The 57,671-nt window shown below is 47.7% G+C and carries 46 protein-coding genes, 1 pseudogene and 1 riboswitch (1 of these 48 running past the window's edge); of the genes and pseudogenes, 37 read left to right on the forward strand and 10 right to left on the reverse strand.

What is annotated here, in order from left to right; all coding sequences use genetic code 11:
- Together ABH897_RS13240 and ABH897_RS13245 are read left to right on the forward strand one after the other, a co-directional pair.
- On the forward strand, positions 1-2,220 hold a 2,220-nt coding region (locus ABH897_RS13240), incomplete at its 5' end, for an SDR family oxidoreductase (RefSeq protein ID WP_404592166.1).
- 27 nt (positions 2,221-2,247) lie between these two features.
- A complete protein-coding gene (locus ABH897_RS13245; protein WP_404580401.1) occupies positions 2,248-3,555 on the forward strand; it encodes a hypothetical protein in 1,308 nt (435 codons plus the stop codon).
- Positions 3,556-3,732: 177 nt separating this feature from the next.
- On the opposite strand, the gene ABH897_RS13250 is transcribed toward ABH897_RS13245, so the two are convergent.
- Positions 3,733-4,497 carry an HAD family hydrolase gene (locus ABH897_RS13250; protein WP_283652074.1) on the reverse strand — a complete coding sequence of 255 codons (765 nt, stop codon included), beginning with the start codon at positions 4,495-4,497 and terminating at the stop codon, positions 3,733-3,735.
- A gap of 65 nt (positions 4,498-4,562) precedes the next feature.
- The gene (locus ABH897_RS13255) at positions 4,563-5,480 is read right to left on the reverse strand and encodes an ArsR family transcriptional regulator (protein WP_404580400.1); all 918 of its coding nucleotides are present in this window, start codon (positions 5,478-5,480) and stop codon (positions 4,563-4,565) included.
- 441 nt (positions 5,481-5,921) lie between these two features.
- On the opposite strand from ABH897_RS13255, the gene ABH897_RS13260 reads away from it, so the two are divergent.
- The 5 genes from ABH897_RS13260 to ABH897_RS13280 all read left to right on the forward strand — a co-directional run bounded on the left by ABH897_RS13260 (position 5,922) and on the right by ABH897_RS13280 (position 11,339).
- Positions 5,922-7,079 (forward strand): MFS transporter, encoded by a 1,158-nt coding sequence (locus tag ABH897_RS13260; protein ID WP_283656276.1) that lies wholly within the window; start codon positions 5,922-5,924, stop codon positions 7,077-7,079.
- A gap of 82 nt (positions 7,080-7,161) precedes the next feature.
- Complete coding sequence (locus ABH897_RS13265; RefSeq protein WP_283652073.1) at positions 7,162-7,887, forward strand: phosphonate ABC transporter ATP-binding protein; 726 nt, start codon at positions 7,162-7,164, stop codon at positions 7,885-7,887.
- Positions 7,884-9,218: a hypothetical protein gene (locus ABH897_RS13270; RefSeq protein WP_404520183.1), complete on the forward strand. Its 1,335-nt coding sequence runs from the start codon at positions 7,884-7,886 to the stop codon at positions 9,216-9,218. Before ABH897_RS13265 ends, ABH897_RS13270 begins: the two co-directional genes overlap by 4 nt.
- A 1-nt stretch (position 9,219) precedes the next feature.
- Positions 9,220-9,918 carry a response regulator transcription factor gene (locus tag ABH897_RS13275; protein ID WP_014281511.1) on the forward strand — a complete coding sequence of 233 codons (699 nt, stop codon included), beginning with the start codon at positions 9,220-9,222 and terminating at the stop codon, positions 9,916-9,918.
- Positions 9,915-11,339 (forward strand): HAMP domain-containing sensor histidine kinase, encoded by a 1,425-nt coding sequence (locus tag ABH897_RS13280; RefSeq protein WP_283656274.1) that lies wholly within the window; start codon positions 9,915-9,917, stop codon positions 11,337-11,339. The genes ABH897_RS13275 and ABH897_RS13280 overlap by 4 nt, the downstream gene beginning before the upstream one ends.
- 97 nt (positions 11,340-11,436) lie before the next feature.
- Here ABH897_RS13280 and ABH897_RS13285 read toward each other — a convergent pair whose 3' ends face one another.
- A complete protein-coding gene (locus tag ABH897_RS13285) occupies positions 11,437-12,663 on the reverse strand; it encodes a glucose-1-phosphate adenylyltransferase (protein ID WP_283652072.1) in 1,227 nt (408 codons plus the stop codon).
- Between the two features lie 238 nt (positions 12,664-12,901).
- Between ABH897_RS13285 and glgB the strand changes: the two genes are divergently transcribed.
- Both glgB and glgA read left to right on the forward strand, forming a co-directional pair.
- A complete protein-coding gene (gene glgB / locus ABH897_RS13290) occupies positions 12,902-14,824 on the forward strand; it encodes a 1,4-alpha-glucan branching protein GlgB (protein ID WP_283652071.1) in 1,923 nt (640 codons plus the stop codon).
- A gap of 53 nt (positions 14,825-14,877) precedes the next feature.
- On the forward strand, positions 14,878-16,320 hold the full coding sequence (glgA, locus tag ABH897_RS13295) for a glycogen synthase GlgA (protein ID WP_404520182.1): 1,443 nt from the start codon (positions 14,878-14,880) through the stop codon (positions 16,318-16,320).
- A 112-nt stretch (positions 16,321-16,432) separates the two neighbouring features.
- On the opposite strand, the gene ABH897_RS13300 is transcribed toward glgA, so the two are convergent.
- Together ABH897_RS13300 and ABH897_RS13305 are read right to left on the reverse strand one after the other, a co-directional pair.
- Positions 16,433-17,506 (reverse strand): glycine-rich domain-containing protein, encoded by a 1,074-nt coding sequence (locus ABH897_RS13300; RefSeq protein WP_404592168.1) that lies wholly within the window; start codon positions 17,504-17,506, stop codon positions 16,433-16,435.
- Positions 17,507-17,563: 57 nt separating this feature from the next.
- Positions 17,564-18,742 carry a M20 family metallopeptidase gene (locus tag ABH897_RS13305; protein WP_404592170.1) on the reverse strand — a complete coding sequence of 393 codons (1,179 nt, stop codon included), beginning with the start codon at positions 18,740-18,742 and terminating at the stop codon, positions 17,564-17,566.
- 147 nt (positions 18,743-18,889) lie between these two features.
- Here ABH897_RS13305 and ABH897_RS13310 point away from each other — a divergent pair, with 147 nt between their 5' ends.
- The 3 genes from ABH897_RS13310 to ABH897_RS13320 all read left to right on the forward strand — a co-directional run bounded on the left by ABH897_RS13310 (position 18,890) and on the right by ABH897_RS13320 (position 22,160).
- The gene (locus ABH897_RS13310) at positions 18,890-20,353 is read left to right on the forward strand and encodes an ABC transporter substrate-binding protein/permease (RefSeq protein ID WP_404592171.1); all 1,464 of its coding nucleotides are present in this window, start codon (positions 18,890-18,892) and stop codon (positions 20,351-20,353) included.
- Complete coding sequence (locus ABH897_RS13315) at positions 20,340-21,062, forward strand: amino acid ABC transporter ATP-binding protein (protein ID WP_044648469.1); 723 nt, start codon at positions 20,340-20,342, stop codon at positions 21,060-21,062. Before ABH897_RS13310 ends, ABH897_RS13315 begins: the two co-directional genes overlap by 14 nt.
- A gap of 246 nt (positions 21,063-21,308) precedes the next feature.
- Positions 21,309-21,484: riboswitch (cyclic di-AMP (ydaO/yuaA leader) on the forward strand.
- Positions 21,485-21,491: 7 nt separating this feature from the next.
- Complete coding sequence (locus ABH897_RS13320; protein WP_283652065.1) at positions 21,492-22,160, forward strand: 3D domain-containing protein; 669 nt, start codon at positions 21,492-21,494, stop codon at positions 22,158-22,160.
- 176 nt (positions 22,161-22,336) lie between these two features.
- On the opposite strand, the gene ABH897_RS13325 is transcribed toward ABH897_RS13320, so the two are convergent.
- Positions 22,337-23,143 (reverse strand): polysaccharide deacetylase family protein, encoded by an 807-nt coding sequence (locus ABH897_RS13325; RefSeq protein WP_404520177.1) that lies wholly within the window; start codon positions 23,141-23,143, stop codon positions 22,337-22,339.
- Between the two features lie 302 nt (positions 23,144-23,445).
- Here ABH897_RS13325 and ABH897_RS13330 point away from each other — a divergent pair, with 302 nt between their 5' ends.
- The 7 genes from ABH897_RS13330 to mobB all read left to right on the forward strand — a co-directional run bounded on the left by ABH897_RS13330 (position 23,446) and on the right by mobB (position 29,114).
- On the forward strand, positions 23,446-24,468 hold the full coding sequence (locus tag ABH897_RS13330; RefSeq protein WP_283652063.1) for an NADH:flavin oxidoreductase/NADH oxidase: 1,023 nt from the start codon (positions 23,446-23,448) through the stop codon (positions 24,466-24,468).
- Between the two features lie 124 nt (positions 24,469-24,592).
- Positions 24,593-25,261, forward strand: a complete 669-nt coding sequence (locus ABH897_RS13335) for a PspA/IM30 family protein (RefSeq protein ID WP_014281523.1) — start codon at positions 24,593-24,595, stop codon at positions 25,259-25,261.
- Between the two features lie 130 nt (positions 25,262-25,391).
- The gene (locus ABH897_RS13340) at positions 25,392-25,799 is read left to right on the forward strand and encodes a DUF350 domain-containing protein (RefSeq protein WP_137063271.1); all 408 of its coding nucleotides are present in this window, start codon (positions 25,392-25,394) and stop codon (positions 25,797-25,799) included.
- A 27-nt stretch (positions 25,800-25,826) separates the two neighbouring features.
- The gene (locus tag ABH897_RS13345; RefSeq protein ID WP_404520175.1) at positions 25,827-26,333 is read left to right on the forward strand and encodes a DUF4178 domain-containing protein; all 507 of its coding nucleotides are present in this window, start codon (positions 25,827-25,829) and stop codon (positions 26,331-26,333) included.
- Positions 26,334-26,346: 13 nt separating this feature from the next.
- Positions 26,347-27,105: a DUF4247 domain-containing protein gene (locus tag ABH897_RS13350; protein ID WP_044648465.1), complete on the forward strand. Its 759-nt coding sequence runs from the start codon at positions 26,347-26,349 to the stop codon at positions 27,103-27,105.
- 192 nt (positions 27,106-27,297) lie between these two features.
- The gene (locus ABH897_RS13355; RefSeq protein WP_283656159.1) at positions 27,298-28,575 is read left to right on the forward strand and encodes a molybdopterin molybdotransferase MoeA; all 1,278 of its coding nucleotides are present in this window, start codon (positions 27,298-27,300) and stop codon (positions 28,573-28,575) included.
- Entirely contained in the window at positions 28,572-29,114 is a 543-nt protein-coding gene (mobB, locus tag ABH897_RS13360; RefSeq protein WP_283656158.1) for a molybdopterin-guanine dinucleotide biosynthesis protein B, read from the forward strand. The genes ABH897_RS13355 and mobB overlap by 4 nt, the downstream gene beginning before the upstream one ends.
- A 10-nt stretch (positions 29,115-29,124) precedes the next feature.
- Here the strand turns inward: mobB and xerS are convergent, their stop codons facing one another.
- The gene (gene xerS / locus ABH897_RS13365) at positions 29,125-30,225 is read right to left on the reverse strand and encodes a tyrosine recombinase XerS (RefSeq protein ID WP_283656157.1); all 1,101 of its coding nucleotides are present in this window, start codon (positions 30,223-30,225) and stop codon (positions 29,125-29,127) included.
- 126 nt (positions 30,226-30,351) lie between these two features.
- Here xerS and ABH897_RS13370 point away from each other — a divergent pair, with 126 nt between their 5' ends.
- The 7 genes from ABH897_RS13370 to ABH897_RS13400 all read left to right on the forward strand — a co-directional run bounded on the left by ABH897_RS13370 (position 30,352) and on the right by ABH897_RS13400 (position 41,691).
- Positions 30,352-30,861: a GNAT family N-acetyltransferase gene (locus tag ABH897_RS13370; protein WP_283656156.1), complete on the forward strand. Its 510-nt coding sequence runs from the start codon at positions 30,352-30,354 to the stop codon at positions 30,859-30,861.
- Positions 30,862-31,148: 287 nt separating this feature from the next.
- Entirely contained in the window at positions 31,149-32,765 is a 1,617-nt protein-coding gene (locus ABH897_RS13375; protein WP_404592361.1) for an ABC transporter substrate-binding protein, read from the forward strand.
- Positions 32,766-32,817: 52 nt separating this feature from the next.
- Entirely contained in the window at positions 32,818-33,744 is a 927-nt protein-coding gene (locus tag ABH897_RS13380; protein ID WP_404592173.1) for an ABC transporter permease, read from the forward strand.
- 30 nt (positions 33,745-33,774) lie between these two features.
- Complete coding sequence (locus ABH897_RS13385; protein ID WP_283656153.1) at positions 33,775-34,671, forward strand: ABC transporter permease; 897 nt, start codon at positions 33,775-33,777, stop codon at positions 34,669-34,671.
- Positions 34,672-34,716: 45 nt separating this feature from the next.
- The gene (locus ABH897_RS13390; protein ID WP_404592175.1) at positions 34,717-36,846 is read left to right on the forward strand and encodes an ABC transporter ATP-binding protein; all 2,130 of its coding nucleotides are present in this window, start codon (positions 34,717-34,719) and stop codon (positions 36,844-36,846) included.
- A gap of 111 nt (positions 36,847-36,957) precedes the next feature.
- Positions 36,958-38,130: a M20 metallopeptidase family protein gene (locus tag ABH897_RS13395; RefSeq protein ID WP_044647410.1), complete on the forward strand. Its 1,173-nt coding sequence runs from the start codon at positions 36,958-36,960 to the stop codon at positions 38,128-38,130.
- Between the two features lie 486 nt (positions 38,131-38,616).
- Positions 38,617-41,691: a X2-like carbohydrate binding domain-containing protein gene (locus ABH897_RS13400; protein WP_404592177.1), complete on the forward strand. Its 3,075-nt coding sequence runs from the start codon at positions 38,617-38,619 to the stop codon at positions 41,689-41,691.
- A 444-nt stretch (positions 41,692-42,135) separates the two neighbouring features.
- Here ABH897_RS13400 and ABH897_RS13405 read toward each other — a convergent pair whose 3' ends face one another.
- Complete coding sequence (locus ABH897_RS13405) at positions 42,136-43,053, reverse strand: AEC family transporter (protein ID WP_404592179.1); 918 nt, start codon at positions 43,051-43,053, stop codon at positions 42,136-42,138.
- A gap of 181 nt (positions 43,054-43,234) precedes the next feature.
- Here ABH897_RS13405 and ABH897_RS13410 point away from each other — a divergent pair, with 181 nt between their 5' ends.
- Positions 43,235-44,023, forward strand: a complete 789-nt coding sequence (locus ABH897_RS13410; protein ID WP_404592181.1) for an SDR family oxidoreductase — start codon at positions 43,235-43,237, stop codon at positions 44,021-44,023.
- Positions 44,024-44,126: 103 nt separating this feature from the next.
- Here ABH897_RS13410 and ABH897_RS13415 read toward each other — a convergent pair whose 3' ends face one another.
- On the reverse strand, positions 44,127-44,855 hold the full coding sequence (locus ABH897_RS13415; protein WP_404592183.1) for a DsbA family oxidoreductase: 729 nt from the start codon (positions 44,853-44,855) through the stop codon (positions 44,127-44,129).
- Between the two features lie 212 nt (positions 44,856-45,067).
- Between ABH897_RS13415 and ABH897_RS13420 the strand changes: the two genes are divergently transcribed.
- The 6 genes from ABH897_RS13420 to rbsB are packed head-to-tail and all read left to right on the forward strand — an operon-like array spanning position 45,068 to position 50,873.
- Complete coding sequence (locus tag ABH897_RS13420) at positions 45,068-46,114, forward strand: LacI family DNA-binding transcriptional regulator (protein WP_404592185.1); 1,047 nt, start codon at positions 45,068-45,070, stop codon at positions 46,112-46,114.
- Complete coding sequence (rbsK, locus tag ABH897_RS13425; RefSeq protein WP_283656145.1) at positions 46,107-46,985, forward strand: ribokinase; 879 nt, start codon at positions 46,107-46,109, stop codon at positions 46,983-46,985. Before ABH897_RS13420 ends, rbsK begins: the two co-directional genes overlap by 8 nt.
- Position 46,986: 1 nt before the next feature.
- On the forward strand, positions 46,987-47,421 hold the full coding sequence (gene rbsD, locus ABH897_RS13430) for a D-ribose pyranase (RefSeq protein WP_283656144.1): 435 nt from the start codon (positions 46,987-46,989) through the stop codon (positions 47,419-47,421).
- A gap of 46 nt (positions 47,422-47,467) precedes the next feature.
- A complete protein-coding gene (locus ABH897_RS13435) occupies positions 47,468-48,949 on the forward strand; it encodes a sugar ABC transporter ATP-binding protein (RefSeq protein WP_283656143.1) in 1,482 nt (493 codons plus the stop codon).
- A gap of 1 nt (position 48,950) precedes the next feature.
- Positions 48,951-49,919, forward strand: coding sequence for a ribose ABC transporter permease RbsC (gene rbsC, locus ABH897_RS13440; RefSeq protein WP_014281544.1), 969 nt, complete (start codon positions 48,951-48,953; stop codon positions 49,917-49,919).
- 33 nt (positions 49,920-49,952) lie between these two features.
- Positions 49,953-50,873, forward strand: a complete 921-nt coding sequence (gene rbsB, locus ABH897_RS13445) for a ribose ABC transporter substrate-binding protein RbsB (protein ID WP_283656142.1) — start codon at positions 49,953-49,955, stop codon at positions 50,871-50,873.
- Positions 50,874-51,181: 308 nt separating this feature from the next.
- Here the strand turns inward: rbsB and ABH897_RS13450 are convergent.
- A pseudogene (locus ABH897_RS13450) lies at positions 51,182-51,298 on the reverse strand (SRPBCC family protein); the annotation flags it as partial.
- A gap of 425 nt (positions 51,299-51,723) precedes the next feature.
- Between ABH897_RS13450 and ABH897_RS13455 the strand changes: the two are divergent.
- The 4 genes from ABH897_RS13455 to ABH897_RS13470 all read left to right on the forward strand — a co-directional run.
- Entirely contained in the window at positions 51,724-52,455 is a 732-nt protein-coding gene (locus tag ABH897_RS13455) for a FadR/GntR family transcriptional regulator (protein ID WP_283656141.1), read from the forward strand.
- A gap of 128 nt (positions 52,456-52,583) precedes the next feature.
- Positions 52,584-54,689, forward strand: a complete 2,106-nt coding sequence (locus ABH897_RS13460) for a hydantoinase/oxoprolinase family protein (protein WP_404592187.1) — start codon at positions 52,584-52,586, stop codon at positions 54,687-54,689.
- On the forward strand, positions 54,686-56,680 hold the full coding sequence (locus tag ABH897_RS13465) for a hydantoinase B/oxoprolinase family protein (protein WP_283656138.1): 1,995 nt from the start codon (positions 54,686-54,688) through the stop codon (positions 56,678-56,680). The genes ABH897_RS13460 and ABH897_RS13465 overlap by 4 nt, the downstream gene beginning before the upstream one ends.
- Positions 56,681-56,738: 58 nt before the next feature.
- A protein-coding gene (locus ABH897_RS13470; RefSeq protein ID WP_404520164.1) for an ABC transporter substrate-binding protein crosses the window boundary here: on the forward strand, positions 56,739-57,671 show its 5' portion. Its footprint extends 195 nt past the window's final position; only the first 933 of its 1,128 coding nucleotides appear in the window; its start codon is at positions 56,739-56,741; its stop codon lies beyond the right edge, outside the window.

The following is a 57,671-nucleotide window of genomic DNA, read 5'->3' on the forward strand; positions in this document are numbered from 1 at the left end:
AAACTGGTGACAGGCGGATCAGCGATTACCAAAGAGCTGGTTATGCGGTGGAAGGACAGCGTGGAATATATGAACGCCTATGGTCCGAGCGAATCAAGTGTAATTGCAACCGCGTGGACGTACCGGGAAGAGGATATGGGGTATCCATCGGTACCGATTGGCAAACCGATTGCCAATACTCGAATTTACATTATGGATACACATCAAAAGCTGCTACCGCTGGGAGCAGCCGGGGAAATGTGCATTGCGGGAGACGGATTGGCCAGGGGATATCTGCACCGGCCGGAGCTGACGGCGGAGAAGTTTGTGGCGAATCCTTACGAAGCTGGAGAGAAGCTGTACCGCACAGGCGATCTGGTGCGTTGGCTGCCGGACGGGAATATCGAATTTTTGGGAAGAATCGACGATCAGGTGAAAATTCGGGGCTTCCGCATTGAGCTGGGTGAAATCGAAGCGCAGCTAATGAAGCATCCGCTTGTCCGGGAGGTAGCGGTGATCGCGAGGGAAGACAAGCAAGGCGAGAAATATCTGGCGGCGTATTTTACAGCAGAGGGCGAACCGGGAGTGGAAGAGCTGCGGGAACAGCTTATGCAGGAGCTGCCTGATTATATGGTGCCGTCCAGCTTTATGCAGCTGGATGACATGCCGATGACTCCGAGCGGAAAAATTGACAGGAAGGCATTGCCCGAGCCTGAATGGCAGGGAAGCGACCACACAGTCAGCAGCCCAAGAAATGACGTTGATTTGAAAATCCAGAAGGTATGGCAGGAGATTCTCGGCATAGAGTCGATCGGAATTGATGAGCATTTCTTTAGACTGGGTGGCAATTCGATCAAGGCGATTCAGGTGGTTTCGAGGCTGGCGCTGGATTTTGAAGTGGGCATTAACGACATCTTTCAATATCCGACGATTCGGGCCTTGGCGGATAACATTAAGTATTCCAAAGACAGATTAAAACAATTCGTGTACGCCTTACGGGAAGTGGCAGCTTCCGGAGAAAACGGCGTACCTGGTGTTGTCTGGAAAATGCGCGAGAGTCTCAAAGAATACCGGAAGAAAAATCAGGGTTATGAAAACATCGATCTTTCTGAACGGGCTGACTACCGTAATGTTCTGCTGGTAGGAGGAACAGGGTATCTGGGAATCCATATTTTGTTCCAATTGCTGCAAAATACGGAATATAAGGTGTATGTACCTGTTCGGGGAACGAGTGACGATGAGGCGCTGGAAAGACTGTGGGCGAAGCTGAAGTTCCATTTTGGCCTTGAGCTTGATGGGGAGAAGGCCTGGGAAGACAGAGTGTGCGTGTTTTGTGGAGACTTAACCCAGGACTACTTTGGACTGAGCCGGGAGCGCTATGAGGATTTGGCCGGAAGCATTGATGCGATCATTAACTCGGCGGCAAATGTGAAGCATTTTGGGCATTACTCGGAATTTCAGGCGGTCAATGTGGAAGGGAACGAAAGACTGATCAAATTTGCTGGCACAGGGAAGAAAAAGACCTACAATTTCGTTTCCACCACCAGCGTAGGTAGTGGCTGGATAGAAGACCAGAGCAGCATCATGTTCACTGAATATGATTGCAATGTCGAGCAAAGCTCTGATAACTATTATGTGATGACGAAGCTCGAAGCCGAGAAAGAGATTGTAAGAGCAAGGGAAGAAGGGCTTGATTCCAATGTGTTCAGGGTCGGGAACCTCGTGTTTGATTCCAATTCGGGGATCTTCCAGGAAAATATTTCGGATAATGCATTTTATTCGTTGGTAAAATCGATGATCAAACTTGGCCGATTACCCGCAATTCAAGATAAAACCATGAACTTCTCCTTTGTGGATGAGGTGGCCAAGGCAGTTGTACTCCTGTTCGACCGGAAAAATCTAATCAACGAAACCTATCATCTGTTTAACAGCCATCAGGTTAGCATGATAGCTTTTGCCAAGCTTTTGAAGCAAGCGGATATAAATGTAAAGCCGATGCCAGTGGAGGATTTTACCGAATACATGTTTGAAAAATACGATGAACCGGAGACAGAGCAGGAGGTTGCCCGGATTCTTGTTCATTCCAACGTCTTCTTTGAGGGAGCAAGCAAAACGTTGTTCATGACGATGAACAAGAAGACTGACGGTATTTTGCAGGAGCTGGGGTTTGAGTGGTCCAGGCTGGACGGTCAAAAAGTGAAGCTGATGATGGATCATGTCAAAAAAGTAGGGTTTATGTAAAAGAATAGAAGGGAAGGAGGGGGAAAAATGGATGCGATTAAATTGGCAAGCACTTACTTTTTCGGAACTGAAGATTATATTTTATCCAACAGCATGATCGCAACGGTTACTTTTAAAAGAAGAATCGACGCTGAAAAATTGTTTTCCAGCTACCGCTCGCTCATCATGGACAATCCTTTGCTGCAAGCCAAAAGGGTGGAACAATTCGAAAAAGACACGTTTGTATGGGGGCATTTTTCTCAGGAAGAGCTGGAACATTTTCTGGAGGCTGAAAAGGTGAAGCTTTCCCAATATTTTACGGAAGAGGAGGTACTGGCTCAGTATAGACCGACCAATGCCAGACTTCCGTTTCGTATTTACCCTATAAATGAATATACAATGATATTTGCTATGAACCATGCGGTGGCTAATGGGCTGAGCTTGGTTTTCTGGATCAAGAGATGGCTTGAATATTACTCAGGCGAACCAGATTCCGAGCCGGAAAATAAGGCGGCAAAGGGCGACGTCTCCAAAGACAGGCTGTTGCGTATGAAAAGAAGATTTTCCGCTTTTATGTGGATGCCGGTTTTTGTTGCAGGTTTTATGTCCAGGGTTAGGGGAAAAGGGACAGGCGTTGGCGAAACCGTTGATTTGAGTTACGGCAGAAGGCCGGAGCAAGGCGGCGGTTATGTCAAAAAATCGTATAGATTCAGCAAAGAGGAGACTGGTGAGATTTTACGGCGATGCCGGAGCCTAAAAATGACATTAACCGAATACATCTGTTATCGAATGACTGATGGACTACTGCAGCATGCTCCCTGCAAGCAACGCGTGTTTGTCTCCATGCCTATGGATTTGAAGTTTCTGCATAACTACTCGCCGGAAACTATGCACGGTAATTACGTCGCAAGCCTTCCAATGCAATTTTTCCGGGCTGGAAATTTGGAAAAACAGGTGAAATCTGCGTTCAAATGGTTCAAAAGGGGGGTTCCCTATGCGTTGTCGCTCTTTTTTGCTTCGTTTTCCAATTCATATCGGAAATATAAACAACAGTGTCTTGAATTGGTTATGAAAACAATGCCTGAAAGATTCCCCCTGTGGAATTTTACCATCACCTTGTCCAATCTGGGAGTCATATCGTATCCGATTATGGAGGAATGGGTGGATACCATCTATTTTTCCATCAAAAACCAGTCGTTATTGCTCACAACGGCTACGCTTTCGGGACGTTTAATGATGGAGGTCAGCGTATTGGAGAATCTTTACGATTCGGAAGAAGTCTTTGGTCTTTTTGACCGGATTTTATCCGTGGAACAATTGTTGAATGATTTATCCCCCTGTCAAGTAGATAAATAAAACAGACTAAGCAGCCAGCGCGTGCCGATACTTAATCGACGCGCGCTGTTTGAATTTGACTGAACTCGTTGGCAGTTATAAAAGTAAAAAAATATCCCCTCCAAGTTCTCTCTAGCCTCATGATACCATGTGGACTTTTTTGAGTGTCTACTTGAAGGGGATATTAACCGGTGCAATCTAGCCGAGAGTCCTTTTTTGTTGATGCAATTGAATGCTTTCGTGTATCACTCGGGGTACTTCTGTTAGCTTCTGTATCGTATACATCACGGAGTTAACGTTTTTTTGCAGCTCAACCATGTTGTAAACCCATTCCTTGGGCTGCTTGAGATACACGGCATGAATGCCTGCAGCAAGGGCGGGAGATACATCGGTGCGCAGGGAGTTTCCAATCATCCAGGTGATGCTTCGGTCAAAGCGGTTCATCTGAATAATTTCCTCCAGTGCCTCGACATTTTTATGCTGGCGAATGTAGATGCGATCATCAAAATAGTTAGCCAGCTTCATCTGTTCAATCTTCTTTTCCTGAATGACCTGCTCACCGCCGGTGTAGAGGTGCAGGGCATGCCCGGCTTTTTGGAGGGAGTTTAACGTTTCGACCATCCCGGGATACGGTTCAATTTCCTGCTCGTACACACTTCGGCCAAGCGAGCGAAGCTCCTGCTCTTCCCTAGGATCTGTACGGCGTCCGAATTGCTCCGAGAAAAAGTGGTACGTATCAATCAAGGACTGTGGAAAATGCTCACTGGCAAATCCCACCTGATGAACACCAGCCACATCAATTTCGATTTGTTTTTCACGAATTGTATTTTTCGTCAGGTTACGGGCTGCAAACCATTCCTGAAGCAAATCGAAAAAGTGGTTGAGAATAAGATCGAAATACTTGTTGCAGTGGACCAAAGTGTCATCAAGATCGAATAATATGTGCTGCTTCGGATACGACATGTTGCATACTCCTTCCAAGCCAATGCTTTAACGATATTCGGTTATAACGGAGGGCACAGTTCAAATTACAGTCCGATATAGGATTCCAAAAATACCTGTAAATCAGCCGCTCCGTCGGGGCGAATGCTGAATTTTTCTTTGTGATAACGTCCAATATGGATACGGAGCAGGCCAGCTACTCGCAAAATCATCATATCAGACATGAGCGTGTCTTCCAATCGGCTCAAATCATGACGCATATCTTCGAGAGATTTAGGGCCTTGAGCCACGTAACGCAGAATCCGCAGACGTTGCGGGTCATTTACCGCCCGAGTCAGCCGAAGCAGGAGTGTAGGCGGTTCTTCCTCGCTTTCTTCGGGAACGTCTACCGGATACTGGATCAGCAGCATACGGGTATAAAAACAGTACGAATTGATCGGACGGTTATGGACGACTGGAAACAGAACAACTGTATCCAAATCTTCCATATGAGGCACGATCAGTCCGGCTGTGGCGTATTCAACCAATGCTTCCGGTTCCATTTTGTTCAGAAGCATACGTTTTTCTGCAGCGTCTTCCTCTGCCAGCACACGCAGTTCGCTTTCCATTGCCCGGAAGTAGTCCCGGTCCCATAATTTGAGGAGAGGGGCGTACACCTTGCGAATGCGCAAAGATTCTTCAAAGGTTAAAAAAGGAACATGCGGAACAATCAGCTCGAACATATCTTCATCCGGGCCGTGGTCCAGATAAGCGATATAATCGGATATTTCATCCGATTCCGGTCGAAGCAAAGCCCAAACATAAAGCGCGTCATAATCGCTAAAAGGGCAATCCTGCGCTGTAGCCAGCTCGGTGTGAACTTCGTTTTGTAGCCGTGCATCCACTTTATCGATCCACTCATGGCCCAGGTCCATGTCATGTACCCATTTTTTGGTTACATAGGCCATAAAGCTGCCGAGTAATTCGTAAATTGGAGAAGTGTCTATTTTAATTTGATAACTCATGGAATCAAATGCCTCCTATTCTGTCTTCGAGCCCAGAGCGGTGAACGTAATTAAGCCCGTCCATAAGCAAAACATGAGCATTTAGAAATTGCTCACTTATTTATTATGGCTTGTTCTGCTGGGCATTGTCCACTATAATATAAAATAGTGCGCTGTGACGTGATTGGGTTCGGATTGAACATACAAGACTCCCTAACGATGCGGAGTCGGTTACATATCAGACAGACTTTCCGTAAAATCGTCATCTCAGATGGCGATTTTTTTCATCTTTTCTTTTATGCACTAAAAATACCGAAATTTGCATGTATTCTGGCTGTGTTTGCATGACCGCTATATATGGTAATAAGGATATCTATTGATTATGGAATCAAATGCAAATCATTCCTTAACATTCATTTTAAGATAGTGCTATTTTTATATGTTATATCAGGAGGAACCATGATGTCGTCGTCAATGCGGTTGCATTATTTTATTTTAATTATGGTTATTGTTGTGGCCGGTTTGTGTCAAGGGCTACTGTTGCCGATTTTGTCCATCTCTCTGGAACAGATGGGTGTTTCTTCTTCACTGAATGGAATGAATGCCGCTGCTTTGTATATTGGTTCATTTGCTATGACGCTGGTGGCTGAACGGACATTGGGATGGTTGGGCTTCAAAAAGCTGATGGCCGGAGGACTTGTGCTTGTGCTCTTTACGCTACTACTGTTCCCGCTAGTTCCAGATATCCGAGTGTGGTTCGTATTGCGACTGCTGGTCGGAATCGGAGACAGTGCACTGCATTATTCCGCCCAACTGTGGATACTGCTAGTGACTCCGGCAGAGAATCGTGGGCGTAACATTTCTTTTTACGGCATGTCCTATGGGCTGGGGTTTGCACTGGGTCCGCTTGGATTGTGGTTGCTTGATTATGGAATGCTGGTTCCGTTTGCAGCGCTGGCTTTGTTGTGCTTGCTCGTTCTGGTGCTGGTGCTCATGAAGCTTCCGGATTCCAGACCGGAAAAGCTGGAAAGAGAGGCGCGCCCAGCACAAAGATTCCGGCGCAGCTATAGCTGGGCATGGTACGCGCTGCTGCCTGCATTTTTGTACGGTTATATGGAAGCCAGCCTGAACAGCAACTTTCCGGTATATGGCCTGCGCATTGGCTTTCATACGGATGAGATTGCCGCGCTACTCCCCTTTGTCAGCTTGGGCGGATTAGTTCTCCAGTTGCCGCTAGGTATATGGAGTGATCGTTGGGGCCGTAAAAAGGTGCTTATAAGCGTAGGCATAACGGGTGGATTGATCTTTATGTTGATGCCATGGAGCGGCAATCATTTTATGCTGACACTGGTATTATTGGCGGTGGCGGGTGGTTTGGTAGGCTCCTTTTTCTCCTTGGGGCTGGCTTATGCGGCCGATCTGCTGCCCAAATCATTATTGGCCGCCGCCAATGTGCTGGCATCCTTTCATTTTAATCTGGGAAGTGTGATCGGACCTAACATTAGCGGGGCGCTACTGGACTATGGAACCCAAGGCAGCATGTTTCTGGTTCTTGGAGGCAGCTACGTCATTTTCGGGTTGTTGGGATTGTTCTTCCGAAAAACAATATCGACAGCATAAAACTACGGTTTGCATGGTATTTGTTTTACATTTACTATAAACTATAGACAGTATTGATGGCGGGCAAAGGGGAATCACAAAGATGATTAGAATACAGAAGCTGACCAAGCAAGTAGGGCCTGAACGGACCTTGTTACTTCGGGGGATTGATGCTGAAATTCACCCGGGCGAACTGATTGCCGTAGTGGGACCGAGCGGAAGCGGCAAAACGACGCTGCTGCGCTGTCTTGCTTTGCAGGAGCCATGGGAGGAAGGCAGTCTGATAGTGGACGGCCAGGATGTGCTGAAATCCGGATGGACGAACAAAATGAAAATAAAGCGGGAATGGGCATATCTGGAGCAAAATCCGCATTTAAATATGAATCGGACCGCTCTCAAAAATGTGCTGATCGGCAGATCGGGTCAGACTCCATTATGGAGAATGGTGACCGGGATGGTGCGTTCTGACGATTATATGGGAGCAATGGACGTATTGGAGGATCTGGGTCTGCTGGATAAGGCGCATGACAAATGCGACAAACTTAGCGGTGGTGAGCGGCAACGGGTAGCGACTGCGCGTGCGCTCGTTCACGGGGCCAAGGTCATTTTGGCTGATGAGCCTGTAAATGGACTTGACCCCACTTCAGCAGCTCATGTGATGGATACCTTCCGCAAGCTTTGCTCTGACGAACGGGTGACGGTAATCACCGTATTGCCGCTGGAGATGGCTGAACGCTTTGCTTCCCGTATATGGGGATTGAACGGCGGCGAACTCGTATTTGATATTCAGGGCAGACGACTGACACAGGTGGAAAAGAACAAATTGTGAAGGGGACGGCAAGAGAAGTGAAAATGATGTTGTTGAGAATGTTAACCGGCTGCTGCGCATCACTGCTTCTTGTTGGATTTTTAAGCGGCTGTAATGTCATTAGCGATCCAATTTCGCTGATGCAGGCACCGATGATGTCTGATGAGAAACAGCAGTTGAATGGTGCAGTGGTTACTCAGCTTGGAATGGTACAGCCTCTGCGACCCAATGACCCCGATGACCCCACGCCCATCCGGACGGGGGATCTGAACAATGATGGTACGGACGAAGCAGTGCTTTTTTACGAGACACCAGATGAAAGTGTGAAAATACACGGGGCCTTGTTCGAGGATCAAAACGGAACGTGGGTAAAGAAGCTGACGTTTGACGGGGAAGGTACTGTGCTGGAATCGTTCAAGCTGGTCGACGTAACGAATGATGGCACGCTCGATATTGTAGCGGGCTTTTCCAGCGGGGATAGCAGTGATGGTGGCGATCAGAAGGGACTTATCGTGTATTCCTATACCGGAGGAACTTTGGAGAAAATATATGCTACAGGTTATACGGACTTCGTCGTAGACGATTTTAATCATAACAAGATGGACCTGAACGGGGACAATTTGAATGACTTGACGATTATCCTGCTGCGTCGTAATGAATTTTTCACCGTCAAAACATTCCAATTCAGCGGGGGAACCTTTAAGGAAATCGGATCGCTGGATTTGGACAGTCAGGCGCTTAGTATCTACAATGTGGTCGCTGGTAAGGTAGCCGAGGGTAGGCAGGGGATCATTATTGATACCAAGATTGCTCAGACGACTACGGTGTCCAATGTTATTGTGATGGACCACGGCAAGCTCAAAAAGCTTGATCTTATGGATGTGACCTTTAAGGATGCTACCATTACTAGCGGTGATGTAGATGGTGATGGCATTCTGGAATTTGGCAATTTGGAGAAGCCGAAAGGCTGGTCCAACAGGCCACTGGATGAGGTTCCGTATTTTGTTTCGTTCTATCAGTGGGATGGGGCCAAGGGAACGATTTTCAAGCAGCAGCAGTATCGTGATTCCAATGATCAGGTCTATTTCAGGCTGCCAAAGGAACTGCATGGCAAAGTGACTATTGATCCGAAAGCATCAAAGAAGGACAGCTATTTGCGGTTCATTTTGGACAATACAGACAAAACGATTGCAGAAATTAAATATTTCTCATTGTCGCAATGGGAGCGAAACAATGAAGGATATAGCCAGCTATGGCGAACCAATGCACAGGTGATTGGTATCAAGCGATCCAGTGAGCTGGAACCACGTAAAACCATTAAAAACAAGTTGGGGGAAAGGCAGGTAGAATAGAGTGAGTAAAGTTTTGATCATGGAAGACGAGGAATCCATTCGCAGCTTTATCGTCATAAACTTGAAACGAAACGGTTTCGAGGTGCTGGAGGCAGCGGATGGGCATGAGGCTCTTAATATTTTGAACACGGTGCGGGATATTGATATCGCGTTGCTCGACGTAATGGTGCCCGGTATGGACGGTTTCGAGGTCTGTCGAAGAATTCGGGAAACGAATGAGCGAATTGGTATTATCTTTCTCACGGCGAAGGTACAGGAGCAGGATAAGGTGTATGCCTTGTCTGTAGGGGCTGATGATCATGTGAGCAAGCCCTTCAGCCCGACGGAGCTCATTGCCCGTATTCAGTCGCTGCTGCGTAGGGTGAATGTACACCGCGAGACAGCGGCTAAAGTATCCTTCCAGTCTGGTCCGTTCACGCTGGATCTGATTGCCAAGCAATTTAAGAAAAACGGGCAGTTGATTGAGCTGACGCCAACAGAGTTTTCCCTGATTCAATTTTTTCTGGAAAAAGAAAATACACCGCTTAGCCGGGATGTTTTGCTTGACCACGTGTGGGGCAAGGAATATATGGGCGATCCCAAAATCGTGGATGTGAACATCCGGCGGTTGCGGCAAAAAATTGAAAACAATCCTTCCGAACCTGCCTTTTTGCAAACGGTATGGGGGCATGGGTATAAATGGAAAGGTCAGGCTCAATGATCAAAAAAGGGATTGGCAGACAGATTGTGCTTCACTATTTTTTTGTGGTGTTCTTGGCGCTTCTGTTGGTAGAAGTCATTTTCATGATTGTAATCCGTGCATACTATTACGACACGATTTATAAGCACGTGGAAAGTCGCATCCAATCGGTAAGTGAGTTTGCACCCAAATTCAAGGAGCCGGGACAGTCTTTACAGTCGTATCTGCTTAATACTTTTTCATTAGGGGATACGGAACTGCAATTGCTCGATGAGAAGGGGAATGTAATAGATAATTCCACGAACTTTGCGGCAGAAACAAGTGTACAAACCAGTGATGTGACGCAAGCATTAGCGGGGGATACGGGGAGCTGGATTGGGAAGCAACCTGGTACGGGTCAGCAAGTTATGGCGGTATCCAAAAAACTGGATAATATCGTCGGAGATCAGGTGTATATTGTTCGGTATACGACCTCGCTGGAAAAGGTCAACGACAAGCTATTTACCATTACGCTCTTCTCCGTGGGCATCATGGTAGCTGTACTGGTTATTGTATTCGTGGTCAGTACAGGACTCGCTAATTCCATCGTTAGGCCGATTAATAATATCCGTGATGTATCAGCTCAGATGGCGCAAGGGCGATTTGATGCACGAATTAAAGGAGATTATCGCTTTGAGTTGGGTGAGCTGGCTTCGACACTAAACTACATGGCCCAGGAAATTGCTAGAACGAATCAAATCAAGGATGATTTTATCTCGTCCATTTCCCATGAGCTGCGTACGCCGCTGACTTCTATTAAGGGATGGAGTGAAACGCTAAATTCCGGCGGCTATGATCCAGAGGAGACGAAGATCGGGATGCAGATTATTTCCAAGGAGACGGATAGGCTGATTGGTTTGGTCGAGGAGATTCTTGATTTCTCCAAGCTGGAACAAGACGCAATGAAGCTTGTCATGGGAACGGTTGATCTGCGCGAGCTTTTGCAGGAGATTATGCTGAACGTATGGGCCAAAGCGGAAATGAAGCAAATTAAACTTCAGCTGGACTCGGAGGAAACGGCATATCTGGTTCATGGAGACGGCAACCGTCTGAAACAGGTGTTTTTAAACATTGCGGACAATGCCATCAAGTTCTCGCATGAAAGTTCTATTATTTTTCTGTCACTGCAAAAGATCGGGGACAACATCGAGGTGTCTGTGCAAGACACAGGAATCGGGATTAGCGCGGAGAATCTTGCGAGAGTAAGAGAACGATTCTTCCAGGTAGACCATCAGAATGGTGGTACGGGCTTGGGACTGGCAATCTCGCAGCAGTTTGTGGAGCGCCATCAAGGGCAAATGCTCATCAAGAGTGAATTGGGAGCAGGCACCACGATTACAGTTTCATTGCCTGCTTTGCAAGCCGAGCAACCCGTAGAGCCACCGCAACTCACTGAAGGCTAGTTATGTAACCGAAAGTTAGTTTTAAATAGATGTAAATTAGAAAAACAGCCAGTCCTCATTATAGTGAAGGGCTGGCTGTTTGACATATTTCGTTCCATTATGAAGTAAAACCTTCAGCGCGCAGGCGTGTGTTGCGCTCATAAGCTTCTTTCAACATGCGGGCTGTTTGTGGGCGTACCGCCATTTTACCGAATACCGTTTCATTCGGCCCGATAACCATAATTTCACTCGGGTTGCCCTTGATGACTGCACCGTCACGAATTACAGCACCTTCACCGATAATTGCGTGCTCAATATGCACATTACGACCGATACGGGTGTCAGGCATAACGATACTTTCCTTAATAGCCGAGCCTTTACCTACCTCGACACCGCTAAATACGACGGAACGTTCAATTTGACCTTCTACTTGGCAAGAATCATGCAGGAGGCTGTCCAATGGCTCCGTTTTGCGGTTAGATAGCTTATGTGCGCTCAACCTTGTACGGCGTTCACGCGTATACATAGGCCAGTCTGTCCGTTGCAGGTCAATAGCGCAATCCTCCTGCAGCAGATCCATATGTGAATCCCACAAGCTTTTAACGGTACCTACGTCCTTCCAGTAGCCTTGAAATTCGTAAACATACAAGGATTCTTGATCCGTCAGCATTTTAGGAATGATGTCTTTACCGAAATCATGGCTGGATTGCTCATCCTCGGCGTCCTCCACCAAATACTTTCTTAAATAATCCCACTTAAACAGGTAAATCCCCATAGAGGCCAGATTACTTTCAGGTTTCTCCGGCTTTTCAGCAAATTCGGTGACACGCAGCTCCTCATCGGCACTCATGACGCCAAAGCGGTGGGCTTCATCCCAAGGTACTTCCATAACGGAAATCGTAGCCGCAGCAACTTTTTCCTTATGATAGTTCAGCATTTCACGATAATTCATATAGTAAATATGATCACCGGATAAAATAAGCACGTGTTCCGGGTTTTGACTGTCTATATATTCGATATTTTTATGAATGGCGTCTGCCGTTCCCAAATATTCAGCGTTGTCTGTATTATAAGATGGAAGTAAGGTAACTCCCTTGTCGTTCGTTTTGGTAAGACCCCAGGGAGTCCCATCTCCAATATGCTCGTGCAAGGATTCCGCCTCATATTGCGTCAGCACACCTACAGTATCGATGTCTGAATTAACACAGTTGCTGAGAGGAAAATCGATAATTCGGTAATGACCGCCAAAGGGTACGGCGGGTTTTGCAATCGTTGAAGTAAGGGGAGCAAGACGGCGTCCCTCTCCGCCTGCCAGCAGCATGGCAATGCATTCTTTATTAAACATTTCCTTTCCCTCCCGGTTTAGTTGTCTGTTGTAGTACATACATAAACGGTATGGGGTGCTCTTGAAACCATCAGGTGTGTAAGATCCCCCAAAATTTAAGGTTTATTTTTTTCATAGTCATTTTTCTGTTCATTGTGGCTAGAATGGGGTAATAACTCAAGTCAGCTTTGACCGGAAAGTAAATGCATTTCCGAATCATACATTTTGTACGAAACAAACATATAAAGGTGGTGACGTGATGACAGACCAAACTCTCCCGCAACAGGCTGTATCGCCGGAAGATATTTATTTGTTTCACGAAGGAACGCTTTATCACAGCTACCGATCTTTGGGTTCCCGCCTTACTGTGGAGAACGGAGAACAGGGCGTCCGTTTTACGGTCTGGGCTCCTCATGCTCTCCATGTCGGGCTTGCTACAGATCGTAACAACTGGAATGGGGAACAGGATTCCTTATATAGAGTTCCCGAATCTGGCTTTTGGAGTCGTTTTTTTTCGGGTATATCCCAAGGAACTTTTTACAAATATGATATTACGGGTGCAAACGGTGAACGTTTTCTAAAAGCAGACCCTTACGCGGTACGCGCAGAATTAAGACCGGCAACGGCTTCCGTGGTCGCTTCACTGGAGGGTTATGTTTGGAACGACGCGGCTTGGCGGCGTAAACGGAGAGAGCCTTATGGAAAGCCTCTTCATATATATGAGCTACATTTGGGCACCTGGAAACAAAAAGAAGACGGTACGTTTTATACATACAGGGAAATGGCTGAGCTTCTTGTGCCCTATGTAACGGAAATGGGTTACACGCATATTGAGCTTATGCCACTCAGTGAGCATCCGTATGATCTTTCCTGGGGATACCAGCTCACCGGATATTTTGCACTGACAAGCCGTTATGGGGAACCGCATGATTTTATGTATTTGGTGGATCGTTGTCATCAGGCAAGCATTGGGGTGCTTATGGATTGGGTTCCGGCTCATTTTGCCAAGGATGCTCATGGTTTGAGACTGTTTGATGGATCGCCTCTGTTCGAATACGAGGATCCGCTGATTGCAGAAAAGCCCGGTTGGGGGACGCTGACGTTCGATTACAGCAAGCCGGAGGTGCGTTCTTTCCTTATATCCAATGCGCTGTTCTGGATGGATGTGTACCACATTGACGGCCTGCGTGTAGATGCTGTGACGAGTATGCTGCGGCTGGATTTTGAAAAGCAGGACGGTCAATATCGTTTTAATTCCAAGGGAGGCATTGAAAATGAGGAGGCTATTGCCTTCCTTCAACAACTGAATGAGACCGTATTCCGCTATTATCCGTATGCGCTGATGATGGCAGAGGAGTCCAGTGCCTGGCCGATGGTTACCTCCCCGGTAAGCGATGGAGGACTCGGCTTTAATTACAAATGGAATATGGGCTGGATGAACGATACGCTTGATTATATTGAAACGGATTTCGATCAGAGGCCTGAGCGCCATAATTTGCTGACGTTCCCCATAGCCTATGCATACAGCGAGAATTTTACACTGCCGTTGTCGCACGATGAGGTCGTTCATGGTAAAAAGTCGCTGCTTGATAAAATGCCGGGTAGCTATGAGCAAAAATTTGCCGGACTTCGAGCGCTTCTTGGTTACCAAATTACCTCACCGGGCAAAAAGCTGTTATTTATGGGAGGGGAATTCGGCCAATTCATCGAATGGAAGGATCAGGAGCAGCTTGACTGGTTTCTGCTGGATTATGACAGTCACCGTTCGCTGCACGCTTTTACGAAAGCGCTGAATCATTTGTATATACAGGAAAAAGCATTATGGGAGCTGGACCATTCGTGGGATGGCTATCAGTGGATTGAGGCGGAGGACCGTGGACAGAGCGTAATTACGTATTTGCGTAAAGGGAAAAAGCCGGGAGATACACTGGTCGTGCTTATTAACTTTCAGCCTGTGTCAAGAGATAACTACCGAATTGGTCTGGAAAAGGCGGGGAGCTATATTGAACTGCTGAACAGCGATCATTCGGACTTTGGCGGTAGTGGCCAGTTGAACACCGAAGTGTTGCGCACAGCCAAGATCCCTTGCCACGGACAACTCCATAGCTTGGAGCTGACCATTCCGCCGCTGAGTGTCGTTATACTGAAGAAAGCGCCCCGAAAAGCTAAAAAAGCAGATTAATCCATGTTACAACTGGTTTAAAATAGGGTTGAGGTCATAAGGAGGAAGCACATATGAACATTTTATTTGCGGCAGCAGAAGCACATCCATTTATTAAAACAGGCGGGTTGGCGGATGTCATTGGTGCACTGCCGAAGGCACTTCGTCAGGCGGGGTGCGACGTCCGAATCATCTTGCCTAAATATGCGGGGATTCCCGATACTTATAAGGAGTCTCTGCGTCCGGTAACAGTCAAGCATGTCGCCGTAGGCTGGCGTGATCAGTATTGTGGAGTAGAGGAACTGACGCTGGACGGGATCAAGGTTTATTTTATAGATAATGAATATTACTTTGGTCGTGACGGAATTTACGGCTATATGGATGATGGCGAGCGTTTTTCCTTTTTCAACCGGGCGATTTTGGAAGTACTGCCTGATTTGAATTTTCAGCCTGATATTTTGCATTGTCATGACTGGCATACCGCGATGGTGCCGTTGCTATTGAATGCCAATTACCGTCATTTGCCCTTTTACAGTGATATTCGCACGGTGTTTACGATACATAACCTGCTGTATCAGGGGGATTTTCCATATGAGGTCTTAACGGAACTGCTGAATCTCGACAGTAGCTATTTTACCCCTGAGGGTGTGGAGTATCATGGCAGACTGAATTTTATGAAGGGTGGGCTGACCTACTCGGATCATGTCACCACAGTAAGTCCTACCTATGCAGAGGAGATTCAGACAGAATTTTACGGCTACGGGCTGGAAGGGCTGCTGCGTAAGCTGGGAGAGCAGGGGCGTTTGTCGGGTATAGTGAACGGAATTGATACCAAAAGCTACAATCCTGCTACGGACAATCGTATTTATACGAAGTACCGCACCAGTCTGGTCAAGAAAAAGGAAAACAAAATAGGTCTGCAAAAGGAGCTGGGTTTGCCGGTACGACCGGATGTGCCTTTAATTGCGATGGTAACCCGACTTGTGGATATGAAGGGACTGAACCTGGTAACCAGGGTGCTTGATGAGATCATGTATTATGATGATATTCAGTTTGTTGTGCTGGGCACGGGAGATCCAGCCTTTGAGCACTGGTTCCGGGAAGCGGCTGGACGTTATCCCTTGAAAATGTCGGCGCAGCTCGCTTTTAGTGAACCTTTGTCCCGTAAAATTTATGCTGCAAGCGATATATACCTTATGCCGTCGAGGTTTGAGCCTTGCGGGATCAGCCAGTTGCTAGCGCTTCGCTATGGAAGCATCCCGATTGTGCGGGAAACGGGTGGTCTGAACGATACCGTACATGCTTACAACGAGTCTACAAGCGAAGGGAACGGCTTTAGCTTCAAAAATTACAATGCGCATGATATGCTGCATACGATTCGTCGTGCGGTTGATTTTTATCGCCAGCCTGAGCATTGGTCCAAGCTTACGCACACTGCTTTTGCAGGAGAGTACAGCTGGGATGTGTCGGCGGGAGCGTATCTGGATATTTATCGTTCACTGACAGGGAACGAATGAACTAAGTCGACCAAGCAGGAGTGTCTGAACAAGGTAGAACTGACATAGTACAATGGAAAAAGGACATCCCTCAGAAGCCAATAATGGCTGAGGAATGCCCTTTTTGCTGTGATCAGTCGCCTCCGCCTCCACCACAGCTGCTTCCGCATGAGGAACTGCTGCACGAGGAATGGCTGCCGCCGGAATCACCTGAATCGTGGTGAGATGAGCCTCCATCATAGGAGCTATCGTGGGAAGAGTGAGGATGCGAGTGGTTCGTATCCCAGTTCGAGCAACCACTTGCTGAACTACAGCCTGATGAGCTTGCTAATGCCGCACTTCCTGTAGCATCAGGATGCATGTGCAACGCAAACTGATGGGGTTGATACCAGGAATACCATACGACGGCCAGCAGCAGATAATCTATTTGCAAATAGTTGACCTTCGGCAGCCGCTTGCCATCTGGATCATCCACTGCTTCATTCACCCGATTACGCAGATGGTCCATAATCCTCTGAACCGCTTGCTGTGCCTGCTGAGAGATGCCGATGCCCTCCTGCATATTCCAACGGTCGCCTGCTGGCTGCCCGGAAGCTGTCAGCTTGTAATAGTGTGCAAGCTCGTTATTCGGTAATGGATGATTGAAAAAAGTCCCCCATAAGCTCGCACTATAGCGGTTCCAGCCAAAGCATTCCACATACAGCCAGTCGAACCATGCCCGTTCATCTGGCACCGGCTGTGAGCCAGCGTGAGGGGCGTGGTGCAGCATGCGACCAAAGAAGGCTTCCGAGAATTGCTGGTATTCCCGCGTAAACATCAGCATTTCGTGCCACAGTTCATCCACATCTGGACTGAACATTGGCACTCGGTTCATAATTGCACATAGCATAAAATAGCGTTTGAGCTCATTCCAGCGCCAATCGTATTCCTGTTCCGTCAGGTGAGGATGAGAATCCATCACACGCCGCCTTACACTATGAGCGTAGGAGGCTGGAATAGATCGTTCCAGAAGCTGCATGAGTTCTATAATCTCCTTATGCCGCCCCTGTTCAAGGGAAGAGGGAGACGGGGAGCTAAGGAAAAATGCATTACGGCGGCGTGTCTTTCGATTTTCCCTGTTCCTTCGGTATAATGCTCGAAAAAAGAACCACAAAATAATGATGTCGACCACAATAAACAACGCCCAAAAGCTGCTCATATGATTCATAATGACTGCTCCTTTCTGGAAAGAAGACGAAATTAAAAATTTGGCGAAATTAAAAATTTAAATTTTGCTTTTCAGCAGAGCGAATTCTTCCTTAATCTGTGTCAGCAACTCAGGATTCGTGATTACATCACATGCGGTCCAGGCCAAAGTTCTGGCGGCTAACAACATTCCTTCCAGCGCCCGGTCCTGCATCGCCAAATCGCGGAATTCAGGTGTATGCAAGGTATGCTTCTCGTCAATAACTTGAATGTACGGATGAATGGCGGGACAGTGCAACGACACATTTCCAATATCCATGGAGCCGTGATCTTCGCCCTCCGTGATGTCCTCCTGCGGAATGCCTGTCAGCACCAGGTTTGCGATAAAGGCATCGGAAAGCGCACGATTGGTCACCATTTCATCATAAGACGTCTCATAATTTGAGGTTTTCAGACGACACCCGGCTTGTAAGGCCGCTCCTTTGGCAATTTGAATAACGCGGCGAGTCAATGAATTCAGTTCATGCCGTGTAGCAGCCCGTACATAAAATTGGGCAGAGGCATAATCAGGAATGATGTTCGCTACCTGGCCTCCTTGATTAATAATGCCGTGAATACGTACCGTACTCTTCACCTGCTGGCGGAACGCATTAATGCCGTTGAACGTTTGAATCACCGCGTCCAGCGCGTTAATACCTTCGTGGGGACTGGCAGCGGCGTGAGCGGATTGCCCAAAGAATTCGAATTGTACGGCATCAATCGCCAGCGATTTGCCCGATTTTTCATAACGGTAATAAGGATGCGTCATGAGCGCTATATCGCAATCATCAAATAACCCGGCAGCCGCCATGGGAACCTTGGCTCCGCGTGTTTCCTCGGCAGGTGTGCCGTATACTCGTACTTCTCCACCGATCTCGTCAATGACCGATTTGAGACCGACAGCCGCTCCTGTGCTCATCATACAGATCAAATGGTGTCCGCATGCGTGTCCCAGACCTTTCAGGGCGTCATATTCTGCCAGAAAAGCAATGACCGGACCGGGTTTGGCTGCTTTATAAGTCGCAATGAAAGCCGTTTCGATACCCAGTACAGGGGCCTGAACTTCAAATTCGTGAAAAGCCAATTCCTCTTTTAGACGGGCAGCCGCCAAAAATTCCTCATTCCCCAGCTCCGGGTTTGCGCCAATATATAAAGAAATGTCCTTAAAACGTTGGGCATGCTCCTCAATGGTACGTTGGATCGTATTTTTGTTATTCATGGAAAAACTCCTTTGTAAAAGCTGTAATGTAGGTATTACGTCAGGTATGCTGAAATTGTACTATAACATTCATTGCATAATCATGCATATTCATTTATAATGACACAATCTTATTTATTATAAAGAATTTAAGGAGAGAAAAAAAGATTGAAAAAGGCATATCGTTTTACCGCCCTGATTCTGACGGCGGTTATCTTGCTGTTGGCTGGTCTTCCGATGCTTACTGCATACGGGACGGAAGCGAAGACACAGCCAAAACTTGTACTCGGCATGAGTGCCGATTTTCCGCCGTATGAGTTTCATAAAGACATTAACGGTAAGGATACCATTGTAGGCTTTGACGTTGATATTGCAAATGAAATTGCCAAGGATCTTGGCGCGGAGCTGGTTATTGAGGACATGAGCTTTGACTCCTTACTGCCTGCCCTGCAAAGTGGTCGTGTAGACCTGGTACTGTCTGGTATGACACCAACGGATGAACGCAGAAAGAGCATTGATTTTTCGAATGTATACTACCACTCCAAGCAAGTCATTATGGTACGTCCGGAGGATAAGGACAAATATCCGACGATGGCTGCTTTGAAAGGCGAGAAGATCGGCGCACAAAAGGGCAGTATTCAGGAAGAGATTGCTCAAAAAGTGCCCAATGTCGCTGTAACTTCGCTGGATAAAATCTCCGACCTGGTGCTCCAGCTTCGGACACAGCGTATTAACGCTGTCGTGATTGAAGATACAGTTGCTAAAGGATATACGTTGGACGGTACTGTAACGCTCGCCAAGGCGGTGCCTGAGGATGAGGGAGCAGAAACAGCTGTAGGTATTCGTAAGGGAAATGCTGAACTGCTGGCATCTGTAAATAAAACGTTGGCTCGCCTGAAAGCAGACGGGTCTATTGAAAAGTTTTCCACGGAAGCGAGTGCGCTCTCTGCGGATCGACAGGTTTCATCCAACAACATCGTGGATATATTTTGGAAATATCGCAGCTTTTACGTTACGGGTATCGGCTACACGTTGTTGCTGTCTGCGCTCGGGGTACTGTTCGGATTTATCATTGGTCTGATCATCTCTCTGCTGCGGATGAGTGGTGTACGTATCATTGAATGGTTGGGTACGGCCTACGTAGAGGTACTACGTGGTACACCTATGCTGGTACAGCTTATGATCATCCATTATGGAGTTGCTTTGACGCTGGGCGTCAATTTTACGCCACTTCAGTCCGGTATTATTACGTTATCTCTGAATAGCTCGGCATATCTGGCTGAAATTTTCCGTGCAGGTATCCAGGCAGTGGACCGTGGTCAGATGGAAGCAGCCCGTTCACTCGGTATGGGACGAGGCAAAGCTATGCGTCACGTCATTTTACCGCAAGCGTTCAAGTCTGTACTGCCTGCGATCGGCAATGAGTTTATTACGATTATTAAAGAGTCCTCCATCATTTCTACCATCGGTATGGTGGATATTATGTATCAGGCCCAAGTCATTAAGAACATCACCTACGAAGGATTAAGTCCGTTCGTCATCGCGGCTGCTATTTATTTTGTAATGACATTCAGCTTGTCGAAGCTGTTGGGTTTATGGGAAAGGAAGTTGAGAGCCAGTGATCACCGTTAAACAACTGCGTAAATCGTTCGGCAAAAATGAAATTTTAAAAGGCATTGATATAGATATTGCCAAAGGCGAGGTTGTTGTCGTCATTGGCCCGAGTGGTTCGGGGAAAAGTACATTTTTACGTTGTATGAATCTGCTGGAGCAGCCGACCGACGGGGAGATTTTGTTTGAGGGCGAGCCGATTACAGCCCGTGGTCATAATATTAATGCGACTCGTGAGAAAATGGGGATGGTGTTCCAGCATTTCAACCTGTTCCCGCACAAAACGGTGCTGCAAAATTTGACGCTTGCGCCGACTCAGGTTAGAGGCCAGTCCGTGAAGGAAGCGGAGAAAATTGCGCTAGAGCTACTGCGCACCGTTGGACTTGAAGACAAAAAGGACACCTATCCCAATCAGCTATCCGGTGGACAGAAGCAGCGGATTGCGATTGCACGCGCCTTGGCGATGCAGCCGCATGTGATGCTCTTCGATGAGCCGACTTCCGCTTTGGACCCTGAAATGGTCGGGGAGGTGCTGGACGTGATGAAGAAGCTGGCTGAGGGTGGCATGACGATGGTCATCGTGACACATGAAATGGGCTTTGCCCGCGAGGTAGGAGACCGCATTATCTTTATGGATAACGGTCAAATTGTGGAGCAAGGTACACCGGAGCAAGTTTTTGGCACTCCAAGCCATGATCGTACCCGGGATTTTCTTGCCAAGGTTTTGTAAGAAATGAGCTTATAAAGGCTATGAAGTAAGCCCTCCGCGGTGGAAGTTTGACGGGAGGGCTTTTTCTTTTTTTGTCATCCTCGTTCAGATTTTTGTAACTGATTTCGATTTCATGATGACAAAATTGTAACAGATGTAGTATGATGTTCAGGGTTCCCAACATTTTCATGCAGATAAGGTTACAAAATTGTGATATTATGCAGTGAGCCAAAACTTACCGGGGCAGCAGACAGCTACGACAGACGCTGAATGCGGGACCCAAAACCATGGGAAGTGCGGGGGACGTAACAACGGCAGTAACTTCTGATCCGTCTTCATACGAATGGATGGAAGGTTGCCTAGGGGTGAATTGCACAAAAGCATAGGGCTTCTCCTGAGTCCGAATCCGACAGCTAACTTCGCAGGCATAACAGAGGAGGTACATATCTTTTGAAACATCTGAAACGTATTGGAAAAACAATGAAATTTGCGGTGCTGGCAGCAGCCATTGCAGGATTGGCGCAGACAGCCGGGGTAGCCGACGCCGCTTCGCTTCATACCGCCAAGGAAGGTGATACCTTCTTTTTACTTGCTCAACGTTACGGGGTATCTGTAGAAGATCTGCAAAAGGAGAACCCGGATGTTGCCGCCAGCAATATATATGCAGGAGTGCAAATTAAGGTGCCGGACGAGAACAAGTTAAAGGCCGCTTCGGATTCGAAGCCTCAGCTTCTTTCCGAGAAAGCGCCAGCAGGTGACGGTCAACAGGTTGAAGCATGGGGCAAAACATTTAACTACAGCAAAGTAGTTGACGTGAAGGCCACAGCGTATTCCGCAGCAGCCAGTGAAAATGGAAAATGGGGAGCGGTGGACTATTTCGGAAATCCGCTTAAGCTCGGTACGATTGCGGTAGACCCCAACGTAATTCCGTTGGGTACGAAAGTGTTGGTTACAGGCTATTCCCACCCGGGGCTGCCCGATCAATCTTTTGTAGCGGTAGCACGCGATAAGGGCAGCGCCATCACGGGTAAACGGATTGATATTTTCATTCCAGGCAGCCCATCTTTTGTGAGTGACTTTGGTTTTCAGAATGTGAAGCTGTATGTCATTGATAAATAGACTTATGTAAGCAAATGAATTAAGTGAACATAATATATATTATGTAAACTATAATCTGTGATCTATAATCAAATAGCTTAATCGCAGGTTCAGATTCATATATGGGTCTTGTCGATTAATAAAGGGCTGTCTTGACGAGCAGAATGCATCTGCTGGTAAGACAGCCCTTTTTACTGTTATTTCCGCTCCGAGGTGTGAAGTAGCCGGGGAACCGTGACAAATTTGTAGCCCTTGGCTTTCAGCGACTGAATGAGACCCGGCAGGGATTGAACAGTGCCTTTCAGATTGGAACTTTGACCTCCACCTGCGTGCATTAAAATGATGGAGCCTGGTCCGGTAGCCGGGATCACATTACGCTGAATTTGTGTTTTACTGAGTCCCTTCCAATCGAGGGAGTCTACGTTCCAATTGACAATCATGTAGCCGTGTCGACGCGCCCACTGGATCTGAGGCTCCGTAATTTCACCATAGGGCGGGCGGATCAGCTTGGGTCGAAAGCCGACAGTGGCCTCCAAAATATGTTCTGTTTTCTTAATCTGGTTGCGAAAGCGTTCCGGTGAAGCCTTCCTAAAATCCGGATGGGTATAGGAATGGTTGCCCAAGGCATGGCCTTCACGTACGATACGGCGAATCATGCCCGGGTGTTTTTCCGCACGGTGACCGACAATAAAGAAGGTGGCTTTGATCCCATTCGCGTGCAAAATGTCCAGAACCTGCGGCGTATACCGGGAATCGGGCACGTCATCAAAAGTCAGGGCAATTTGCTGCGTATGCGGGCCGCACATTTTAAAAATATCCGCATGTTTTTTCCGAAGCATGGCTAATGTGGGAGTGGCTCGTTCTCTGCTCTTATGTGCTGAAGAAACAACAGTCGCTTCCTTGGAATGAGTCGTTCCGATATCGGGAGGCGCGTCCGCGTGAACGGGAAAACTCGAAAATGCTAGTAACAGTGCCATCATTGGCAATATTCCCCTGTACGGCATATGTATCCCCCTTTCCGTGCAGTGGTACCTTCTGTTGCTTTCATTTATTATGTACCTGACATGTTGAAATTATGCTGCTGAACAGGTTAGACTATTGAGTGGTTGAGTGGAAATGCCCTGTGTAACGGATGTAAGTGAAGATCACGAAGCTAAACGCACATATTCTATTAAACCTGAGCGAAACAGCAGCATTTTCGCAACTTTTAGCCTTTTAATGGATTCGGTATCCAGTGATAGCTGGTGTATAATGGGGTTGCAATTCATATTGTAGAGACATGGAATTAAAGGAAGGATGGATCAATGTGACCGACTTGTTTACTCCTTATCAATTAAAGGGACTCTCTTTAAAAAACCGGATTGTAATGCCACCAATGTGCCAATATAGCGTGGAGGCCAAAGATGGAAATCCCAATGATTGGCATCACGTCCATTACGTTAGCCGGGCAGTAGGTGGCACCGGGCTGATTATTGTGGAAATGACAGCGGTCCACCCGGATGGACGCATTACAGATTATGATCTGGGTATTTGGAGTGACGAGCATATTCCTGCATACCGTAAAATAGTGGAGGAAGTCCACAAGTACGGTGCCAAAATCGGAATTCAATTAGGTCATGCCGGACGCAAGGCTGAAGATGCTGATTTGCCTGTCGCACCGTCCTCGATTGCTTTTAGCGAACGTTTTAAGGAGCCGCACGCTTTGACGACAGCCGAAGCCAGGGAGCTGGTTCAGGCTTATAAGGAAGGCGCACGCCGCGCGGTGGAAGCCGGTTTTGATACAGTAGAAATTCATGGCGCTCATGGTTATCTAATTCATCAATTTCATTCCCCTTTAACGAACACAAGAGAAGATGAGTATGGACAGGATTTATCGCTGTTCGGTGTTGAAGTGATTCAGGCTGTTAAAGAGGTGCTTCCGTCTGATATGCCTGTGTTGATGCGGATATCCGCCAAAGAGTATGTTGAAAACGGATATAATGTGGAATACATAGCGGGCATAGGGGAACGATATCGTGATGCAGGTGTGGATATTTTTCACATCTCCTCTGGTGGCGAGGGGCCGATTGGTTCCAATGGCGGTCCATCTGCGCGTGCGGGATATCAGGTGGATTTGGCACGTGATATACGTGAAAAGCTTAATGTGCCTGTAATCGCTGTCGGTCTACTGGACGATTATGAGGATGCGCGGCGGGTGATTCAGCAAAAAGAGGCTGATCTGGTAGCGATAGGACGCGCCATGCTGCGCGATCCGTATTGGGCGCTGCATGCGTCGCGGGAGCTGAAAGTACAGGCGGATATCCCGGAGCCTTACTTGCGCGGTTTTTAGAATGCACTTTATTTTTTAGAATGCACTTTGTCGGATAATATTTTTGAAACTCTATTTGCAAAGCTTGCGTAAACATGTGTACAGAGCTTAAAATTTAAGCATTCAACACTAGGAGGAACTTCACATGTCTATTTTCAAACGTTTAAGAGATCTTACCATGTCCAATATCAACTCCATTATTGACAAAGCCGAAGATCCAGTTAAAATGACAGATCAATACATTCGTGATATGCAAGAGGATCTGGAGGATGCAGAGAAAGCGGTAGCCGCTCAGATTGCCATTGAGAAGAGATTCAAACAGCAATACGAAGAGCAGGCTGCTTTGGTAAAAAAACGTGAAGAGCAGGCCCATACAGCAGCAAAAGCGCAAAATGTGGATCTGGCTCGCCGCGCGTTGGAAGAAAAGAAATCTGCTGAGCAAAAAATGACCGAGTTCAAGGCTGGCTACGAGCAGAACAAAGCGGCAGCCGATAACCTGCGCGGTAAGCTGGATGAAATGCGCAGACAACTGACGGAAATGAAGAACAAGCGTGAAACGCTGGTTGCCCGTTATAATGCAGCTAAAGCACAAACGGAAATTAACAAAGCAATGAACGGTTTTAGCTCCGATACGGCAACTGCCGGGCTGAAACGAATGGAAGAAAAAATGCTGCAAGCAGAGGCGCGTGCTGAAGCAAGCAACGAAATGTCCTCTAAGGAAAAATCGTTGGATGAGGAGTTCAAGGAGCTTGATAAGAAAAGTGCCGTGGACGATGAGCTTGCCGCTCTGTTGAAGCAATACGACAATAAATAAGGTTATAAGCACTGCCGCCTGCGTGGCTGCTAAGGAAGCGAAGGGGAACCGTTTTCTCCTTCGCTTTTCCCTGCCCGGAGGCGTAAATCAACATATATGAAGGTCAAGAAGATGTGGAGGATGGTATGAAATGCATTTTTTAGAAACGATGAAAGCGATGCTTGTATGGACTGGCGCGGGTGCCGTTTTGTTGTTCGTATTGATGTACATTGATTCTTTATTTACGAAGTATAAGGATTTTGCAGAAGTGAAAGCCGGTAATATGGCCGTAACAGTCCGGTTAATTATGAAGCTGTTTGCACAGGGGTATATTTTGTCAAGCTCCATTGCTACAGCTAACAATTTGCTGGAGGCGCTTGTGTATTCTGTGATCGCCTTTGTCATTCTGTTTGTTTTGGAAGTTGTCGTACGTCTGTTGCTTCGGTACTGGGCACAGCTTGATCTGGATAAAGGTACGCAGGAAGGCAAAATTGGCTTTGGTCTGTTTTCAGGTACGCTGCATCTGGTCGGGGCTTTGATCATTGCGGCATGTTTCTAGGCTAAAGAAGGGCAGGGGGGAATTATCATGGGTGTATGGAAACGAATTTCGAATCTGTTTGCCAAGCCGGAGCCGCCGAAAGCGGAAAAAAGCATGCTTCATTTAAATCCGGGCGATATCTGTGAAGTGTCGCTTGTCACATATGAAGTGGTAGGCCGAGTACATAATCGCGCTCGGAATGCCGTTGTTTTGACGCTTCAGGATGGTAAACAAGTCAGCTACCTTCACATTGAGGAACGGGAAACGCTGCAATTCGGACTGTACCAGGCCATCGACGGCAGACTGGACAACCCGGAGGAAGTGCCAACGATTCTGGAGCTGGATGATACAACATATCATTTGGAAGAGCAGTATTTTGGGCATGTTACGGTTATGGGCCGTGCTCCTTTTCGACAGGGTGGAGAGCAGCATGTTTGGCAGTATCAGTCGGATGATTATCATCTGCTGCGTGTAGAGTGGCAGGACGGCCGCTTTATGCTTTATGAAGGAGAAGAAGTAATTACCGGAGACGTCAAGGTTATTCGGGCAAGCTAGGAGAGGGTGACACATGGGCAAACGCACCTGGCAGTATGCATTAAAGGTCATTGTGGCGCTGAGCTTGTTCGTATCCGTGCTAAGCGGCTGCGGTGCGCCAAATGTGAAAGATACGTACCCGCTGGAATCAGTCAGTGGCAGCGGTAACTCGACCTCGTACGTGTACCGGGCCGCAGGCAAAACGGTTCCGGAAGTGGCGGAGGAACTGAAAGAACAGCGTGAACCGGAACAAATGTCGCCGCAGAGCAATGAGCGGATGTTTCTGGTGTACAGCGATGAATGGTACCATTTACAGCAAGATCCAGCCAAGAAGGAAGACACATTAATTGAGATCGACAGCAAAAAGTATGTCGAGCAAAATTACAGTTCCAGCTTTCTAAAAGGATACTTAACGGCAACCGTACTGGATGCTCTGTTTGATTCGTTGCGCGGATCAGGCTCTTACCGGGGGTATTCAAGCAGAGATGTATATCGGCCTTCTCAAGGCCAGTACCGTGCACCTACGGTGCAGGAGAAGAAAGCAATCCCGCCAATTACAGTGGAGCGGAAGGGTTCCGTTACCCGCAGGGGTAAGGGGTCTGATTCCAGTGTCGGTTCCAGCGGAAGTCTGTTCGACAGAGGCTCCAGCAGCAGTTCGCCGAGTAGAGGCTCGATTTCACGTGACCGGGGCAGCAGCGGCGGTTCCAGCATTTTTGATTCGCCGCGCAAATCTTATAGTAAGCCTAAAACACGCAGCGGCTCAGGTAAAATCAGCCGACGAAGTCGACGATGATGGGGTTAAGGTGTGTAATGACAAGCAAACTTTTAAAGTAGAATCTGCAAAACAGTCCGGGAATGTGATCCCGGGCTGTTTTTTTGCGTATAGAGACTTGTCGCTACTCAATAAACATGGCTCGGATTTGCCAGATAACGGTTTTAGCGTTATAACAGAAAGAGGGCATTTTCAGAAGAACGGAGTGAAGATATGAATCAGGCACAATTCAATTCGAACAAATTTCAGCGCAAAGCGGTTCAAGTGGAAGAAGCGCAAAGCAGAATAGCTGCTCATGTTAAACAGGGAGAGCGGGAGGATGTAGGACTGGAGCAGGCGCATGGACGTTATTTGGCGATGGATTTGACCGCACCACACCCGTATCCCAGCTTCCGTCGTTCAGGCATGGATGGATACGCCATCCTTGGTTCGGACACTGAAGTCTGTTCGTCCGGTCAGGAAATCTGGCTACGCGTGATTGATGAAATCCCATGCGGCACCGTATCGGACAAGCGGGTGGAGACGGGATTGGCGGCCCGCATCATGACAGGAGCACAATTACCTGAAGGGGCCGATACGGTTGTTATGCTGGAAGCGACACAGCTACGTGAAGAAGATGGACAGGTATATGTCGGCTTGAAGAAGCGCATGGGAATCGGTAAAAATGTGACGACAATCGGCCATGAGATTCAGGAAGGTCAGCTTTTACTTAGTAAAGGAACCTGTCTGGGGGCAGGGCACATCTCGGTGCTGGCTACCTTTGGTGTACATCGGGTACCCGTCTACAGGAAGCCACGGGTGGCCGTTTTTTCCACAGGTTCGGAATTGCTTGCCGTGGATGAGCCGTTGCAGCCGGGGAAAATTCGGAACAGCAATACATATATGCTGGCTTCACAAATCAGGGAGGCAGGGGGGGAGCCGTTCATCCTGCAAGCCATTCATGATGATTTGGCTCTCGCCCGTGCTTCTGTACGTGAAGCGATAGCTGCCTACGATATCGTCGTTACGAGTGGCGGAGTATCGGTGGGGGATTTTGATATTATGGGCGATCTGGTACGACAGGAGGATGTGGATATGCTGTTCAACAAGGTCACAATGCGTCCAGGCAGTGTGACCACAGCCGCGGTGATTGACGGCAAGCTACTATTTGCGCTTTCTGGCAATCCCGGTGCGTGCTTTGTAGGCTGTGAGTTGTTTGTGCGACCCACCATCCAAATGATGCTGTCTTCAGAGCAGCCGTATTTGCAAACCTGGACGGCGCGGTTGGGAGCAGATTATACGAAGGTGAATAATTTTACCCGTTTTGTACGCAGCTCCCTGGAAATACGCAGCGGGCAAGTATACGCAATTCCTGCGCGAGTAGATGAATCCAGCGTCATGGTGACGATTAAGGACACCGACTGTCTGATCGTGGTTCCTCCAACAACAGAAGGCTTGCGTGCAGGGGAAGAGGTGCGTGTGCTGGTACTTCAAGGCGGACAGGTGACGTGAATACGACGAATCCGTATGTATGTCAGGTCGTCGGATTCAAAAATTCGGGGAAAACGACCTTCCTCGGAGGGTTGATTCGTTATTTGCGGGAGTCCGGGCTACGCGTAGCTGTGATCAAGCATGATGGACATGAGTTTGAGATGGATCATGTGGGAACAGATACGTACAAGCACCGACTAGCGGGAGCCGAAGGCGTAGCCATTGTTTCAGGTGGAAGAACAGCCATTTTAGAGGAGCATAGTCGGCCTGTTGCCGGACTGATCCGGCATTTTCAGGCATACGACTGCGTGTTGCTGGAAGGCTTCAAGCAGGAGCATTATCCGAAGCTGGTCATGGTACGGGAACAATCAAATGCCAAGCTTACCACAGAGCTGACCAATGTACAGGGAGTAGCGGTTTGGGAGGATCAAACGGGCTGGGCACAGAGCCATTTTTCGGATAAAACGATGCAGATATTTCCCGCCGACGCCAACGGCCCGGTAGGCCGCTGGTTACTTGGACAGATTCAGAAGCAAAGAGAAGAAGTCCGGGATGAGTAGGGCTGAGACATCAATCGGCTGAGTCGGTTTGAGTCTCCACCCGCCGTTCAATCGCTTGGGACATGGTCTTGTCGGTCAGATGGGCATAGACTTCTGTCGTTTCCGTGGAAGCATGACCGAGTTGTTCCTTCGTTTTGTAAATATCGTTTTGCAGATAGTAGTCGGTGGCAAAGGAATGACGGAGCTTGTGAACGGTCAGGTAAGGCTTGCCGAACCGTTTGGCATACTTGATAATCATCGCCTGAATCGCTCTTTTGGTCATCCGTTTGCCTTCTGTACTGCCGTTGGGACGTGCGACGAAAAGTGATTTTTCCTTTTTGGGCGCGCGATAACGGGTATGCCGCAGGGATAAATAGAGCGCCAGATCATCTTTGGACTGCTCGCGGAAATATACTGGCGTTTTAAAGGTCTCGTCGTTGTTGCCTTTACGGTACACATATAGTAATTTATTGTTTACATCCAGATCGTCCAGATTCAAATTGACGATTTCAGATACGCGCAGGCCCGAGTTCAGAATGAGACTGGCAATGCAGGCGTCCCGTTCCTTGTTCAGCTCATAAGAGTACAGTGCCTGCTTGTTACCGGCCAAATCTTGTCCATAGCCTTCATAAATATAGCCGATAAATTCAAGCAGCTCTTCCTCCTCCAGTATTTTACCTTTGAGCTTGGCCGCCGTGTCCTTGGGTTTATGTATGCGCTTGATTTCGACCTTGGCCATAATGTTGCGTTTGAGCAAAGGATAAAAGTTTTCATCCTCAGCGATCTGGCTCAAATAATGAAAGAGGGAACGCAGGGACGAAAGCTTACGTGAAATCGTAATGCGGGAATTGGAGCCTTCACGCTTAGTCGATAGAAACAAACGATAGCCTGTAATACTATCCATATGGAGCGTCTCCAATTCTTCCAGCGTAACTTGGGCGTTCGTCTCTCCGGCAGACAAGCCCTCTGAGCGAAGCCATGTAAAAAAAGCTTCATAATCCCGCACATATTCCAGCAATGTGGAAGGGGACAGGTCGGGTAGCTTGTAATCCATAAATTGCTGCACGTACCATGGTAATCCCGGCATTTTTTCATCCAGTTTGCGCCGGTCGATGATCTTTTGTATATTCATTGGGCTCCACCTCGTCCGGTCATAATATATATGTATTTTAGCATATTTTGAACAGCACCGGATGGAATGTAGATGGGATGCAAATCGAAGTAAACAACGAACTGATCCGCCAAGAGAGGTGAAAATATGGGGTATGATATCCAGTCGGAATTGAAGCTGTCCATAAAAAGTGCACCGGAGTCGCAGAAGGGCATTATTGTGCAGCTCATGCAATTTTATTTATATGATTTTACAGCCTATCTTCGAATTGATGTTACTGAAAACGGCACATTCCCGGCTTACCCGGACTTGTATCAATACTGGACAAGCGGTGAACAGAAGCTGCCTTTTCTAATCTGGAGACAGGACGTTCCAGTAGGTTTCGCATTGGTTGACCGAATGTCCAGCAATCGGGAGGCTGACTACTACATGGCTGAGTTCTTTGTGCTTCGTCCTTATCGGCATAATGGGGTCGGTACTTGGGCGGCTCATGAGCTGTTTGGATGTTTTGCCGGGCGTTGGAAGGTAACGCAGATGAGCACGAACAGGCCAGCGCAGTCCTTTTGGCGGAAGGTGATTGGCAGTTATACGGATGGGGACTACAGGGAGCAGACTCATCCGGTACGAGGGAATATAAGTCAGTTTTTCAATACCTGAAAAATTCAAAACTGTGATTAGCTACAAAAATGAGTCGGGGAGAGCATCCTGTCGGCTCTTTTTTGCGTTGTCAATTTAAGTCTTCTATCCATCCATAGATCATTCCAATTAGAACTTGCATTGACACTATAAAAACACGGGTATACAGTTATTTTGTATAATTCATATATAACTTATTGGAATTATCAACAATGTAACATCGGCCTCAAATATGCAATGCATTCATAAAATTACCCACGAGAACGGAGAGTGTTTTACAAGTGAAACGAACAAGTCGATATGCGAAAATGTTAGCTCTAACTCTGTCGCTGGTGCTGATATTATCGGCATGCTCAGGTAATGGAGGAGCCAATTCTACGAATACCGGGGCAAATGTAGCGGGAGGCGGGCAAGCCGCAGAAGGTGGGGACCTGACCTATGCGCTGGCAACATCGCCGGATTCACTGGACCCGCATAAGAGTGGGTTGGCCGTAGCATCCCGGGTGTATCGGGGGATATTCGACAATTTGGTTGTAAAGCTGCCGGACAATACGATTAAGCCTTGGCTGGCCACCGAATGGAGCGTTTCCGAGGATGGCAAAAGCTATACGTTCAAGCTGCGCAAGGACGTCAAGTTCCATGACGGAACTCCGTTTAATGCGGAAGCAGTCAAATTCAGCTATGACCGGATTATTGATCCGCAAGCTGTAGTTGGTAATGCTGCTAACTTGCTGGCCCCGTATGAATCCTCACAAGTGATAGACGAATACACGATTAAGCTGAATCTGAAACGACCATCACAGGCATTTTTGAGCAATTTAACGATCCCGGCAGTAGCTATTGTTTCTCCTGCAGGAGTCAAGAAATATGGAGATCAATTCGGCAAGCATCCGGTGGGCACAGGCCCCTTCAAGTTTGTAAAATGGGACGAAAATGCGGAAATCAAAATTGAGCGTAACCCGGATTACAAATGGGCACCGGAAACCATTGAGAACAAGGGAGCACCGTATTTAGATAGCGTGACCTTTAAAATCGTGCCGGAGGAAGCGACACGGATCGGTAGCGTGCAGAGTGGGCAGGCTTTGGCCGCAGAAACAGTTCCTCCACAAAACATTTTAACGCTTAAGAGTGACCCAAATTTTCAATTGTTGCAGGTCAATACCCTAGGCTTACCGTACACGCTGTTCATTAACCAGAAGAAGGCGCCGTGGAATGAATTGAAGGCCAGACAGGCGTTACAATACGGTATTGATGTGGGAACGATTGTCAAAACCCTTTACCTGGGCACCTACGAGCAGGCTTGGTCATCGCTTACTCCGGGCATTTTCGCATATGATAAATCACTGGAAAACGGCTTACAGCCGGATGTTAACAAGGCCAATCAGCTTCTGGATGAGCTGGGATGGGTTAAAGGTGCGGATGGTTTTCGAGTGAAGGATGGAAAACGTCTGACGCTGCATTATGTAGATGGTACGCCGAATCGTGAAAAGCGCAACGACATTGCAGCCATTATCCAGCAACAGCTAAAGAAAATCGGTGTTGATGTGAAGATAGAAATTACCAAGGATGTTGCAACGGTTGTATATACGAACGGAAACTATGATTTCTACGGGAATAGTCAGGTCAATGTGGACCCGAACGCGTTATATGCTTTTTACCACACAGCGGCTCCGAATCAGCGGCCTACGCTGCCTAACTTCTCCAAACCGGAGGTCGACAAGCTGCTGGAGCAGGGAGCGATTGAAAAGGATGATGCCAAGCGGGAGGAGATTTATAAAAAGGTACAACAATTGATCCGTGATCAAGCCGTTATCATTCCGATTTATGTATTCCCTTATACTGTTGGAGCCGCCAAGTCCGTACAAGGTCTTAAATTTGATTTAGTGGGTTATCCGCTGTTTAACGATGTGCGTATTCAAAAATAGGCTTTGTAAATGAGCTCTGAGAACATTCCAAACAGAAAGGAGCATGTACGTCATGTTCAGAGCAGTTGTAGATCGATTTGTTACCTCTCTGTTGGTTATTCTGGGATCTTGTATTCTGGTGTTCAGCATTTTGTATCTGCTTCCGGGAGACCCGGTAGATTCGATTTTGGACCCTTCGACGGCCACGCCAGAAATGATCGCCAATTTGCGTCATCAGCTAGGAGTGGATCAGCCTTTCCATGTGCAATTTTTAAACTATTTTGGAAAGCTGCTGCAAGGCGATTTTGGAAAATCACTGCTGAATGCTGATCCGGTGTTGCCTAAGATATGGGTTAATTTCCCGCCTACATTGGCGTTGACGCTTGTCGGTTCTGCCATTTCGGTCATCATCGGTGTCCTGCTTGGAGTACTGTCGGCCATTCATCGGAATAAGCCAATTGATATCATCGCGCGAATCGTCGGATTGTTCGGCATTTCCATGCCCACATTCTGGTCGGGAATTTTGCTGTTGCTTATTTTCTCCATTCATTTGGGGTGGCTGCCTGCAATGGGCTCGAACGGCTGGAAAACACTTGTGCTTCCGTCTCTCACTTTGGGCATTGTCGGTGCAGGGTTTATTGTCAGAATGGTACGCAACAGTATGCTGGAGGTCATTAATGAGCAGTTCATCGTTACACTCCGTTCCAAAGGCTTATCGGAGAAGGTCATTATGTATCGCCATGCACTGCGTAATGCGTTGATTCCGGCGATAACGATGATTGGGATGCTGATGGGAGAAATGCTGGCCGGAGCAGTTGTGAGTGAGACGGTATTTTCGCGACAAGGTATTGGACGTTTAATTGCGGATGCGATAATGGCTAAGGATTTACCAGTTGTGCAGGGAGTTGTGTTGTTCTCTGCCATCATGTACGTGATCGTAAATCTATTGGTGGATATATCTTATACATTTATTGATCCAAGGGTTAGACGCTCGGCGTAAGTCGGCAGGAATCAGGGAGGAGGAAGACAGTTGAGAGAAACGATGGCGGCCAAAACAGTCTGGAAGGAAAGAAAGCAGCGGGTAGCTTGGAAAACTGGAAGATTGCGGTTTGGGGGAGTGTCGGATGGGTTCATATATGCGGCAGGACTGATTATTGTATTCGTGATCGCCTGTGCGGCGTTTCCGCAATGGATTGCTTCCTATGAGCCAACAGAAATGTTAAGCGACCAGATTTTACAGAGTCCAAGCGCTGCTCACTGGTTCGGAACGGATTATTTTGGACGGGATATATTCAGTTTGGTTGTTCATGGAAGTAGGGATTCCCTGTTTATCGGCTTTATGTCGGTGCTCGTCGGTGGTCTGGCTGGTGGAATCATCGGAGCACTGTCAGGCTACATCGGTGGCATCGTGGACACAGTGCTGATGCGATTGATTGATATTTTGATGACCATTCCCGGCATTCTGTTGGCTTTAGCGATTGCGGCAGCTCTTGGACCGAGTTTGTTTAATATCGTACTGGCGGTAGCCATATCTGCTGTTCCGGGTTACGCAAGGGTCATGCGGGGACAGATAATGAGTATAAAAGGACGTTCTTACGTTACGGCTTCACGCTCCATCGGAGTTACACCTTTCGGCATCTTTTGGCGACATGTGCTTCCTAATTCCCTGTCACCTTTGCTTGTGATGGCGACGCTTGGAATCGGCAGCGCTATTTTGGCCGGATCGGGATTAAGCTTTCTGGGGCTTGGCACGGTAAAAGAAATTCCGGACTGGGGAACGGTATTGTCTCAGGGACGCGGGTATTTGACAGTGGCTTGGTGGATATGCACCTTTCCTGGTCTAGCCATTACGTTGTTCGTGCTGTCGGTCAATATTTTGGGCGACAAGCTGAGAGATGAGCTGGACCCGAAAAAGAACGCAAACTAGCATCAGGCAGCCTATTCGTTAGTGCTATAGAAGGAGGGAGTTCGTTTGTCATCATTGCTGGAGATTGAACATTTGTCGGTCGATTTTCACACTAAAAAAGGTTTGCTGCAAGCACTCGACAACGTATCGCTGACGATTGGGGCGGGGGAAACGGTCTGCCTCGTTGGTGAATCTGGTAGCGGAAAAACGATTACCTCCAAGGCGATTATGCGGCTGATCGATTATGAAAACGGACGAATTGCCCAAGGACAAATACGGTTGAAGGGCATAGATTTGACTGTTTTGTCGCAACAGGAATTACGCTCACTTCGCGGCAAAAAGATGGCGATGGTATTTCAGGAGCCGATGGCTGCGTTTGATCCGGTGTACACCATTGGATATCAGCTGATGGAAATCATTATGGAGCATGATCGGAAGACACGGAAGCAGGCATGGGCTCATGCGGTTCATTTGCTAAACAGAGTAGGGATTCCCGAGCCAGAAATCCGTATGAAGCAGTATCCCGGAGAGCTGTCTGGCGGGATGCTGCAACGGGCGATGATTGCGATGGCGCTGTCATGTGGCCCTGAACTGCTGATTGCGGATGAACCGACGACGGCGCTGGATGTAACGATTCAATCCCAAATTTTGCAGTTGCTTCAGGAATTAAAGGCGGAATTCAACATGTCGATTCTGTTGATTACGCATGATTTGGGTATTGCGGCGGAGGTTGCGGATCGAATTGTCGTGATGTATGCCGGGCGAGTCGTGGAGCAGGCCGCAACGGAAGAACTGTTCGAGCTGCCGCTGCATCCGTACACAAGAGGTTTGCTTCGTTCGGTGGCAACGCTGGATACAGATCGCAGCAGCAAGCTGTTTTCGATCCCTGGGGCCATCCCCAGTTTGAGTGCGTTGCCGTCCGGCTGCTTGTTTCACCCCCGTTGCCCGCATGCGACGGATCAATGCAAAAACGAAGTGCCTCCGTTGGCTGCCAAGGATGGACGCGAGGTAGCTTGCTGGCATTCGGAGCAATTGGCTGCGTCCGGTGATTGGCGTATTTCAGAGCTGTTGGAGGAAGAGCAGTTCTCGGCAGATGCTATTGAAGAAGCGGCAGAAGTAAAGGAAGGGGCACTGTACATATCTGCTGTTGATGGGATCATGGTGAGCAGTGCTGGCGTACAGGTAAAGGAATCTGTAATATCCAATGTAACTGGCACGGACACCGGGCAGAACAAGGACTTATTCCGGGTAGATGGACTTCGTAAGTATTATTCGGTGAAAAGAAGCTTTCCCGGTCGAACAGGTGCTTCCATCCGGGCGGTGGATGATGTATCATTTTCAATCCGACAGGGCGAAACTTTTGGACTGGTCGGTGAATCCGGCAGCGGTAAATCTACCTTAGGTCGTCTTCTGATGCAGTTGGAACGCCCAACCTCAGGGCAGGTATGGTTTCAGGACCGGGAGCTGACAAAGTTAGGGAATTCCGAATTACGAGCTGCGCGCCGTGATATGCAGATGATTTTTCAAGACCCTTACGGATCACTTGATCCGCGTTGGAATGTGGGGGATATTATCGGTGAACCGCTTGCGGTTCATGAAGGGCTGAGTGGCAAGGTCAAACGGGAACGGGTTGAGGAACTGCTAAGTTCAGTCGGATTGTCGCCTTCGCTGATCACACGATTTCCGCATGAATTTTCGGGAGGACAGCGCCAGCGGATCGGGATTGCCCGTGCAATTGCGCTGCAACCGCAGTTTATTTTGGCGGATGAGGCAGTGTCGGCTTTGGATGTTTCCGTTCAGGCGCAAATTGTCAATCTGCTTCAGGATTTACAGCGTAAACTGGATACGACCTATTTGTTTATCGCGCACGGGTTGCACATCGTCCGGCATATATCGGATCGGATTGGGGTTATGTACTTGGGTAAGCTCGTAGAAATTGCGCCAAGCGAGGAGCTTTTCCGGCATCCGGCGCATCCCTATACCCGAGGGCTTGTTGCTTCCATCCCCAATCCGAATCCGAAAAACCGACGGGAGCTGGTTACGGTACAAGGTGAGATTCCTTCGCCTGCGAAGCCACCGTCCGGCTGTCGTTTTCATACCCGCTGTCCGCTGGCGACCTCGCGTTGCCGTGAGGAAGCGCCGGAACTGACAGCGATTGGCACAGGACATTATGCCGCTTGTCACTACCCGGCCTAAATCAAAGACATATCTTCTTTGGCTTGATATCGGCAGCATAGGAGATTCTACAGTAAATTCATGGTAAGATAAGGATAGAAGTATATAAATTCAATAGGAAAAGAGGGTATTATGCTAGAGAAATGGGTTCAGGAATTAAAAGATGGTGAGCAAGACCTGATTGCCTGGAGAAGACATCTGCATCAGCATCCCGAGCTTTCTTTTGAAGAAACGAATACGTCTGCATTTATCGCCGATCAATTGCGCTCTTTTGGTATTGAGGTAAGAACGAATGTGGGCGGGAACGGCGTGCTCGGGTTTTTAGAGGGCGGGCAGCCGGGCAGAACGATTGCGTTTCGTGCTGATTTTGATGCGCTTCCCATTCAGGATGAAAAGGATGTGCCTTATAAATCGACCGTTCCTGGTGTTATGCATGCTTGCGGACATGATGGTCATACGGCTGCGCTACTAGGAGTGGCACGCGTGTTGAGCCATAACCGTGAGACGCTGAAGGGAAAGCTTGTGTTTATTTTTCAACATGCGGAAGAAAAACCGCCTGGCGGAGCCAAATTCATGATTGAGGATGGCTGTCTGGATGGGGTGGAGGCGGTATACGGTATTCACCTCGCATCTGAAATTCCACTTGGTAAAATTGGATTAAAGAGTGGGCCCGCCATGGCGGCTGTCGATGCATTTACGATTCAGATCAATGGCAAAGGCGGGCATGGCGCGCGACCGCATCAGACGGTAGACTCTATTGTCATCGGTAGCCAAATTGTGAATGGATTACAGCAGGTGGTCAGCCGCAGGGTGGACCCTATTGAATCAGCAGTGTTGACCATTGGTGTTTTTCAGGCAGGAACCGCCTTCAATGTCATTGCGGATAAGGCTAAAATCGAAGGAACGGTGCGTACGTTTAATAAAGAAGTGCGCAAGGAAGTCGAGAATGAAATTCGCAGTATCGTCAAGGGGTTGACTGAGGCTTATCATGCAGGATATGAAATTGACTATCTGAATGGCTATCCTTCACTGGTGAATGCTGAAGCCGAAACCGAACGTGTTCGCGAGCTTGTCGGCAGGCTGTATGGAGCAGACGCTTTTCTGGATCTGAAGCCGGTCATGGGAGCAGAGGATTTTGCTTATTATTTGGAGAAACGGCCGGGAGCTTTCATTCATGTGGGTGCGCGTAATGAGGATGAACGAACACATTATGCTCACCACCATCCTCATTTTGATTTTGATGAACGTGCATTGCTTGTGTCAGGTCACATATTTTTGGCACTGGCGCTTGAATATTTGCAATAATAAAGGATATATTTAAAGTTTATCGATGGCATTCACGTAAACCGGAACCGCGCATAGCGCGGTTTTTTGGCGTATATCAAAGTATTTTGACAGATATTAAAGAATGAGAAATGAAGTAATTATTTCAATACATGAAAAATTCATAATAGAAATACGTAAAAGGTATCAATGTCCAAGTAAAGGATCAAACCCATACTGTAAGCTGTGGAGTAAGTAATGATATTAACATAATCTTGATTTTTTACACAAGGAAATGAGAAAAGGATGACGAATCTATTGAGCGAGACAAATGTAAGCGCTTTATAAAATGTGATTCCTGTTGTATTTCATTGATAACGACTGGGGGTGAGGCCGAGAGAAGCTTTTATCAGACTATGTTGGTTGTTGGAAAGACAATGATTAGGAACGAATCTGGAATCGACTGATTTCTTTCATCTGGAAATGACTCGCATATTCAAATGAATATAGAGAAGGAGGTTGAATTCATTGACTAAGGCAAAAAGCAGGTTTAGGATCGCGTGTTTGGCGCTTGTGGTAGCGGGTGCTTCCTGGACAGGGTTGATAACGCAGTCACATGCTGCCGCTCCAAGTGATGAGTACACCTGGAAGAGTGTGGTCACGGGTGGCGGTGGCGGTTTTGTGCCTGGTATCATTTTTAATGAGAAGGAAAAAAATCTGATCTATGCCCGTACGGATATCGGAGGTGCTTACCGCTGGAATCCCGCTGACGAGAGCTGGATTCCGTTGACGGATTCTGTGGGTTGGGAAGATTGGAACAAAAATGGCGTAGATGCGTTGGCGACCGATCCTGTTGATCCGAATCGTGTATATATAGCTACAGGTACGTATACCAATTCCTGGGACAAGCAAAACGGGCAGATTATGCGGTCGACCGACCGGGGCAATACGTGGCAGACAACGAAGCTTCCTTTTAAGGTGGGAGGCAATATGCCAGGCCGCTCGATGGGCGAACGTCTGACGATTGATCCTAATAAGAACAATATTTTGTTCTTCGGGGCACGGAGCGGTAATGGATTATGGAAAAGCTCGGATTACGGGGCAACCTGGAGCAAGGTAAGCAGCTTCCCGAATCCGGGCACGTATGTTCAGGACCCTTCCAATGAGTACACCAGTGATATCGTCGGTTTGGCCTGGATTACGTTTGACAAAAAGACGGGCTCTTCCAGCAAAGCTACACAGACGATTTATGTGGGGGTAGCTGATAAGAATCAAAGTGTCTATCGCAGTACAGATGGCGGGACAACCTGGTCTGCTGTAGCAGGGCAACCAACGGGCTATTTACCGCATCATGGCGTGTTGTCATCGGACGGCAACCTGTATATCTCTTATAGCGATGGAGCAGGTCCATATGACGGGACAAAGGGTGATGTGTGGAAATTGAATACAGCCAGCGGTCAATGGACCAATATAAGTCCTGTTGCCAGTAGCAGCACGGACAATTATTTTGGATATGGTGGACTGACAGTAGACGCGCAGAAGCCGGGTACTCTGATGGTGGCTACGCTGAATTCCTGGTGGCCGGATGCAACGATTTATCGCAGCACCAATAGTGGGGCAACCTGGAGTCCTATTTGGGAATTCGATGGTTATCCAACTCGCAAGCTGAAATACAATTTGGATATAACAGCTGCACCTTGGCTGACTTTCAATGCCAACCCTGCTCCGCCGGAAGTATCGCCCAAGCTGGGCTGGATGATCGGGGATCTGGAGATTGATCCATTTAATTCAGACCATATGTTATACGGCACAGGAGCTACCATTTACGGCTCCAAAAATGTGACCAACTGGGACAAAGGCAGCAAGCTGGACATTTCGGTAGCAGCTAAGGGATTAGAGGAAACGGCGATCTTGGATCTCGTAAGCCCTCCAACCGGTGCACCTTTGGTGAGCGCAGTAGGGGATGTCTCCGGTTTCAGACATGACGATCTGTTCAAGGCTCCAGCTAAAATGCTGGATAATCCCACTTTTACAAGCAGTGAAAGTATCGACTATGCCGAGCTGAATCCAGCTTTTATGGCGCGGGTAGGCAAAGCCGATTACCAAAAAGATCCGAATGCCAAATCCATCGGCTTCTCCAATGATGGCGGAGCAAACTGGTATAAAGCGAACAGTGAGCCTTCCGGCACAGCAGGAGGGGGAAGCATAGCCGTTGCGGCCGATGGTAATGGCTTACTCTGGAGTACCTCGGACAAAGGCGTATTTTACTCCAAAACAGGCGGCAACTCATGGACCGCAAGTACAGGTATTCCAGCGAACGCGAAGATTGCCTCGGATCGGGTGAATTCCAACAAATACTATGCGTTCGCGGCCGGAAAAATATATGTCAGCACCAATGGAGGCGTATCGTTCACAGCCTCGGCGGTATCTGGCTTGCCAACCGTAGGTAATGCCGATATTGATGCAGTACGTGGAGTAGAAGGGGATGTGTGGTTCGCTGGGGGTTCTGAGGATGGAGGGCCATACGGCTTGTGGCATTCCAAGGATTCCGGTGTTACGTTCACCAAGCTCGCTAATGTGCAGGAGGCAGACTTTGTAGGCTTTGGTAAAGCAGCACCGAATCGTACCAATGCAGCTGTATTCATCGTTGGTAAAATCGACGGTACACGTGGATTTTACCGTTCGGACGATGCTGGCGCAAACTGGGTACGCATTAATGACGACAATCATCAATATGCTCGGGTGACCACCATTATCGGTGACCCACGAGTTTATGGACGTGCTTATCTGGGAACAAATGGCCGTGGTATTCTGGTGGCGGATCGAGTGAACGGTGATCAACCATCTGCGGGTCAGTCTAGCATTACGCCGACGACTGCAACCTATGGACCGGATAATACCAATGTTGATATTTCCGTCAAGCTTACACTTAGCGGAAATACGTTAGACGCCATCCAGCAGGGTAGCGTAGTGCTGAATAAAGGTGAAGATTATACGCTCAATGGCGAAACGGTCACCTTCTCCAATAGGTATTTGTCCAAACTCCCTAAAGGAGACACAGCGCTAACGTTTCATTTTAATGCAGGTAGCGATGTGCTGTTCACGGTGACAGTAAAAGAAAATACATCTAGCGAGCCGGGAACAGAACAGGGTGTTCTCAAGGTACAGACCTTCAATGGGAATGTATCCGAAACAAGTAATACGATCAGCTCCAAGTTTAAAATTACGAATACAGGAAGCTCGTCCGTTTCCCTTGCCGATGTGACGATGAGTTATTATTACACTATAAATGGGGAGAAGTCCCAAAATTTCTTCGCAGATTGGTCAAGTGTTGGTCCTGAGAATGTGATCGCCAGATTCAAAACGCTGTCCAATCCAAAACCGGGAGCAGATTCTTATGTGGAAATTGGCTTTAAGCCAGGTGCGGGTTCTTTAGATCCCGGTCAAAGTGTGGAGCTACAAACACGGATATCCAAAGCGGATTGGAGCAATTACACCCAAACCGATGATTATTCCTTTGACGCCACAGCAACCAGTTTAAAAGATTCCACTAGGGTAACTGCTTACTTGTCTGGAAGCAAGCAATGGGGGATAGAGCCGTAAATCCTGATAAGTAAGCTAAATCCGAACGAAAGGGGACTTTTGCTAAAATGGCTAAACTGCTTTGCAGCATTTAGCATAAGAATAATCCTAAAGCCAGCCACTCCTGATGAGCGAGCTGGCTTTATTTTTGTTGGTATTGTTGATTCTCATTAACACACCAATATAATTATTTCACTATATGAAAAGTTCATAATAGATAAACAATTCTTTCTCGCACACAATCTCCACAAAACACACATACCACTTTAATCAGGAAAAAGGCAAATAATTACGAACATATGTTCTTTTTTTGAGGGAAAAAATGCTCTTGTCCTCAGACAAAAGCGGTTCCATATAAGTCGAACACGAAAAAATGAACGTTAAAAACGGAGTAGGCGGAATAGTGCTGTACAAGAGAAGTGGTGGCGATGGGAAGCACTATTCGGCTTGTATAATCCAATCCAATCAAACAAGATACCGGGATGCTGAAATCAACAGTGTCATTGTAATGACATTCACCATGGTAGATAGAAGTACCGTTTGGGCTGCGAAATCGGGTTCGTTTTTATATTCTTCCGCCAGAATACTTGTATTAACACCGGTAGGCATACCAGATGCAATCAGCAGGGCTTGTGCTGGAATCCCTTTAAGCCCAAGCAGGAGTACGAGCAGAAAACCGACCGCAGGACCGGCAATCAGACGCAGCACCATACTGATATACACGGCTGTACGCCGCAGACGAAAGGGATATTGCACAATTTGCGCTCCCAAGGTAAGCAGAGCAACGGCAACCATCGACTGGCTGATATAATTCAACGGCTCTGCCAGTAAATTGGGCAATGGACTGTGTAACAGATTCAGCAGCAAGCCCAGCACGAGGGCATAAGGAACCGGCATTTTCAAAAAATTAATCAGAATTTTTCGAGTGTCGGCCTTGCCGTTCTGTACAACAAAAGTACCGTATGTAAACGTGACAAAGCTTTGAAAGGTCATAATCAGTGCTTGAACGGACGTAGCCAGCGGATCACCTTTGAATACTAACTGATTGATCGGCAGGCCGTAATTTCCAGAATTATCAAGCATGACACTGTTTGTAAAAGCTCCCCGCATTCCGGGGCTATACTTCAGAGATCTGGCAACAGTTGTACTGATGACGTACAGAATGGCTATGTACAAGGCGTAAAAAAGAGAAACCTCGCCCATGAGCATTAACGAAATTTCCGAGTTATAAAGACCGGTAAACACAACCGCAGGGGTAATATAGTAAAAATTGATCTTAGCTAAGGTATACAAATCCAGTTGAAAATAATATTGCATGATACAACCAAAACCGATGAGTACAAAAATAGGTAAAACCACGTCTAAAAGAATGGTGCCGAACATATCTGGTTCATCTTCTTTCTATTGTGCGATTTCTTAAAAATGCATGTGCATTGTCCATTATACTGTGGAAATAGGCTGGGCGTATAATGAAATTTTATATAACCCAAGAGGGGCTACTCGCATTATGTGCTGTTCATGTGTACAATTAAATAGAGAACACAGAGAAAAGGGAGTGGCATAGATGGATTTAGGATTAACGGGAAAAGCTGCCTTTGTTGCAGGCTCCAGTAAAGGACTTGGCAAGGCAAGCGCGAGGGAGTTGGCACGTGAAGGTGCGAATGTCGTGATTTCGGGACGGGACGAAGCGGAGCTTCAACATACACAGGCTGAACTCCAGGAAACGGCCAGCGGGCGCGTCGAATATGTGGTTTGCGATGTAACGAAACCTGAACATATTTCCGAAGCTATCCGTCGTACAGCAGATTTGTTCGGCACCGTCGATATTTTAGTTAACAATGCGGGCGGGCCTCCTGCGGGAACCTTTGATGATTTTACGGATGAAGTTTGGCTGCAAGCCTTTGAGCAAAATTTGCTTAGTCATATCCGGTTAATTCGTGAAGCTCTACCTTATATGAAAATACAACAAAGCGGCCGAATTTTAAATATTGCATCCTCGTCGGTTAAGCAGCCGATTCCGGGTCTTATTATCTCGAATACACTACGTACGGGTGTCGCTGGATTGGCGAAAACACTGTCTCTGGAATTAGCTCCTTACAATATCCTGGTACATACCGTAGCGCCGGGAAGAATCGCAACCGATCGTGTGCGAAGCTTGGACGAGCATCGGGCCGAGAAGACTCAGCAAACTTTGGATCAGGTTCGCAAGCAAGCAGAAGAGGGTATTCCGTTGGGAAGATATGGGGAGCCGGAAGAGTTCGGGAGGGTGATTGCCTTTCTGGCATCTGAAGCCTCGTCCTATTTGACAGGCAGCACCATTCTTGTCGATGGTGGGATGATCAAATCGTTGTAACAAATATTAAAAAAAAAAGCGTGCCAGCATCAGAATGAATCAGATGTTAGCACGCTTTTTAGGAGGGGGAGTTAAGAAGCTGTGAATCGCTTTCACCGGCCAATCAGTTCTCGCGGCGTGGAAGCTCACAACCGTCGTCTGTGCATACACCCCCTGTATCGTCTGCCGAGGAGCTTGCGCTTACCATCGTGAACGGAGAGCGTTCGTCCCATGCTTTTTGCAGGGCATCATGGAATACCTCGTCCGGCTGAGCACCTGAAACAGCAAATTTTCGATCAAACACAAAGAAAGGCACACCACGAACACCCAACTCAGCACCTTCGGCTTCATCAGCTCTAACTTCGTCCGTAAAGCGGTCACTGGCCAGCACGGCAGCGGCTTCGTCTCGATCCAAACCAACCTCCGCAGCCAGCGCCGTCAGCACTTTATGATCGCCCGTATGTTTTCCTTCTATGAACACAGCCTGGAATAAGCGCTCGCTCAGCTCCAGCATTTTGCCTTGTGTTTGAGCCCAAAGCGTTAAGCGGTGAGCATCCAGAGAATTGGTTGGCACCATAGCATGAATATTGTACTGCAGACCCGCCGTGCGTGCGTTTTCGTTCATACGATCATTCATGGCCTGAGCCTCTTGCAGACTGACGCCATATTTGGCTGACAGCTCTTCATTGATCGTTTTACCACTATCTTTTACAGCATCCGGGTTCAACTCAAAGCTCTTAAATGTCAATTGCACCTCATCGTGGTGCGGGAATTGCTTCACTACTTGTTCCAAACGGCGTTTGCCGATATAACAGAACGGACACATATAATCAGACCAAACTTCGATATTCATAAGGAAAAGCCTCCATGTATACGTATTTTATCGAGTAACCGGGAGTGAGTAAGCTCACGTTTAGATTTTTTATCAAAGGTGAAACTCAATAAGTTACATTAGAATTATAAGGCCAAAGCCTGATGCGTGCAAATATTTAGTGCTTGTCAAAAAATAAATGCTGTGATATTTTATATGTGTAACCGGTTACACATTGGAGTTGAAACCACACAATGACAACAATTAAACAGGTCGCCAGCTATGCCGGCGTTTCCGTAGCAACCGTATCCAGAGTTATTAATGAAACCGGATATGTGCATGAGGATACACGCCGCAAGGTTGAGGCCGCTGTTAAGCAACTCAATTACAAACCCAACGAAGTTGCTCGTTCTTTGTACAAAAAGAAATCCAGATTGATTGGCCTGCTTCTACCGGATATTACGAATCCTTATTTTCCCTTGCTAGCCCGTGGAGTGGAGGATCGAATGCAGGAAAATGATTTTCGAATTATTTTTGGCAATAGTGATGAGGATCGGCAAAAAGAACTGGATTACATGGATACCTTTATTCAAAATAATGTCATTGGCGTCATTTCATCTACAAATGATCCCAATGCTGATTGCTACGCCAAGTTGAAAATCCCTGTCGTTTTTCTTGATCGAACTTCCAATGACAGTCCTTCCGTATATGCGGATGGTGTTCATGGCGGTCGACTTGCAGCGCAGGAAATCGTGGCCCGTGGTAGCAAACAAATTACGGTCATGCAGGGGCCGACGCATATTCGTCCAGCACAGGATCGTTTTCGCGGGGCGGTTGAAGAACTTCAGCAATCGAGTATTGCTTATCATGTTGTCAAGACGACGTCCTTTTCGTTCAAGGAAGCCGAGCTGTGGGCCAAAGAGCTGTTCAGCAAGCATCCAGATACGGACGGAGTCATTGCGAGTAACGATATTGTGGCTACAGCGGTGATGCATGAGGCACATAGATTAGGAAAAAAAATCCCGGATGATGTTCAGATTATCGGGTTTGATGATATACCGTTAAGCAGCTTGTTATTCCCGCCATTGTCAACCATTCGGCAGCCTGCTTATGAAATGGGATGGGAAGCAGCAGGCTTGCTGATTCAACTGATTGAGCAGTCGCAAGCAACGAAGTCAAGCGTACCTAATCTTCATTCGAGCATACTTACTCATTCAAGCATACTTACTCATTCAAGCATACAATTGCCCGTCAAATTCATTGAACGGGAAACGACCAGAAAGGTGGATTATCATGGCTAAAATTACGATTATCGGAAGCAGCTCTATGGATCTTGTAGTGACTTCATCCAAGCGCCCCGGCGCAGGAGAAACGGTACTGGGTGAAAGCTTTACAACCGTACCCGGAGGGAAAGGAGCCAATCAGGCAGTAGCCGCAGCCCGTCTCGGAGCGGACGTTACGATGATTGGACGTGTAGGGGATGATCATTTCGGCCAACAGATTTTACGGAACTTTGAAGAAAATCATGTTCATGTCGGCTATGTGAAACCGGTTACACATATGGAAAGCGGTACAGCACATATCGTACTGGCTGAAGGAGATAACAGTATTGTCGTTGTAAAAGCAGCGAATAATGAAATAACTCCAGCCTATGTAGCGGAAGCGATCGATGTGATCCGAAATTCGGATATGGTGCTCATTCAACAGGAAATACCGGAGGAAACGGTCGTATACGTGAGCAAAATTTGCGCCAAGTATGAGGTGCCGCTGTTGCTGAATCCTGCTCCGGCTCGTGAGGTGGAAGCAAGTGTGATTGAGAACGCGACATACATTACGCCAAATGAGCATGAAGCCGCTATTATGTTCAAGGGCCAAAGCCTTCAAGAGGCTCTACGTCAATATCCGAACAAGTTGTTTGTTACAGAAGGCAGCAATGGTGTACGGTTTTTCGACGGAGAACAGGAGATCGTTGTCCCTACTTATAAAGTAGAAGCCGTGGATACGACAGGTGCAGGGGATACATTTAACGCTGCATTTGCGGTGGCGCTGGCTGAGGGGAAATCGCTGGCAGACAGTGTGAAATTCGCCAATCGTGCTGCATCGCTGTCCGTTACCAAATTTGGGGCACAGGGTGGTATGCCAACGCGGCGTGAAGTGGAGGAACAATTATAATATGAAAAAACATGGAATCCTGAACAGTCATATATCCAAGGTACTGTCGGATCTCGGTCACACGGACTATATTGTCGTGGCCGATGCGGGCTTACCCATTCCTGAAGGCGTTACCAAAATTGATTTGGCTCTCAAATTGGGCGTACCGTCCTTTCAGGATGTCGTTGATGTAATCGCAGCAGACATGGTGGTCGAAAAGGTAACGTTGGCTGAAGAAATTAAACAGGGGAATAAGGAAGCTTTACGGTATATTAGCCGCACATTTGCAGGGAAACAGTCAGAAAATTCGCAGACCACGGCGCAAACCGCCGCCATTGAGTTTTGTTCGCATGAGCAATTCAAAGAGTTGACCCGTTATGCCAAGGTGGTCATACGCACAGGAGAAAATAAACCGTTTGCCAATTGTATTCTGCAGGCCGGGGTTTATTTTGGATAAAGTCTATTTTGGATAAGTTCATTTTAGATATAAAGGAGGGGACAGCATGCAGATTCAAATGAAGGGAATTCACAAAGCCTTTGGAACCAATCAGGTGCTGAGTGGTGTTGATTTTGATCTCCGTGAAGGAGAGGTTCATGCACTCATGGGTGAAAATGGTGCAGGCAAATCAACACTAATGAATATTTTAATTGGGCTGCATCGCCGTGATGAAGGGACAATCATCATTGATGGTCAGGAAACCTATTTTGCTAACCCTAAAGAGGCGGAGCATAAGGGAATTGCTTTTATCCACCAGGAGCTGAATGTGTGGCCGGAAATGACGGTGCTGGAAAATCTGTTTATCGGCAAGGAAATGACATCCAAGTGGGGATTGCTGGATAGCACCAAAATGAAAGCGCTAGCAAATGAACAATTCGCTAAGCTTGCAGTGAATCTGCCTTTGAATGGGGAAGCAGGCGAATGTTCCGTAGGTCAACAGCAGATGATTGAAATAGCTAAAGCATTGATGACGGATGCCAAAGTAATCGTAATGGATGAGCCGACAGCCGCGCTAACTGAACGGGAAATTCAAAAGCTATTTGAGGTTATTACTTCCTTGAAAAAAGAAGGCGTTTCCATAGTGTATATTTCACACCGTATGGAGGAAATATTCGCAATCTGCGACCGGATTACCGTCATGCGTGATGGAAAAACAGTGGATACCCAAGCGATTCCTGATACCGATTTTGATGAGGTTGTGCGGAAAATGGTCGGCAGGGAGCTAACTGAGCGCTATCCGGCGAGAATACCTGCTTTGGGAGAAGTGGTGCTGGAGGTCAAAAATGCCTCGCACAAAGGTTTATTTAAAAATGTGAATTTTACCGTGCGATCCGGGGAAATTGTAGGCTTTTCGGGCTTGATGGGTTCGGGGCGGACAGAAATTATGCGAGCGCTTTTTGGATTGGATGCTTTGGATAGCGGTGAAATCCATGTGCGGGGAAAAAAGGTAGCTATCCGCAAGCCGGATGACGCGGTTAAGCTGGGAATCGGCTTTATTACAGAGGACCGCAAGGATGAGGGATTGGTGCTGGATTTTTCGATCCGGGAAAACATGGTGCTGCCCAATCTGTTCAGCTTTACGTCGAAAGGATTTATTTCAGGCAAAAAAGAGCTGGATTTTGTTAATACATTAATTAAGCGCTTACAAATAAAAACTCAATCAGGCGAAACGACGGTACGCAGTTTGTCAGGTGGCAATCAGCAAAAGGTGGTTATTGCCAAATGGGTGGGCATTGGCCCAAGCGTACTTATTCTTGACGAACCAACGAGAGGCGTGGATGTAGGTGCCAAACGGGAAATCTACCAGTTGATGAACGAGCTGACCGAGCGCGGAGTAGCGATCATCATGGTATCCTCAGAACTTCCCGAGGTGCTCGGCATGAGTGATCGTATTATTGTGGTTCATGAGGGGAAAATCACCGGGGAACTGAGCAGGGAAGAAGCCACACAAGAACACATTATGACGTTAGCTACAGGGGGACAGTAATATGACAACTATGAATGAAACTAAAGGTGGCAAAGGGTTTCAAATGTCGCAAATCACGCAAAAGCTCGGCCCGTTACTGGGACTCATTATTTTGGTCATCATCGTATCAGTCTTGAATCCCAGCTTTTTGGAACCCCTTAATATTCTAAATCTGTTGCGCCAAGTATCTATTAATGCGCTGATTGCGTTTGGTATGACCTTCGTGATTCTCACAGGCGGGATTGATTTGTCTGTTGGCTCGATCCTAGCTCTATCCAGTGCATTTGTCGCGAATATGATGCTGGCCGGGTTCGATCCGATTTTGGCGATTATCATTGGCTGTGCGCTGGGTGGCGTCATGGGGATGATTAATGGCTTGATGATTACCAAAGGTAAAATGGCTCCTTTTATTGCCACATTGGCGACCATGACTATTTTTAGAGGATTGACGCTGGTCTATACCAACGGTAATCCAATTACAGGACTCGGAGACAGCCTGGTATTTCAGTTGTTCGGCCGCGGCTACCAGTTTGGCATTCCGGTTCCGGCGATTACGATGCTTATTACCTTTGCCGTACTGTGGATCATTTTGCATAAAACGCCGTTTGGACGCAAAACGTATGCCATCGGTGGTAACGAGAAGGCTTCGATTGTATCCGGTATTAAAGTACCGCGCGTGAAAATTTGGATTTACTCTCTGGCTGGAATGCTCTCTGCTTTGGCGGGTGCTATTTTGACCTCACGTTTGAACTCGGCGCAGCCGACAGCAGGTACTTCTTATGAACTGGATGCCATTGCGGCTGTCGTACTGGGCGGAACAAGCCTGTCAGGCGGACGGGGGCGAATCGTAGGTACGTTAATCGGTGTACTCATCATCGGGACGCTGAACAATGGCTTGAATTTGCTGGGTGTGAACTCTTTTTATCAAATGGTGGTCAAAGGGATTGTAATCGCCATCGCTGTATTGATTGACCGTAAGAAATCTGCATAAACCACCTAATCTGTATATAAGGAGACCACATATATGAAAAAGCTTACATTAATTATGACAGCCTTGCTGCTCCTGCTCATGACAGGCTGTTCTTTGGAACCGCCGGAATGGGCGAAACCTAAATCAGCCGCGAACTTGAAGGACATTAAAATAGGCTTGTCTATCTCCACGCTGAATAATCCATTTTTCGTCTCTCTCAAAGATGGAGTCGTTGCAGAGGCCAAAAAACAAGGATTACAGGTCATTGTCGTTGATGCGCAAAATGATTCGGCGAAGCAAAGCAATGATGTGGACGATCTGATCCAGCAAGGCGTAAATGCGTTGTTAATTAACCCGACAGATTCGTCGGCTATCTCCACGGTCGTTCAATCCGCGAACGCTTTGAACATCCCGGTCATTACGCTGGATCGTTCTGCTGACAAAGGAGATGTAAAAGCGCTTGTCGCTTCGGACAATGTAGAGGGTGGACGCATGGCTGCCAGATACGTGATTGATCAAGTCGGAAAAGGTGCCAAGGTCATTGAGTTGGAAGGCGTACCAGGTGCATCGGCTACCCGAGAACGGGGCAAAGGCTTCCACGAAGTAGCGGATAAGGAACTGAACGTTATTGCCAAACAGTCGGCCGATTTTGACCGGACCAAAGGTTTGAATGTCATGGAAAACCTGCTGCAAGGCAACCCGGATGTTCAGGCGGTATTTGCCCATAATGATGAAATGGCGCTTGGGGCGATTGAAGCCATTCAAAGCTCGGGTAAAAATATTCCGGTGATCGGCTTTGACGGTAATGAGGATGCGTTGAAATCAATTAAGGAAGGCAAGCTCACGGCAACCGTGGCTCAGCAACCTGAACTGATTGGACAATTGGCAGTTCGGGCGGCACAGGATGTACTCCAGGGTAAAACCGTGAAAAAATCAATTCCTGCCAAGCTGGAGCTAGTGGATCAGAAGAAATAAAACGGGTGTATGCCCCCATAGATTTAAGATTTCGGGCTGATGCGATCATGGAATTAATGCCAGCCTGGTCAATAGGGACGATTCCAATAAGGGGTAGTACCAGCGAAGCTGTTACCACCCGCAAAATAGATGGAATATAGTGGTGTTTCCAATCCCGAAATCAGATACAGCCGACATACGTGTAAAAACAGATCACTTGATGGGCAATAGATACCATTAAGTGATCTGTTTTATGATGTTGGGCTATTTCACTATCGTACCCAATTAATTTAGCATTGGGGAAGGAGATGTTTTAGTACCGAATGCGATTATTGTTCCAATACCTTTTCAAGCTCGCCGCACCATTTACCCCAGCCATACTTAGCGCCTTCGACTCCTTGTGCATTTGAGATTCCGGTTTGTTCGAGATGAAGGTTAACCTTTATGTGGCTCTTCGGACGTAGCGCCCACGAGGCGGGAGCTAGGATTCCAAAACTAAGTTGGGTTGTTTCCTCCTCATAATTGTTTTCAAGTGAAACTTATTCAGGTTCCAAACTTTCCAAATGACTAGCAGTCAGCTATGTGTGCCAACTATTGATTTTATGTCATAGGGTCAACAAGACTTGAGGATACGTCCCTTTTTAGTTTGATTTATTCCTAGTTATCTCATGAGTTTAATTGACAAATAAAAAAAGCGGGATTATAATGACCTAAATTCAAAGTTCATTAACGAGTTAAATGGCAACATAAGCAATACTTTTTTTAACTTTTACGTTAATCATCGTTGATTATTAACAATGAAAATAGCTCTTATGATTAGGAAAACGAGAACACAGATGAGCATTCGAACGATACCACAAAGGAGAAACGAATGAGAGCAAAGGAAATGGAACAGTTAAGAATGGAACACAAGCTTCTCTCTTACTTGGGGAAGTACGATAATCCTGTAGGTGCCACGACGCTGGTACTGGTTTTAGGCAAGGAGTTTGGATTAAGTCAGGCTTCCATTGGACGAAAGCTGATGGAGTTCGATACCTTGGGCTATACGGAGAGCAAAGGGCGAAAGGGCAGGTTGCTTGCTCCGCCGGGAAAAGACCGCTTGGCAGATATCGAGCGTCAGCTTACTCAGTGGCGTGATCAGTCGAACTTGCTGGATGCGCTCAATGTTTCTGATGAGGAATCACTGCTTGATATGCTAATCGCAAGACGTGCGCTGGAGCGAGAAACAGCTTGGCTGGCAGCATCGAAGGCCAGTGAACAGACGATTCAAGAGCTATGGCATTCAATTGAAGCACAGGATGAGGCCATTGCAGATGGGCGTGTTCCGATTGAGGAGGACCGGGAGTTTCATGAACGGATCGCTGTGGCATCTGGCAACCGCGTGCTACTGCATGCTTTACGTCTTGTATGGGGAGAAGGGGCTCATCTTCCAGCAACCGCGCTGATTAGGAAAGCCGTTGGCAGCGAGCTTGTGGTAGACCATCGGCAGATTGTGGAGTGTATAGCCCATCATGAGCCTGATGAAGCGGCATCTGCGATGGTAACTCACATCAATCAATTGATTGAGGATGTGCGCATTTATTTTGATAAAAGTAAAGCATAAAAGAACGTCATTAATGACCCATGATATAGCAGTGCTTACCAAAACTCTGATTAACGCCTGATTTAAAATCTTGAGGTAGGATGTTGTTTTTACAGGATACAGGTTATTCAATACAGGAGGTGGTCAATATGACAGTTACATACCGACTCGGTATTGACATCGGTGGAACGTTTACGGATGTAATGCTAACGGATAATAACGGGAGGGTAACCGCAACATTGAAAACACCGTCCGTCCCCTCCGCGCCGGAGCAGGCTATTTTAAATGCGATTGAACAATTGAAGTCCATCCCGATTGATATTGGGGCCGTTGAATTGTTTGTGCACGGGACAACGCTGGGTGTGAACACGCTTATTGAACGCAACGGAGCGACGACAGGGCTTCTCGTCACTCGCGGATTTCGGGATGTTCTGGAAATTCGCAGACTCCGTCTGGAAAATACGACGAATCTTTACGGTGACAAGCCTGATCCACTTATTCCGCGCCATCTTGTAAAGGAAATTGATGAGCGCTGCTTGGCTGACGGACGGATCTATCGACCTCTTCCAGCCGATGATCTGCGTCAGTCTGTACAGGAGCTGCTTGCCGAAGGTGTTACGGCGATTGCCGTATCCTTTCTGCATGCTTACCATAACCCGGAGCATGAGCGGCAGGCCGTGGAACTGATTCGCAGGGAATTTCCCGATGTTTTTGTCTGCTCCAGCAGTGAGGTGTGGCCACAGCAACGAGAGTATGAACGTACTCTGGTAACGGTTATGAATGCGTATATTGGTTCCCGGATGAATGGATATTTCCGCAAACTAGAAGTTGGGGCGAAGGAGCGAGGCTTGCATGCCCAAGTGCTTTCCACGATGTCCAATGGAGGTATTATGACAGCGCAGCGGGCGGCTGAGGAGCCAGTTAAAACGTTGTTGTCTGGTCCGGCATCGGGCGTGATCGGCGCGACCCATGTAGCGAGATTGGCTGCGATCAACAAAGTCGTCACCTTTGATATGGGCGGCACCAGCGTAGACGTGGCTGTCATTGATGGTGAACCGGCCTATTCAAGTGAAAATCAGATTGGCGATTTTCCTGTCATTATTCCGGCGGTGGACGTAACCGCCATCGGCGCAGGCGGCGGATCTATCGCCTGGGTTGACGGTGTAGGCGTGTTCAAGGTTGGACCGCGCAGTGCAGGAGCAGATCCGGGGCCAGCTTGTTATGACAAAGGAGGGATGAATCCGACGACCACCGATGCCTATGTGCATCTGGGTATTATTCGTCCAGATCGCTTTCTTGGGGGCCGTATGTCGCTGAACGAGGAACTGGCGGCAACGGCGCTGGAGCGTTTGGGAGCAAGGATTGGGCTGGATTCCAAAAAAGCGGCTCAGGCGATTCTGGATGTGGCGACCGCCAATATGTACGCACAATTCACACCCCTGATGGCGCGAAAAGGAATTGATCCCCGTGATTTTACGTTGCTGGCATACGGCGGAGCTGGCCCGACGCATGCGTTCCTGCTGGCGCGGGAGGTCGGTATACGGCGGGTGCTCGTGCCACCGTCTCCAGGCACGCTTTGCGCAACAGGATGTGTCGTGGCCGATCTGCGTAATGATTTTGTATATACTTTGTACAAAACTGGACAGCAGCTTCAGGAGGGCGAGCTTAAACGTATTTTTAAGGATCTTGCCGAGCAGGGACATCATTGGCTGGAGACAGAAAGCAGCCGAGGAATAGAACTGGAGTCCACCTATATGCTGTACAGCGCGGATATGCGCTACGAAGGACAGGCTTTCGATATTGAAGTGTCCATTCCAAGTGAAAATCTGGAAGCTGGATCTGTTTCAGAGACTACAACGGATGGCGCAGTCCAGTTTGTTCAAGAGGCAGTGACGCGTTTTCATCGCCAGTATGAGACCATTTTTGGAGTAAGCCAGCCGGAGTCTCCCGTCTCCTTTATCAATCTGAGGGCAACGATTGTTGGCGTAACCCGCAAGGCGGATACGATGCAAATCCCCGACCATGATGATTTGTTCCAACAGCCTAGTCATTCAGCAGCTCAGGAAACCAGAACCATATATTTTGATGGCGGGGAAATGAAGGCGCACATTGTTCGGCGTTCAGGTCTGCCCACTACAGAAGCTTGGCCTGGTCCAGTCATTATTGAAGAGTATGATACGACTGTCTTTGTTCCACCAGGTTACACCGTAAAGATTGACAGCCTGGGGAATATAATCGGGGAGGTGGAAGGATGAACAGCGAGCTGAAGACGGACCGCGTATTTCTGGAGATTTTTAAAAACAGGGTGCAGGCTATCGTCGAGGAAATGGCTAATGTTGTTTTGCGCACCGGATTTACCGCTTTTGTCAAAGAAACAGGTGATTTCGGCACGTACCTGCTTTCACCCCAGGGCGAAACCTTTGGATGTCCACTCGATACAGGTTACAGCCTGTCGTTAGGTATCCCTGCGGGGGATGTGATTTCATCCATCGGACAATGGAATAAAGGCGATATTGTCATTTGTAACGATCCGTATTCGACGGGCGGTATGGCGACACATCTGCCGGATGTCTATCTGCTGAAGCCCTTTTTCCATGAGGAGCAAATTATGGCCTTCGGGCTGTGCTTCATTCACTCTTCTGACGTGGGGGGCAAGGTACCGGGCAGTGTGTCGCCCAGCTCATACGATATTTATCAGGAGGGGCTGCGCCTTGCGCCAGTGAAGCTGTACGAGGCCGGTGTGTTGAACGAAGCCATTTTGCGTATTTTTCTTGATAATTGCCGGATTCCTGACCAAAACTGGGGCGATCTGAGAGCTTTGATGGCTGCACTGAACCGCGGAGAACGACGGCTTAAAGAGCTGGTAGAGCGCTATGGGATATCCCGAGTAGAGAATGGCATCGAAGATGTGCTTGTTTACGCCGAGACACGGGTTCGTCAGATGATTCAGGATATTCCGGACGGAGAATACGAGTTCTGGGATTATATTGAGAAGGGTCCGGGGGGGTATCCGGTTCGACTGCGCTGTAAAATGGTGGTCCGGGACGATGGAATATTTTTGGATTTTAAGGGGACAGACCCGCAGGTGAGAGCATCCTTTAATATTCCGACCCTTAACAAACAGGGGCATTACTATCTGGTGCCAGCACTCATTCGATATTTCAGGACACTGGACCCCTCGATTCCATGGAATTCGGGGATGGTGCGGATGATTACGAATGATGCTCCGTCGGGTACTCTGTTGAATCCGGAAGCTCCGGCTGCGATCGGAGCGCGTGCGGCTACATTTATCAGGCTGATGGATGTGCTGACAGGTACGCTGAGTCAAGCCCAGGAGAACAAGCTGCCCGCTGCTGGTGCCGGACAAGCGGCGATCGTCATGCTGGCTATGACTGATCCAGTCACGGGTGGGCGGAAAGTAGGCGTGGTGCAGCCGATTTGTGGAGGCTCGGGAGCCAGACCGATGAAGGACGGCATTGACGGAATGGACTTTGCGGTCGGTCATCTGCGCAATATTCCTGCGGAAACGGTTGAAGCCGATATGCCTATCCTGATCGAACGGTACGGGTTGCTGCCCGATTCGGCTGGGGCGGGAACCTACCGGGGAGGCTGTGGAATTGATTTGCAGTTGAAGGTACTCAGTCCCGATACGGTGCTGACTGCCCGTAATATGGAGCGGATGGAATTTCAGCCGTGGGGGAGACTTGGGGGGAAAGCTGGTGCCTATGGAACAGCTGTTAAAAATTTGGGACAGCCATCCGAGGAACATACCGGGCGAATCGACGAGCTTTTATTACAGCCGGGGGACACGGTGGCGTTCTTTTCCCAAGGCGGAGGCGGGTATGGGAGCCCTTATAAAAGAGCTCCCGAGGCCGTCGCACGGGACGTACGCAACGGATTAGTATCCAAGGATGCCGCTTATGAGCAGTATGGAGTCGTATTCAATGAAAGACAGGTAGATTTGGACGCTACCCAAAAAAGACGCAGTGCCGTTCACAGTTCAATGGATGAACAGCAATCTTTTCATTTTGGCTCGGCTCGTGAACAATTTGAGTCCACCTGGAGTGATGAAATGCAGTTGGCTATCGGGGCGGCGTTAACGGTGTATCCGCTGGCACTTCGGGATTACCTCAAACGATGTGCAATGAAAGATATAGATGAGCGATTCCACAAAGGCGAACAGGTACAGGCTATTGAAGTGGCAGAGATTATGGCAGCCATCCATCGTACGATTGCTGCTCTCTAAGCAGGAGAGCAGCGTTTTTTACAGTTAATAAACATACTTTACCGGGAGGTTTAATCAAATGAAACGATTTTCAAAAACGTTAGGTTCCGTATCTGTTATTTTAGCTGCGTCTATGTTGCTGCTGACAGCGTGTGGCAGCTCGTCATCCACTTCACAGGCCACCAATGGAAATTCGGATGGAGAACAAAAAATCAAGCTCAGCATGTTTATATGGGCGGGTGCCAATCAGGACGTGGTTCCCAAAGAAGTAGTTGCGGATTATGTGAAGAAACACCCGAACGTTCAGGTTGATTTTGTGGAATCATCCAATTCTGTTATGTACCCTAAAATGGTGGCAGGGCAAAAAGCCGATCCCAACAATCCGGTTGTCAACTTCGGTTACTTTAATGCAGACGCTTCCGCCAAGGGGCTGAACGATGATATGTGGGAGCCGCTGGACCCGTCCATCGTAACCCATATGAAGGATATTCCCGAGCAATACCATACCAAGGACAATCGCGGCATCGTATGGGGAGTAACAAATTTTGCACTCGTATATAACAAGGATTTGGTTAAAACTCCGCCGACAAGCTGGAGCGATCTTTGGGATAATCCGCAATTTAAGGACAAAGTGGCTCTTTGGGATTACATGTTCTATTCCTACATTGCTCCAGTCATCGAATTGAAGGGCAAGGAACTGGGTGCAACCTATGATAAGCCAGAGGCTGCCTTTGATTTCTGGGGGAAGCATACGGATCAGGTACGCACGCTCGTAACCTCCAATGACCAATTGAAAAACTTGCTTATTTCCGGCGAGGCGCTGGTAGCACCATTCAGTTCGCAGACGGCTCAGACGTGGATTAATGATGAAGGCGCTCCACTAGCAGTAGCTATTCCGAAGGAAGGTTTCGTTTCCTTCCCGTATTCCTTGCAAGTGGTCAAGGGCTCGACGCCGGAACAGACACGTGTCGCTAACGAGATCATTAATGAGCTGTTGAAACCTGAAAATTTG

It is taken from the genome of Paenibacillus sp. RC73 (genome assembly GCF_044908085.1).
Classification (GTDB): domain Bacteria; phylum Bacillota; class Bacilli; order Paenibacillales; family Paenibacillaceae; genus Paenibacillus; species Paenibacillus terrae_A.

Bases quoted from the DNA above. Each gene is read 5' to 3' on its own strand.
- ABH897_RS13245 (WP_404580401.1), top strand. From the start codon at position 2,248: ATGGATGCGATTAAATTGGCAAGCACTTACTTTTTCGGAACTGAAGAT.
- ABH897_RS13250 (WP_283652074.1), bottom strand. From the start codon at position 4,497: ATGTCGTATCCGAAGCAGCACATATTATTCGATCTTGATGACACTTTG.
- ABH897_RS13255 (WP_404580400.1), bottom strand. From the start codon at position 5,480: ATGAGTTATCAAATTAAAATAGACACTTCTCCAATTTACGAATTACTC.
- ABH897_RS13260 (WP_283656276.1), top strand. From the start codon at position 5,922: ATGTCGTCGTCAATGCGGTTGCATTATTTTATTTTAATTATGGTTATT.
- ABH897_RS13265 (WP_283652073.1), top strand. From the start codon at position 7,162: ATGATTAGAATACAGAAGCTGACCAAGCAAGTAGGGCCTGAACGGACC.
- ABH897_RS13280 (WP_283656274.1), top strand. From the start codon at position 9,915: ATGATCAAAAAAGGGATTGGCAGACAGATTGTGCTTCACTATTTTTTT.
- ABH897_RS13285 (WP_283652072.1), bottom strand. From the start codon at position 12,663: ATGTTTAATAAAGAATGCATTGCCATGCTGCTGGCAGGCGGAGAGGGA.
- glgB (WP_283652071.1), top strand. From the start codon at position 12,902: ATGACAGACCAAACTCTCCCGCAACAGGCTGTATCGCCGGAAGATATT.
- glgA (WP_404520182.1), top strand. From the start codon at position 14,878: ATGAACATTTTATTTGCGGCAGCAGAAGCACATCCATTTATTAAAACA.
- ABH897_RS13300 (WP_404592168.1), bottom strand. From the start codon at position 17,506: ATGAATCATATGAGCAGCTTTTGGGCGTTGTTTATTGTGGTCGACATC.
- ABH897_RS13305 (WP_404592170.1), bottom strand. From the start codon at position 18,742: ATGAATAACAAAAATACGATCCAACGTACCATTGAGGAGCATGCCCAA.
- ABH897_RS13325 (WP_404520177.1), bottom strand. From the start codon at position 23,143: ATGCCGTACAGGGGAATATTGCCAATGATGGCACTGTTACTAGCATTT.
- ABH897_RS13335 (WP_014281523.1), top strand. From the start codon at position 24,593: ATGTCTATTTTCAAACGTTTAAGAGATCTTACCATGTCCAATATCAAC.
- ABH897_RS13340 (WP_137063271.1), top strand. From the start codon at position 25,392: ATGCATTTTTTAGAAACGATGAAAGCGATGCTTGTATGGACTGGCGCG.
- ABH897_RS13345 (WP_404520175.1), top strand. From the start codon at position 25,827: ATGGGTGTATGGAAACGAATTTCGAATCTGTTTGCCAAGCCGGAGCCG.
- ABH897_RS13350 (WP_044648465.1), top strand. From the start codon at position 26,347: ATGGGCAAACGCACCTGGCAGTATGCATTAAAGGTCATTGTGGCGCTG.
- ABH897_RS13355 (WP_283656159.1), top strand. From the start codon at position 27,298: ATGAATCAGGCACAATTCAATTCGAACAAATTTCAGCGCAAAGCGGTT.
- xerS (WP_283656157.1), bottom strand. From the start codon at position 30,225: ATGAATATACAAAAGATCATCGACCGGCGCAAACTGGATGAAAAAATG.
- ABH897_RS13370 (WP_283656156.1), top strand. From the start codon at position 30,352: ATGGGGTATGATATCCAGTCGGAATTGAAGCTGTCCATAAAAAGTGCA.
- ABH897_RS13375 (WP_404592361.1), top strand. From the start codon at position 31,149: ATGTTAGCTCTAACTCTGTCGCTGGTGCTGATATTATCGGCATGCTCA.
- ABH897_RS13380 (WP_404592173.1), top strand. From the start codon at position 32,818: ATGTTCAGAGCAGTTGTAGATCGATTTGTTACCTCTCTGTTGGTTATT.
- ABH897_RS13395 (WP_044647410.1), top strand. From the start codon at position 36,958: ATGCTAGAGAAATGGGTTCAGGAATTAAAAGATGGTGAGCAAGACCTG.
- ABH897_RS13405 (WP_404592179.1), bottom strand. From the start codon at position 43,053: ATGTTCGGCACCATTCTTTTAGACGTGGTTTTACCTATTTTTGTACTC.
- ABH897_RS13410 (WP_404592181.1), top strand. From the start codon at position 43,235: ATGGATTTAGGATTAACGGGAAAAGCTGCCTTTGTTGCAGGCTCCAGT.
- ABH897_RS13415 (WP_404592183.1), bottom strand. From the start codon at position 44,855: ATGAATATCGAAGTTTGGTCTGATTATATGTGTCCGTTCTGTTATATC.
- ABH897_RS13420 (WP_404592185.1), top strand. From the start codon at position 45,068: ATGACAACAATTAAACAGGTCGCCAGCTATGCCGGCGTTTCCGTAGCA.
- rbsK (WP_283656145.1), top strand. From the start codon at position 46,107: ATGGCTAAAATTACGATTATCGGAAGCAGCTCTATGGATCTTGTAGTG.
- rbsD (WP_283656144.1), top strand. From the start codon at position 46,987: ATGAAAAAACATGGAATCCTGAACAGTCATATATCCAAGGTACTGTCG.
- ABH897_RS13435 (WP_283656143.1), top strand. From the start codon at position 47,468: ATGCAGATTCAAATGAAGGGAATTCACAAAGCCTTTGGAACCAATCAG.
- rbsC (WP_014281544.1), top strand. From the start codon at position 48,951: ATGACAACTATGAATGAAACTAAAGGTGGCAAAGGGTTTCAAATGTCG.
- rbsB (WP_283656142.1), top strand. From the start codon at position 49,953: ATGAAAAAGCTTACATTAATTATGACAGCCTTGCTGCTCCTGCTCATG.
- ABH897_RS13455 (WP_283656141.1), top strand. From the start codon at position 51,724: ATGAGAGCAAAGGAAATGGAACAGTTAAGAATGGAACACAAGCTTCTC.
- ABH897_RS13460 (WP_404592187.1), top strand. From the start codon at position 52,584: ATGACAGTTACATACCGACTCGGTATTGACATCGGTGGAACGTTTACG.
- ABH897_RS13465 (WP_283656138.1), top strand. From the start codon at position 54,686: ATGAACAGCGAGCTGAAGACGGACCGCGTATTTCTGGAGATTTTTAAA.